This window comes from Hyalangium versicolor (assembly GCF_020103695.1).
Taxonomy (GTDB): domain Bacteria; phylum Myxococcota; class Myxococcia; order Myxococcales; family Myxococcaceae; genus Hyalangium; species Hyalangium versicolor.
In genome coordinates, this window is record NZ_JAHXBF010000031.1 from 57,520 (window position 1) to 115,190 (window position 57,671).

Annotated in this window: 45 protein-coding genes (1 of these 45 running past the window's edge); 22 read left to right on the forward strand and 23 right to left on the reverse strand. The window is 65.9% G+C overall.

Features of this window, described 5'->3' with window-relative positions:
* Positions 1-120: 120 nt before the first annotated feature.
* From KY501_RS43945 to KY501_RS53790, 4 genes are all read left to right on the forward strand, one after another.
* The gene (locus tag KY501_RS43945) at positions 121-807 is read left to right on the forward strand and encodes a hemerythrin domain-containing protein (protein ID WP_224370439.1); all 687 of its coding nucleotides are present in this window, start codon (positions 121-123) and stop codon (positions 805-807) included.
* Between the two features lie 205 nt (positions 808-1,012).
* On the forward strand, positions 1,013-2,287 hold the full coding sequence (locus tag KY501_RS43950; RefSeq protein ID WP_224370441.1) for a tetratricopeptide repeat protein: 1,275 nt from the start codon (positions 1,013-1,015) through the stop codon (positions 2,285-2,287).
* 187 nt (positions 2,288-2,474) lie between these two features.
* Positions 2,475-2,945 (forward strand): hypothetical protein, encoded by a 471-nt coding sequence (locus KY501_RS43955; RefSeq protein ID WP_224370443.1) that lies wholly within the window; start codon positions 2,475-2,477, stop codon positions 2,943-2,945.
* A 64-nt stretch (positions 2,946-3,009) separates the two neighbouring features.
* A complete protein-coding gene (locus KY501_RS53790; protein WP_304608709.1) occupies positions 3,010-4,647 on the forward strand; it encodes a type IV pilus twitching motility protein PilT in 1,638 nt (545 codons plus the stop codon).
* A gap of 42 nt (positions 4,648-4,689) precedes the next feature.
* Here KY501_RS53790 and KY501_RS43965 read toward each other — a convergent pair whose 3' ends face one another.
* From KY501_RS43965 to KY501_RS43975, 3 genes are all read right to left on the reverse strand, one after another.
* Positions 4,690-8,736, reverse strand: coding sequence for a protein kinase domain-containing protein (locus KY501_RS43965; RefSeq protein ID WP_224370445.1), 4,047 nt, complete (start codon positions 8,734-8,736; stop codon positions 4,690-4,692).
* A 93-nt stretch (positions 8,737-8,829) separates the two neighbouring features.
* Positions 8,830-10,389: a Dyp-type peroxidase gene (locus KY501_RS43970; protein ID WP_224370447.1), complete on the reverse strand. Its 1,560-nt coding sequence runs from the start codon at positions 10,387-10,389 to the stop codon at positions 8,830-8,832.
* Positions 10,390-10,423: 34 nt separating this feature from the next.
* Positions 10,424-11,881, reverse strand: coding sequence for a hypothetical protein (locus KY501_RS43975; protein ID WP_224370449.1), 1,458 nt, complete (start codon positions 11,879-11,881; stop codon positions 10,424-10,426).
* A 165-nt stretch (positions 11,882-12,046) separates the two neighbouring features.
* On the opposite strand from KY501_RS43975, the gene KY501_RS43980 reads away from it, so the two are divergent.
* Positions 12,047-14,125, forward strand: a complete 2,079-nt coding sequence (locus KY501_RS43980) for a prolyl oligopeptidase family serine peptidase (protein ID WP_224370450.1) — start codon at positions 12,047-12,049, stop codon at positions 14,123-14,125.
* Between the two features lie 10 nt (positions 14,126-14,135).
* On the opposite strand, the gene KY501_RS43985 is transcribed toward KY501_RS43980, so the two are convergent.
* Positions 14,136-14,723, reverse strand: coding sequence for a head protein (locus tag KY501_RS43985; RefSeq protein ID WP_224370452.1), 588 nt, complete (start codon positions 14,721-14,723; stop codon positions 14,136-14,138).
* A gap of 834 nt (positions 14,724-15,557) precedes the next feature.
* On the opposite strand from KY501_RS43985, the gene KY501_RS54105 reads away from it, so the two are divergent.
* Positions 15,558-17,039 carry an Ig-like domain-containing protein gene (locus KY501_RS54105; protein WP_224370454.1) on the forward strand — a complete coding sequence of 494 codons (1,482 nt, stop codon included), beginning with the start codon at positions 15,558-15,560 and terminating at the stop codon, positions 17,037-17,039.
* Between the two features lie 49 nt (positions 17,040-17,088).
* Here the strand turns inward: KY501_RS54105 and KY501_RS43995 are convergent, their stop codons facing one another.
* Complete coding sequence (locus tag KY501_RS43995) at positions 17,089-20,595, reverse strand: HEAT repeat domain-containing protein (protein ID WP_224370456.1); 3,507 nt, start codon at positions 20,593-20,595, stop codon at positions 17,089-17,091.
* Positions 20,596-20,777: 182 nt separating this feature from the next.
* Positions 20,778-21,248 carry a hypothetical protein gene (locus tag KY501_RS44000; protein WP_224370458.1) on the reverse strand — a complete coding sequence of 157 codons (471 nt, stop codon included), beginning with the start codon at positions 21,246-21,248 and terminating at the stop codon, positions 20,778-20,780.
* A gap of 407 nt (positions 21,249-21,655) precedes the next feature.
* On the opposite strand from KY501_RS44000, the gene KY501_RS44005 reads away from it, so the two are divergent.
* The 5 genes from KY501_RS44005 to KY501_RS54110 all read left to right on the forward strand — a co-directional run bounded on the left by KY501_RS44005 (position 21,656) and on the right by KY501_RS54110 (position 27,908).
* The gene (locus KY501_RS44005; protein ID WP_224370460.1) at positions 21,656-22,792 is read left to right on the forward strand and encodes a serine/threonine-protein kinase; all 1,137 of its coding nucleotides are present in this window, start codon (positions 21,656-21,658) and stop codon (positions 22,790-22,792) included.
* A gap of 11 nt (positions 22,793-22,803) precedes the next feature.
* Positions 22,804-23,175, forward strand: coding sequence for a helix-turn-helix transcriptional regulator (locus KY501_RS44010; RefSeq protein ID WP_224370462.1), 372 nt, complete (start codon positions 22,804-22,806; stop codon positions 23,173-23,175).
* 156 nt (positions 23,176-23,331) lie between these two features.
* The gene (locus tag KY501_RS44015; protein ID WP_224370532.1) at positions 23,332-25,287 is read left to right on the forward strand and encodes a serine/threonine protein kinase; all 1,956 of its coding nucleotides are present in this window, start codon (positions 23,332-23,334) and stop codon (positions 25,285-25,287) included.
* A 39-nt stretch (positions 25,288-25,326) separates the two neighbouring features.
* Complete coding sequence (locus KY501_RS44020; protein ID WP_224370464.1) at positions 25,327-26,244, forward strand: DUF2381 family protein; 918 nt, start codon at positions 25,327-25,329, stop codon at positions 26,242-26,244.
* Positions 26,245-26,429: 185 nt separating this feature from the next.
* The gene (locus KY501_RS54110) at positions 26,430-27,908 is read left to right on the forward strand and encodes an Ig-like domain-containing protein (RefSeq protein WP_224370466.1); all 1,479 of its coding nucleotides are present in this window, start codon (positions 26,430-26,432) and stop codon (positions 27,906-27,908) included.
* A gap of 25 nt (positions 27,909-27,933) precedes the next feature.
* Here KY501_RS54110 and KY501_RS44030 read toward each other — a convergent pair whose 3' ends face one another.
* The 8 genes from KY501_RS44030 to KY501_RS44065 all read right to left on the reverse strand — a co-directional run bounded on the left by KY501_RS44030 (position 27,934) and on the right by KY501_RS44065 (position 37,459).
* Complete coding sequence (locus tag KY501_RS44030; protein WP_224370468.1) at positions 27,934-29,202, reverse strand: 4-aminobutyrate--2-oxoglutarate transaminase; 1,269 nt, start codon at positions 29,200-29,202, stop codon at positions 27,934-27,936.
* Positions 29,203-29,241: 39 nt separating this feature from the next.
* A complete protein-coding gene (locus tag KY501_RS44035; protein ID WP_224370469.1) occupies positions 29,242-30,666 on the reverse strand; it encodes a gamma-aminobutyraldehyde dehydrogenase in 1,425 nt (474 codons plus the stop codon).
* Between the two features lie 51 nt (positions 30,667-30,717).
* Positions 30,718-31,545: an ABC transporter permease gene (locus KY501_RS44040; RefSeq protein WP_224370471.1), complete on the reverse strand. Its 828-nt coding sequence runs from the start codon at positions 31,543-31,545 to the stop codon at positions 30,718-30,720.
* Positions 31,535-32,461, reverse strand: a complete 927-nt coding sequence (locus tag KY501_RS44045; protein WP_224370534.1) for an ABC transporter permease — start codon at positions 32,459-32,461, stop codon at positions 31,535-31,537. The genes KY501_RS44040 and KY501_RS44045 overlap by 11 nt, the downstream gene beginning before the upstream one ends.
* Positions 32,462-32,463: 2 nt before the next feature.
* Positions 32,464-33,489 (reverse strand): ABC transporter ATP-binding protein, encoded by a 1,026-nt coding sequence (locus tag KY501_RS44050; RefSeq protein WP_224370473.1) that lies wholly within the window; start codon positions 33,487-33,489, stop codon positions 32,464-32,466.
* A 5-nt stretch (positions 33,490-33,494) separates the two neighbouring features.
* Positions 33,495-34,643, reverse strand: coding sequence for an ABC transporter substrate-binding protein (locus tag KY501_RS44055; protein ID WP_224370475.1), 1,149 nt, complete (start codon positions 34,641-34,643; stop codon positions 33,495-33,497).
* Between the two features lie 143 nt (positions 34,644-34,786).
* Entirely contained in the window at positions 34,787-36,934 is a 2,148-nt protein-coding gene (locus KY501_RS44060) for a putative metal-binding motif-containing protein (protein ID WP_224370477.1), read from the reverse strand.
* 60 nt (positions 36,935-36,994) lie between these two features.
* Positions 36,995-37,459: a MaoC family dehydratase gene (locus KY501_RS44065; RefSeq protein WP_224370478.1), complete on the reverse strand. Its 465-nt coding sequence runs from the start codon at positions 37,457-37,459 to the stop codon at positions 36,995-36,997.
* A 90-nt stretch (positions 37,460-37,549) separates the two neighbouring features.
* Between KY501_RS44065 and KY501_RS54460 the strand changes: the two genes are divergently transcribed.
* The 3 genes from KY501_RS54460 to KY501_RS44080 all read left to right on the forward strand — a co-directional run bounded on the left by KY501_RS54460 (position 37,550) and on the right by KY501_RS44080 (position 41,591).
* The gene (locus tag KY501_RS54460) at positions 37,550-37,969 is read left to right on the forward strand and encodes a DUF932 domain-containing protein (protein WP_224370481.1); all 420 of its coding nucleotides are present in this window, start codon (positions 37,550-37,552) and stop codon (positions 37,967-37,969) included.
* A 111-nt stretch (positions 37,970-38,080) separates the two neighbouring features.
* Complete coding sequence (locus KY501_RS44075) at positions 38,081-39,064, forward strand: AAA family ATPase (protein WP_224370482.1); 984 nt, start codon at positions 38,081-38,083, stop codon at positions 39,062-39,064.
* 4 nt (positions 39,065-39,068) lie between these two features.
* Entirely contained in the window at positions 39,069-41,591 is a 2,523-nt protein-coding gene (locus KY501_RS44080; RefSeq protein WP_224370484.1) for a S8 family peptidase, read from the forward strand.
* A 172-nt stretch (positions 41,592-41,763) separates the two neighbouring features.
* Here the strand turns inward: KY501_RS44080 and KY501_RS44085 are convergent, their stop codons facing one another.
* On the reverse strand, positions 41,764-42,792 hold the full coding sequence (locus KY501_RS44085) for an AraC family transcriptional regulator (protein WP_224370486.1): 1,029 nt from the start codon (positions 42,790-42,792) through the stop codon (positions 41,764-41,766).
* Positions 42,793-42,899: 107 nt separating this feature from the next.
* Between KY501_RS44085 and KY501_RS44090 the strand changes: the two genes are divergently transcribed.
* A complete protein-coding gene (locus KY501_RS44090; RefSeq protein WP_224370487.1) occupies positions 42,900-43,697 on the forward strand; it encodes a hypothetical protein in 798 nt (265 codons plus the stop codon).
* 6 nt (positions 43,698-43,703) lie between these two features.
* Here KY501_RS44090 and KY501_RS44095 read toward each other — a convergent pair whose 3' ends face one another.
* Both KY501_RS44095 and srmL read right to left on the reverse strand, forming a co-directional pair.
* Positions 43,704-44,357 (reverse strand): tetratricopeptide repeat protein, encoded by a 654-nt coding sequence (locus KY501_RS44095; RefSeq protein ID WP_224370489.1) that lies wholly within the window; start codon positions 44,355-44,357, stop codon positions 43,704-43,706.
* 53 nt (positions 44,358-44,410) lie between these two features.
* Positions 44,411-45,577, reverse strand: a complete 1,167-nt coding sequence (srmL, locus tag KY501_RS44100) for a PheS-related mystery ligase SrmL (protein ID WP_224370491.1) — start codon at positions 45,575-45,577, stop codon at positions 44,411-44,413.
* A gap of 252 nt (positions 45,578-45,829) precedes the next feature.
* On the opposite strand from srmL, the gene KY501_RS44105 reads away from it, so the two are divergent.
* The 3 genes from KY501_RS44105 (at position 45,830) to KY501_RS44115 (ending at position 47,590) form a co-directional block, all read left to right on the forward strand.
* Positions 45,830-46,243: a hypothetical protein gene (locus KY501_RS44105; RefSeq protein ID WP_224370493.1), complete on the forward strand. Its 414-nt coding sequence runs from the start codon at positions 45,830-45,832 to the stop codon at positions 46,241-46,243.
* 92 nt (positions 46,244-46,335) lie between these two features.
* Positions 46,336-47,163 carry a peptidoglycan recognition protein family protein gene (locus KY501_RS44110; protein WP_224370495.1) on the forward strand — a complete coding sequence of 276 codons (828 nt, stop codon included), beginning with the start codon at positions 46,336-46,338 and terminating at the stop codon, positions 47,161-47,163.
* Between the two features lie 16 nt (positions 47,164-47,179).
* Positions 47,180-47,590, forward strand: coding sequence for a hypothetical protein (locus tag KY501_RS44115; RefSeq protein WP_224370498.1), 411 nt, complete (start codon positions 47,180-47,182; stop codon positions 47,588-47,590).
* A gap of 12 nt (positions 47,591-47,602) precedes the next feature.
* On the opposite strand, the gene KY501_RS44120 is transcribed toward KY501_RS44115, so the two are convergent.
* The 4 genes from KY501_RS44120 to KY501_RS44135 all read right to left on the reverse strand — a co-directional run bounded on the left by KY501_RS44120 (position 47,603) and on the right by KY501_RS44135 (position 51,726).
* On the reverse strand, positions 47,603-48,394 hold the full coding sequence (locus KY501_RS44120; RefSeq protein WP_224370500.1) for an SDR family NAD(P)-dependent oxidoreductase: 792 nt from the start codon (positions 48,392-48,394) through the stop codon (positions 47,603-47,605).
* A 192-nt stretch (positions 48,395-48,586) separates the two neighbouring features.
* Entirely contained in the window at positions 48,587-50,074 is a 1,488-nt protein-coding gene (locus KY501_RS44125; protein ID WP_224370502.1) for a phytoene desaturase family protein, read from the reverse strand.
* A gap of 38 nt (positions 50,075-50,112) precedes the next feature.
* Positions 50,113-51,303 carry a metallophosphoesterase gene (locus tag KY501_RS44130; protein WP_224370536.1) on the reverse strand — a complete coding sequence of 397 codons (1,191 nt, stop codon included), beginning with the start codon at positions 51,301-51,303 and terminating at the stop codon, positions 50,113-50,115.
* A gap of 15 nt (positions 51,304-51,318) precedes the next feature.
* The gene (locus tag KY501_RS44135) at positions 51,319-51,726 is read right to left on the reverse strand and encodes a PaaI family thioesterase (RefSeq protein ID WP_224370504.1); all 408 of its coding nucleotides are present in this window, start codon (positions 51,724-51,726) and stop codon (positions 51,319-51,321) included.
* A 143-nt stretch (positions 51,727-51,869) separates the two neighbouring features.
* On the opposite strand from KY501_RS44135, the gene KY501_RS44140 reads away from it, so the two are divergent.
* From KY501_RS44140 to KY501_RS44150, 3 genes are all read left to right on the forward strand, one after another.
* Entirely contained in the window at positions 51,870-53,177 is a 1,308-nt protein-coding gene (locus tag KY501_RS44140; RefSeq protein ID WP_224370506.1) for a hydroxyacid-oxoacid transhydrogenase, read from the forward strand.
* Between the two features lie 17 nt (positions 53,178-53,194).
* On the forward strand, positions 53,195-53,629 hold the full coding sequence (locus tag KY501_RS44145) for an acyl-CoA thioesterase (protein WP_224370508.1): 435 nt from the start codon (positions 53,195-53,197) through the stop codon (positions 53,627-53,629).
* A 66-nt stretch (positions 53,630-53,695) separates the two neighbouring features.
* Complete coding sequence (locus KY501_RS44150) at positions 53,696-54,490, forward strand: SDR family NAD(P)-dependent oxidoreductase (RefSeq protein ID WP_224370510.1); 795 nt, start codon at positions 53,696-53,698, stop codon at positions 54,488-54,490.
* A 10-nt stretch (positions 54,491-54,500) separates the two neighbouring features.
* Here the strand turns inward: KY501_RS44150 and KY501_RS44155 are convergent, their stop codons facing one another.
* Positions 54,501-55,148, reverse strand: a complete 648-nt coding sequence (locus KY501_RS44155) for an FHA domain-containing protein (protein WP_224370512.1) — start codon at positions 55,146-55,148, stop codon at positions 54,501-54,503.
* Positions 55,149-55,360: 212 nt separating this feature from the next.
* Here KY501_RS44155 and KY501_RS44160 point away from each other — a divergent pair, with 212 nt between their 5' ends.
* The gene (locus tag KY501_RS44160) at positions 55,361-56,968 is read left to right on the forward strand and encodes a sigma-54-dependent Fis family transcriptional regulator (RefSeq protein WP_224370514.1); all 1,608 of its coding nucleotides are present in this window, start codon (positions 55,361-55,363) and stop codon (positions 56,966-56,968) included.
* On the opposite strand, the gene KY501_RS44165 is transcribed toward KY501_RS44160, so the two are convergent.
* On the reverse strand, positions 56,934-57,671 hold the 3' portion of the coding sequence (locus KY501_RS44165; RefSeq protein WP_224370516.1) for a TIGR02757 family protein. Its footprint extends 195 nt past the window's final position; the window shows 738 of its 933 coding nt (coding positions 196-933); the start codon falls outside the window, past its right edge; its stop codon occupies positions 56,934-56,936. The two genes, KY501_RS44160 and KY501_RS44165, sit on opposite strands and share 35 nt — an antisense overlap.

The window sequence follows — 57,671 nt, forward strand, 5'->3', positions numbered from 1 at the left end:
AACCTGACGAGGCCCGGACTGCTTGGGGACCGGGCATAAAGTGCGAGCCATCACCACCCTCTCAGACGTGACGGGGCGCGCCGGGCTGGCACCCCCTTAACGCGAGAGGAGAAGCGTTCAATGGATGCCATTGCGCTCTTGAAGGCGGATCACAAGACGGTGGAGAGCCTGTTCCGGAGGTTCGAACAGGCGGGCCAGAACGCGAAGAAGCTCAAGCGCAAGCTGGTGGATCAGATGGTGCGTGAGCTGGCTGTCCATGCGGTCATCGAGGAGGAGATCTTCTACCCCACGGTGCGCGCCCAGGTGGAGAAGCTGAACGACGACGTGCTCGAGGCGCTCGAGGAGCACCACGTGGTGAAGTGGCTGCTGACCGAGCTCGAGAACCTGCCACCGGAGGCCGAGCGCTTCGACGCCAAGGTGAAGGTGCTGATCGAGAACGTGCGCACCCACGTGAAGGAGGAGGAGCAGGAGCTCTTCCCGCAGGTGCGCAGGGCCTTCACCCCGAGCGAGCTGAAGGACATGGCCGCGGCACTGACGCTGGCGAAGAAGGCGGCGCCCACGCGGCCGCACCCGCGCGCTCCGGATACACCTCCGGGCAATATCGTGGCGGGAGCCATGTCCTCGGTGCTGGACATGGGCAAGGACGCGGTCGACGCCGCGCGGCGCAAGGTGCAGGAGCTGACCAGCTCGTCCACGAACAAGCGCCGCCGAGGCAAGCGCTCCGGCCAGGGCAGCAAGCGCGGCCTGCGAGCCCAGGTCAAAGGCGCGGCCCAGAATCTGGGAGTCGAGTCCCCCTACCTGATGTGAGGTGAGCAGCGTTTCCGAGCGGGCTGTGAGCGGCTGACTCACTCACAGCTCGCTGGAATTCATCACCGGGTGTCATCTTTCGTCACAAAGAAGCAATGATGACGAAAGAAAGATTTCACAGTATCCCCTACCCGAGAGGCCACACTGAAGAGTGTCTGGAGACGGCGTGTGGGCCGGCCGCCGTCCCGCCTCCATGGGAGGTCTTGTGGAAGCCAAGCTTCAACCTCGTGCCCAGGCGGGTCTGCTGAGAAGTGCGCTGGCGTTGATCGCGCTCGTAGGCTGTAGCGCCTCCCGCGAGGCCGTGCAGCCCACTCCCACGCTGGCGGAGGCGGCTCCAGCGCCCGCCTGTGCGGATGCCTCGAGTTGCCGCAACAGCTTGCGAAAACTGCGCGAGGTTCCTCTCACCTCCCAGTGCGAGCTACAGGAGCGAGCCACGCTCGCGAAGACAGCCTGTGACCTGGGCGTGGCCGAGGGCTGCACCGTGCTCGGACGCATGGCGCTGGCGGGCCTCGGTGGTCAGAACGTTCCCGAGCCCGGCACCGCGCGCTCCCTGTTCCAGCGAGCCTGTGAGCAGGGAGATGGCGAGGGATGCGCTCGGCATGCACTCTCGACGCTGCTGGGCGACGGCATCCTCCAGGATGTAGCCACCGGCCAGGCCGAACTCCAGGAAGCCTGTGACAAACACCCACGGAGCGCGTGTGGAATCGCGGCACTGGGGCTCGCCGAGAATGCCCACCGGAGCGGAAGCGCCCTGGACGGCGAATGGATCGCGCTGTTCGCGCAGCGAGGCTGCGACGCCGGAGATGGCCTTGCCTGCCAGCTCCTGGGCGATGCGTTCCGCGCGGGAACGGGCGTCTCCCAGGACACCGGCAAGGCGTTCGCGCTCTATGCGCGAGCGTGTGAGGCAGGCAATGGCACGGCGTGCGCGAACCAGGGAATGCTCTCGCTCCAATCCAGCGAGGGCGAGACCGGGAAGGCCCCGGGCGCTGATGCCCTCTTCTCCCGAGGATGTGCCCTCGGCTCATCCGAGGCTTGCCGGCTCCTCGTGCTGGAGAATCAGGAAACGCAGGGCGACGTAAAGGATGCGGCCTCACAGGAGGCCCTGTTCCGTCAGGCCTGTGACCGAGGCGCGGCCATGGGATGCCTCGCGCTCTACGACACGATCAAGCGCAGGCAACCCGATCGTGGAGCCTCTCTCGAAATGCCAGGGCTCTTGAAGCGTGCCTGCCGGTTGGGAGAAGCCCGCGCTTGCGAGTTCCTGGAAGAGGTCTCACGCGTCGCCTGGCGGCAATGCGGCGCAGGGGCCGCGCCGGCCTGCGGAGTGATTGGAGCACTCCTGCTCAGTGCCCCCTCCACCGGGAGTGAAGCCTCGGAGGGCCTCCGGATTCTGGAGCACGCCTGCCAGGATGGGGATGCCACGAGTTGCAGGCTGGCACGCGGCGCACCTCGGCCGAACGCCCTGTCGTGCCGTCCGAACTGAACGGCCATTCATGTCCTGACAGGGTATTCCTGGACCCAGCGTCCCCAAGTCCCCATCTTGCTCCAACCCGGACCCGCTCCCACCGAACATGTAGGTGGAAGCGGGTCCATTCTTTGCGGGGCAGGCCACTGCCGTTAGGATCCGCCCCTCAGGCTGGCGCCACCTGCGTGGCGAGGAGGCATTTCCCGTGGACGAGCTTCGAGTTCCCAAACAACGCGTGCTCACCCAGGTCATCCTCCCGGGGGGAGAGGTGCGAGAGGTGGCCGTCTTCCTCACGACGGGGGTGCCCGAGTACAGTCAGGGCGAGCGGCTCTCGGACCTGCTCAACAGTGAGGTGAAGTTCATTCCAGCCCAGGACGCAGCCACCGGGAAGATCACCTTCCTCAACAGCGTCGCCATCGCGGTGGCGAAGGCGGACATCGAGCACGAGTTCCGCGAGGAGGATCGCCTCACCATCCTCACGGAGCACGAGGTCGAGATCCACCTCGTGGATGGCCAGCGGATGCAAGGCCTCATCGTCTATATGCAGCCCGAGAGTCGCACCCGGCTCAACGATTACCTCAACGACTCACCGCCGTTCATCCGCCTCACTCAAGGCAAGCGCGTCGCGCTCGTCAACAAACGCCACATCGCCTACGTGGAACCGCTCTCACGCTGACATCATGGCCAGGATCGACTACATCATCGAAAAGTTGTTGAAGGATTCAGGTCAGGAAATTCTGATGGAAACCGGTGGCGGATTGAACATCCGCACCGCCTCGGGCCTGCTACCGGTCCTGAAGCAGAACCTCACGACGCAACAGATCATCGCCGCGGTCGGCGAGCTGGTACCTTCGGATCAACGCGCCTCCTTCCCAGCTCAGGGAATGACCATCTTTCCGTATTCCTCACCGGCGGGCGCGGTGCAGGTGAAGTTCGAGTTGGAGCAGGGCCGTGCGCGGGTGTCCATGGTGCCGTTCTCGGCATACGCCATGTACGGCAACGTCGAATTCGCGGATGAGAATCCGGCGCCTGCCGCACCTCCAGTGCCTGTGGCGCCCCCAGCGCCTGCCGCGAAAGCCCCGCCGGTCGTGGCGGCTCCGACGCTCGCTCCAGTGGCTCCCGCGGCGGCGCCCCGCCCCGCTTCAAACGGGCGAACGAGCCAACCCGCGGTCGCGGCGGTCCCCGCGCCCGTCGTGGTCCCCGTGGAGGACAAAGCCTCGCAGAGCCCGGACATCGAAATGCCCCGCGATCGTTCGGGCGATCCCGGGATGCTCTCCCTGCTGGAGACGATGCTGGCCCGCCGGGCCTCGGACCTCCACCTGGCCACGGACACGGTGCCGCACTTCCGCATCGACGGCGACATGGTGCCCATGGCGGAGTACGGCCCGATTCCCGCCGCGCGCCTGAAGGAGATGGTCTTCAGCCTGGCGCCGGACAAGAACCAGATCCAGTGGGAGAAGAAGCACGACACGGACTTCGCCTACGAGACGTCGGCGGCGCGCTTCCGCGTCAACGTCTTCGCGGATCGCAAGGGCATTGGCTCGGTGATGCGGCAGATCCCCAACACCATCCGCACCGCGGAGGAGATGGGGTTGAGCAAGCAGATCCTCGATCTGTGCTTCCTCACCAAGGGATTGGTGCTGGTGACAGGCCCGACGGGCTCGGGCAAGTCCACGACGCTGGCGTCGATGGTCGACTACATCAACCGCAATCGCGAGGACCACATCATCACGATCGAGGATCCCATCGAGTTCGTGCACCCGAACAAGCGCTGCCTGGTGAACCAGCGCGAGATTGGCGTGCACACGGACTCCTTCAAGGACGCGCTTCGAGCGGCGCTGCGAGAGGATCCGGACGTGGTGCTGGTGGGCGAGATGCGAGACCTGGAGACGATCGCCATCGCCATCGAGACGGCGGAGACGGGACACCTGGTGTTCGGCACGCTGCACACGAACACGGCGGCCTCGACGGTGGACCGCATCATCGACCAGTTCCCGCCGGACCGGCAGGAGCAGATCCGCATGATGCTCTCTGAGTCCCTCAAGGGGGTCATCTCGCAGACGCTGTGCAAGAAGATTGGCGGCGGACGCGTGGCGGCGCAGGAGGTGCTGTTGTGCACCAGCTCGGTGTCCAACCTCATCCGCGAGGGAAAGACGTTCCAGATTCCCTCGGTGATGCAGACCTCGCGAGGCGCGGGCATGGTGATGCTCAACGAAGCGCTGCTCGAGTTGGCCAAGAAGAAGCTCGTGACGCCGACCGAGGCCTTCACCAAGTCCGTGGCCCGCAGTGAGATGAAGTCCATGCTGGAGCGCGGGGGCTTCAAGCTCGAGCTGCCCGGAGAAGGAGCACCCGCGGCTCCTGCTCCCGCGCAGAAGTGAGGGAAGCGCCTGGAAACCAGGCGCCTCCCCCTTCCGACCTCGTTACGAAGCGTGGGAGGGCTCCCCCTCCCCTGGAGACCAGAGCCTCAGGCTCTCCTGGGCCTGGCGCTCGTAGGCGAACGTCCCCTGTTCGTGCGCGACGGCAATAGCCTGGAGCAGGCATTCCCGTCCCGCTTGCTCCTGACCAAGCGCGCGGAGCGCCATTCCTCGCACCCGATACAGTTCTGGTGCGTAGGAGATTTCTTCCGTCACCTTCAGCACGTTCAACGCCTCGTCCACCACTGCCAGCGCCTCCTGGGGCTGCCCCAGCTTCAGGTAGATCTCCGCCAGCAAGCCCAGGTTGTAGGTCATGCCGGCCATGATGCCCGAGGCTCGCCAGTGGGCGATGGCCTTCTGCATGCCCTCCAGCCCCAGCTGGGGTTGCCCCAGCTCAGACAAGGCCCAACTTCGGACGATCGTCGCCCAGGTTTGCGCGACGCGGAACCCATACTCGCGGCTGACGGCGATGGCCTTGTCAGCCCACTTGAGGGAGCACGAGACATCCCGTCGGAGCTGACACGCCACGGCCAGGTAGCTCAGCACCGTGGCCAGGGTGTGGGTATGACCGATCCGGGTCGCGAGCTCGAGTGCATCCTGCCCATACTGGACGGCCTGCTCCGTCTCACCGAGCGGTGAGAGGATGATGGAGCCATACGCCAACGCCGCCGCCATCGGCTCGACCCAATACCTCACGGCCATGACCCGGCTCTCCTCGATGCTGAACTTCGCGCAGGTCACCGCGCGCCGGGTGCACTCACGAGCCTCTTGCATCCGTCCCCAGGTGCAGAAGTCCATGGCCATCATCTGGTAGCCCAGAACCCGGAGTTCGCGGCTGTGATGGCGCTGGCCCAGCTCCACCAGACGCTCCGCCAGCTCGTGGGCCAGGGAGACCTCCTTGCGAGCGAAGTAGTAGGCAAAAGCGCCCCAGAACGACAACTCCAGCCGAGGCAGTTCCTCGCCCACTTCCTCGAGCAGCTCCCGAGCTCGCGCGTATGTCTGCTCCACCTCGGGTGTGCGGTAGCCCTGCACCTGCACCAGGGGTGTGCCCAGAGAGATCAGGAGCTGAAGCTCCTCGCCCTTGCGCTTGTCCGCATCGGGCATGAGGCGCAGCAACTTCAAGGCATATGTCAGGTGGCTGATGGCCTCCAGGTTGGCCGAACGCCGGCTGGCGCGGATTCCCGCCTGCGTCCAATAGGGAATGGCCAGTGCGAACTCCCCCGCGTCCGTGTGGTGGTGCGCCAGCAACTCCGGCTTCTGCTCCGCCACTTCCGGAAACGCCTCTTTCAGGACCCGTGCGATCTGATGGTGGTAGCGCCGCCGTGTACTGCGCAGGATGGACTGACAAGCCGCATCCTGGATGAGGGCATGCCGGAACTGGTACCCCGGCTCGGAGTTCTCGTCCTGCCGCTGGAGCAAACCCGCGGAGACCAGCTCGTCCAGATCCCGACTCAGGGCGGCCTCGCTGCGTCGCGTGAGCGCCGACAGCAGCGCATGGGTGAACGTGCGCCCCACCACCGCGCAAAGCTGCGCCAGGCCCTTCTGCCGGAAGGGAAGCATGTCCAACCGCGCGAGCAGCAGCTCGTGCAGCGTCGCTGGGATGGAGGCTGGGAGTTCGCCACTGGCCGGCGCCCGCTCCAGTACCATGCGCGTCATCTCCTCCACGAAGAGCGGAACGCCGTCCGTCTTCGCCACGAGCTGCCGCACCGTCTCCTCCGGAAGCGGCCTGTCCCGGGCGGCCTCGTGGACCAGGGCTGCGGTGCGCTCCGCCGAGAGCCGCTCCAGCGTGAGCCGGTGGCTCCAGGGGAAGCGTGGCCAGTCCGGCTCGAACTCTGGGCGAGCACTGAGCACGAAGAGGATCGGGGCCTGCTCGATGCGCTCCTGTGCGTAGGCGAGCAGCTCCAGTGTGGAAGGGTCCGCCCAATGCAGATCCTCCACCGCGACGAGGACGGGAGACCTCCGTGCCGCTTGCAGCAGCAGGGCCGTCAGCGCCTCGAAGAGCAGCGCCTTCTGCCGCTCCGCCAGGACCTGTTCGACGAACGGGTTCTCGGCCACCGGAAGTGAGAGAAACGCCGAGATCATCTGGACATGGTGCGAAGCCAAACCCATCCCGTCCAACCGTGCCGTCAGCTTGCGCAGGCGGTGCTCCGGAGTGGTCGTCTCGATGACTTCCTCGCGGAAGAGATGCTGCAGCAAGTCGATGAGAGGACTCAAAACGCTCGCGTTGGATTGCTTCCAACACTGGCACCGAAGGTGAAGGCTCGCCTTCGGGTCCGCTCGCAGGTGCAGTTCCTGGAGGAGACGGGACTTGCCGATGCCTGCCTCCCCGCTCAGCAGAACGACGCCGCCGTGCCCCTGGCGTGCCCGTTCCCAGAGTTCCAGGAGCCACCGGAACTCGCGCTCCCTCCCCACCAGCCTCAAGAGACCTCGAACGGCAAGCGACCGCTCGAAGCGCAGCACGCTCTTCCTCTCGAGCCCCAGGCGATAGAACTCCACCGTGGAGGAGCCCGCCACCCCCTCGAAGGTGCGGGGAGCGAGACGCTCGGCATCGAAGACTCCTCGGACCAACGCCCAGCTCGAGCCACTGAGGACAACCGTCCCGGGCTGGGCCTGCCTCGCCAGCCAGGCGGCAATCCTCGGTGCCTCTCCCTGGATGCCAAGCCCATTGCCCTGCAATGTCGCAGCGCGCGGGTCCAGGGCCACCATGTCCGTGTGGACGCCGACCTTCACGGCCAGTTCGACCTGAGACAGGTGGGGCACCCGCTGCCGGATGAGCTCCGGGAGGCCCCGGACGAGTTGAAGCGCGGCATGCCCCGCATGCTCCGAGTCCTCCTCTCGAGCCACGGGATACCCGAAGCACCCTTGCACCTCGTCGCCCATCACCAGGGTGATGAAGCCTCCATGCTGCTGGAGGATCTCCGAGCAGGTCCGCTGGAAGACGGCCTCCAGTTCGCTGAAGTCCTCGGCGTCGAGCCTCCGGGCGACAGGGGTCAGCTCCGCCAACCGGCACGAAACCAACGTGACATGCTGGCGCTGGGGCTCGACAGCCCCCACGGCTCTCGTCCGGAACCCGAGGCGCGCCTTGATCTCGCGCAGGTCCTCGAGGAACTCCACCGCGGAAGGGATGCGGCGGGATGGCTCCTTGGCCAGGGCCGAACTCACGAGCCGCTCCACTGCCTCGGGGATCTCCGGGTGGTGCTGGCGCACGGAGGGCGCCGGCTCCGGAGAGATGACACGTTCCTTCAGCGCGTCCAGGGACTCCCCCGAAAAGGGCAGTTCCCCTGTCAACAGCTCGTACATCATCACGCCGAGTTCCCAGAGGTCCGTGCGCTCGTCCTGTCCCTCGCCGCGCCACTGCTCTGGAGCCATGTACTGCGGGGTCCCCTCCTTGGCCGAGTTCGGCACGGGCGGCCTGCTGGGAGCCACCAGGTGCGCCAGGCCGAAGTCCAGCAGCTTCACCGTCCCTTCGCTCGTGATGAAGACGTTACTGGGCTTGAGGTCCCGGTGGATGATGTGCCGCTGGTGCGCGTGAGCGAGCCCCGCTGCCACGCCCTCGATGATCTCCAACGCGCGCCTCAACCCTGGCTTCTCGCGGTGAAGCAATGCCGCCAGCGACTCTCCCTCCAGGTACTCCATGACCAGGAAGGGCATGTGTGCCTGGCCGTCTCCAGCCTGCCACTCCGCGACGTCGAAGATCCGGATGATGTTGTCATCATTGAGCTGGGCCACGGCCCGAGCCTCTTGCCTGAGCTGCGTGACCATCCATCCCGTAGCCGACTCCGAGCGAGGGAGCAGGAACTTGAGCGCCACCACGCGGTCCAGCTCCTCGTCCCGCGCGCGGTACACCAGGCCCATGCCTCCCTTCCCCAGCTCTTTCAGCAGTTCGAACCGGCGGCCGTCCCTGCCGCCCAGCCGATCCCCAGCGATGGGCCTGCGCTCCGACGGTGCCGCTTGCACGAAGTCCCTGAGCCAGGAGTCCCCGAAGTCCGAGTCGCCCAGGAGGGAGCCATTCCCGGGAGGCGGCTTCTGACCGCCACTGGAATCATCACTCATGCCCCCGCCTCCTCGCTCCCCTTGAAGGCTGCCAGAAAAACAGCCGTCAACGAAAACTAGGCTTCACGGGGGTCCTGGGCAACATGCATGGACTCACGAGTCGCCGTCACTGGCAGGCAAGCGGGACAGGACGCGGAGTGCGTTGATGCCAGGGAGGAAGAAGTAGCCCCCTCCCTCGACATGGACGAAGCGAGGCACACCGGTGATTCTCGTCTGGAGTGGACTGGCGGAGGTGGGAATATTCACCGCGTAATCGTCTGCCTTGCTGTCCTTGACGGCCGGGTCATGGTTGTTGCCAGCGATGGCATCCCGGCTGTCATAGAGTCCATGAAACTTCGGTGAGTTTATCCAGGTTTGTTGGATGAATTCGAACTGGCGCCCGATGTTGGCATTGAGAGCCACGAAAAGGAGCCCCTCCTGAGGATCCTTGGCCCCATGGCTGACGGAATCCCGGTACGGCCGGCCCCGGCGGATGATCTGATGACGGTTCACCGACTCCAGAGCAGCCTTTGGGGGCTGGTCAGGTGACAACGAGTCACGGGGATTGCTCCGGCGGATGTGCGCGCTGAAAGGGCAGCGCAACCCTTGCTCATCTCCCGCATAGGAGAAATCGTTGTTGCAGGAGATATCCCTCCCGAGCCGTGGGTCATCTCTGTCAGGACTGAGGGCCAAGGGTGCGCCACTGCGCCAGCGCCCCATGAGCTTCGCCGCCAGATACTCCTTGGGATCGGCATCCTGGGCCTCGGCGCGCAGATGCTGGCAGTTGTCCTCCAGAAACCTCTCGAAGGCACGCACGTCCTGCCGCAACTTCCGGATGACCATGTACGTACCGTTGCGGCCCCACTCCTTCCAAGAGGGATACCTCTCATTGACCCGCAGGGTGTTGTCCGGGTCCATCGCCGTGGGAACCAGTGGCGGGGCGGCCTGCTGGTTGTAGGCATTCGGGTAGCCAAGAATGAACTCCCCCGGCTCGACCTCTGTGACAGTGGTGCGCCCCCTGCCTTCCTTCTGGGATGGGAAACCTTTGGCCACGACCCGCGAGATCCCGTCCATGAACCCAAAGGGCTCTACGAAGAGGGTCTTCTCGCTGTCCTCCTCCGATGACGGGCTCGCCGCCTCCTGGGAGACCGGCCGCAAGGCCGCATCCTGCTTGAAGACCTCGTGAAGCGCGTCGGTGTATTGCTGCCGGTGCTCCTGGAAGAACGCCTCGAGCTCATCGGGTGTTTGAGCGAAGAGGATGAGGGCGACGTGGATGCGCTTCTCCTTCTGAGGGCCGCCAAAACACCATCTCTTCGGCTCGCTCCCGCCCGTATCGCCGAGCTTCTTCGCACGATTCTCCTCGGCCATCCCCTTCACGAACTCCGGGAGGAAGGTGCCCATGAGCCGCTCGCCCTCTTCGCCCTTTTTGAAGAGACCGAATGCGTCCAGCCCGTCCGCAGTGAAGGCGATCTGCAGCACTCGAGCGGGCCTCTCTCTCCGTGGCGCATCGGCTGCATTGGCGACGCTGCCCACGATCGAGGCCAGCCACTCCTTGGCCCGTATGCGAGCAGCGTCCCCCTTTTTCACCTGGAGGAATAGATAACGCGCGCACGGCAAATACCCATACCCGAAGCGCAGCAACCCCTGGATGTCTTCGTATTGCAGTTCTTCCATGATGGATTTCCTCTCATGCCTGGATGAAGGAGGGTCAGAGCATCCGGAGCACATCCCTCTGCACCGGGCATGTCTCGCAAACCTCGAGCTTCGAGCAGAGCTTGATGTCATCGCGGATGTTGCGGACGCTCTTGTCGGCGTGCGCGCTGTACCAGACCAGCGTGGGGACCTGCTTCTCGCGAACCCATTGCTTGAACCCCTGTTCGTCCTTCGCGCCGCCCCAGAAGAACAGCCGAGTCCTCGGGTAGCCTTCCGTGTGTGTCCAGACAGCATTCAACCAGTGGCTGGAGTTCTCGATGAAATCCCCGAGGTAACGCTCCCAGCTCCCGTCATAGTTGCTGAAGAAGAGCAGCTGGCGCGGCTGGCCAGGCTTGTCGAGGATGAGCCAGCGCGCGAAGTGGATCCCCGTGGTGTCCCCGAGTTTGCCCTCATTGACGGCGCACCTGGCCAGGAAGTGCACCACAGCGAGTGTAGACTTGAGCATCACCAACCGGAGGCGCCCTGGCTTGATATCCACGAGATGGGTGAGCGGAGTCTGGGCCGTACTGCGGCTCTCGATTTCGACCAGGGGCCGAATGGCTGGGGGCTTCTCTTCGGCGCGTCGAGCCTTCTCCCTCTTGCGCTGATCCCATTCCTCATACCCGAGGATGGCGGTGAGCATCACTAATCCTGGGAACAAGAGCCGCCTGCCTCGCAGCAAGAGCAAGAGCAGTCCGCATTTGCCCGGGCGCGAGAACAGGGCCCACTCCCCGAGCCTCGCCCTCGCCGTGCGCGGCTGGAGAACAGGGACTGGCCCCTGTCCGAGCGCTTGCCGGACCAGTTGCCGGCCCTGCGGACTCCCAGCCCAGCCGATGAGGTGCGAACGGCCCTGGCCCTGCAAGAATTCGGCGAGCCGTCGGAGCTTCTTTCTCAAGAGGGCATGGCTCTGGATGCGATGGACCGTCCAGCCCGCGTAGGATTGGAAGAAGGCGGCGTGCGGCTTCCTGTGCTCGAGCAGGTATGCCTGGAAGCCTTCCCTGAAGCGGGTGTTGCATTCGACGTGATTGCAGGTCGGCGGCCATTGCCCACAGGGGGTGCCATTACGAGGGATGCCTTTGGGACGAGGCGGTGGCCATTTCTCACAGTGGCTGTAGATCTTTCGGAGAACCTTGTCTCCCATCCGCAAGAGTTCCTTCAGGTACTCTTCCTCCGAGCCATCGTGGTTGGCCTCGAAGGCCAGCAGCCGTTTGGGAGTCTTTTTCCGTTTGGGAGTCTTTTTCGCGTTCCGAGACGGCTCCAGGATGACCCAGCGTAGGAAGTGCGTGGCCTTGGCTCTCGAAAAATCAATGAAGTCTGTGTTCGGAACATCGTTGCCGATGTTTTTCAGCAGTTCATCCAGATCCCCTTCCTTGGATTTAATAGGTACGATGATGCTCAAGGCGTTGCCGCCCAGGGCATGCTCCTCCGCCGCCGCCTGTGAAGGCTGGCTCCCACTTCCCGAGATTCGACTCATGTCCCACCCCTCGGCACGGATCTGTGCGCGAAAGTCATAGGAGATGGAGAGGCGCGGGGAGCTTTGTGATTCTCCCGTTTCCCACGGATCGACGGGCGCACCAGGGCTCGCTCACTCGCCTCTCGCCTGTTGACCATTTGGCCCACATGAGGTGAGGAGGGGGTCATGTCCCCCCTGCTCACCACCTCGCTGCTCGCCCTGCTGTCGGCCGCCCCCGTCCCTCCGGCTGCGGAGGACCCCTTCCTCTGGCTCGAAGAGGTCCAGGGACAGCGTGCCCTCGAGTGGGTCCAACGACAGAACGCTCGGACCCTGGCCGTTCTGGAGAAGGACCCGCGCTTCGAGTCCTTCCACGCCCAGGCGCTCGAACTCCTCACCGCCACCGACCGCATCCCGGAGCCCCACTTCCGCGCGGGAGGCGTGGACAACTTCTGGCAGGACCGCGCCAACCCCCGTGGCCTGTGGCGCCACACCTCGCTCGAGAGCTACCTGAGCCCGAGCCCGGAGTGGCAGACGGTGCTCGACGTCGACGCGCTGGCCAAGGTCGAGAACTCCCACTGGATCTTCAAGGGAGAGCTCTGCCTGCCTCCCGAGGACCGGCTGTGCCTCGTGTCCCTCTCCAACGGAGGCAAGGATGCCACCGAGGTCCGGGAGTTCGACGCCGCCTCGAAGTCCTTCGTGCAGGGGGGCTTCCGGCTCCCCGAGGGCAAGCAGTCCGCCGTGTGGATCGACTCGGACACCCTGCTCGTCGGGCAGGACTGGGGCGGCGGCACCCTCACCGCCTCCGGCTACCCCTACGTGCTCAAGCGCTGGAAGCGGGGCCAGCCGCTCGAGCAGGCGACCGAGGTGTTCCGCGGCCAGGAAACCGATGTGAGGGCAAGCCCCATCGAGCTGCGAGATTCCGAAGGCCAGCTCCGGGCCATGCTCATCAACCGCGTGGTGACGTTCTTCGAGTCCGAGTTCTATTTGCTCACCGACGCGAAACCGCTCCTCCTCCCACTGCCGAAGAAAGCCTCCTTCCAGGCCTTCGTCTCAGGGCAGCTCCTCTTCACCCTCCAGGAGGACTGGGGCCGCTTCAAGCAGGGAGCGTTGCTCTCCTTCCAGCTCACCGAGCTTCAGGCAGACCCCACGAAGGCCCAGCCAGCACTGGTGCTCCAGCCCGGGCCCCGCCAGGCTATCGAGGACGTAGCGGCCACGCGCGGCAAGCTCATCGTCAACATGTATGAGGACGTGAAGGGTGCACTCGACGTGTACACGTGGGCCGCGGGGAGCTGGAACCGCAAGCGCCTCGCCCTGCCGAAGAACGCCTCGATCGGCATCGTCGCCACCTCTCCGGCCCATGAGCAGGTGTTCGTGGAGTCCCAGGGGTTCCTCGATCCGACGAGGCTGTGGCTCGCGGATGTGGCCACTGCCACCGTGAAGGGAGCGAAGGCATTGCCAGCTCGCTTCAAGGCCTCCACCCACAAGGTGGAGCAGTTCTGGGCGAAGTCCAAGGATGGAACGCAGATCCCCTACTTCGTCGTCCAGCCCAAGGCGCTAAAGCTGACGGGAGAGGCTCCGACCATCGTCTATGGCTATGGCGGCTTCCAGGTGGCCAAGCCCCCTGCCTACCTGCCCGAGGTGGGCAAGCTGTGGTTGGAGCGTGGCGGTGTCTACGTCATCGCCAACATCCGCGGAGGCGGCGAGTTCGGGCCCCGGTGGCACCAAGCGGTGCTGCGCGAGAACCGGCAGAAGGCCTTCGATGACTTCACCTCCGTGCTCCAGGATCTCATCCGGCGGAAGATCAGCTCACCGCGCCACATGGGCATCTATGGGCGCTCAAATGGCGGAGTCCTCACCAGCGTGGAGATGACCCAGCACCCCGATCTCTTCAACGCGGTGGTCATCGAGAGCCCGCTCATCGATATGCTGCGCTACCACAAGCTCCCCGCGGGGGCCTCGTGGATCGGCGAGTATGGAGACCCCGAGGTGCCCGAGGATGCCGCGTTCATCGCGAAGTACTCCGCATACCAGAACCTCCAGCCGGGCGTCCGGTACCCCAAGCCATACATCACGACCAACACGATGGACGATCGCGTTCACCCTGGCCATGCGCGGAAGTTCGCGGCGCGGCTTGAGGCCATGGGGCTCCCGTTCCTGTATTACGAAAACACCGACGGCGGTCACAGCAACGACGCCGACCCGACGATGAACGCCCGGCGGTGGGCACTGCACTACGTCTACCTGACCCAGCAGCTCATGGACTGACTATTCAGAATCAACCTTTTCCGTCGTGTTCCAGCTGCGACTTCGCGGCCCTTGAAATCGGATAGAGGGCCCGAAGGCGGACCCTGTAGTGATACACGGCGAGATAGTACTCACCAGCAATGGTGATGAAAACTTGCCGTGGCGGCTCGGCTTGGCTGCTGAGCCATGAGTCTGCTTCCTCACGCGTGTTGAACGTGGAATCAGGGGCAGGGAGCCCATCTTGAATCATCTCTTCGAGATAGTACTCCAGCGTACTGTGACTGGGGATGAGCTTGCGCAAGCCAGTCTCGCGAGAATACATGACACGGCAATACTCATTCCCTACCAACACACAGCCACTGGCAGGCGGCTCGGGCTGCTCCTTCAACCAGGATTCCGCCGCCTCCAGAGTATTGAATGCGGCGATCACGAGCGGAGGAGCATTGGCATCAAGACTCTTTCGGTAGTCCTCAAAGTCGTAAGACTGGCCGCTAGCTGATAGGAATCGGATCGCATCAATCGCAATCAGAAGCTTCTCCTGTTCTTCCTGGGGCGAAGCCTCTTCGCGGAGCCGCCCAAGAAGCCCCTCTACCTCAAGACAAAGCTCGACCATGCTCATGGCGACACCCAAGCGGTGGAAGACTCGACCGTGGTCGCAGACGAGGCCAGGATCACTACTGGCACTAGAACCAAGATCCCGGCGCCCGCCGAAACCACAGCGAAAGCAACACCCGCAATGACAATCACGCTCCCCACCAGAATTGATTTGTGGTTGCGCTTCAACCAGTCCATCGCGCTGTCCAGCGCCGTGAACCTTCACCGGGACTCTCTGCGTAGTGCGTGGTACTACAAGAAACGAGTAGAATGCCAAGGAATACAGCGGAGATCCTTTTCGAAATCGTACTGGTTCTCATTCGTATATCCGCGTGTTTGTCGCACGGCCCTCATTACACACCGCCATCACCAATCATCTGCCCGTAGACGGTGGCGACTGCGGCAATGCCCGACTGAAAAACTGACGCCAGAAGGAGAAGCTTTCTCCGGAAGAGGAGGCATGAAGGTCTCACCAGGAACATACTATTGGATGTTGACGGGCATACTCCGCTTTGGCCTGCGCGAGGATCCCCTCATGGCGCGGCGAGTGCTGCGAGCCGGCCATCCTGCGAGTGGCATCTCAACCGCAGCGAGATCAAACGCCCTTTCGCCCTCGTGTGGTCGGCAACGATGGACGGACCGTTCGGGTAAGCAAGGCCGCATTCAAGCAGTAGCGGGTTGAACTTCTGCACCAACCCATCCTCGATGGATTGCCCCTGGCATGGGGGAAACCCAAGGATCGGCAGCTTGGGGTTTGCCTCAGGCTACAAAACTCTGTCTCCCCTGTACTGTGTCTTGGGTCATCCCGGGACACGCTGCGGCGCGGCATCGGGGGGTTTCTCATTCATAGGAGACAGACGTGAATCGCTTTGGTCCGATGGGCAGGCTCAGCACGCTGATCAGCCTCATGCTCGCAGGCTGTGGAATGAGTCCCGAGGAGACCCTCCTCCCAGGCTCCAGCGAAGCCGCTCCCGCTCTGGAGCAAAGCCGTGCGCCACTCACCGGTGACAACGTGGCTGCCTATGACGCGCATTTCAAGACTCCCGCCTGTCTCTCCACGGGCAAGTCTTGCGACACTGGGACGCTGGTAAATGGCCGAGGCACTCGAGGGCCCGAGTTGAACGCGCCCAACACCCTCTTCTCCTCGTGCGCGGATAGCAACGCAGGCACCTATCACTATGATGAGTCCTTGGATCGGGTGCGTATCTACACCGAGGACGGCAGCGGCTTTGCTCCAGGCAAGACAGTCGTCGTCGAGGCCACCGTCTGGGCCTACTACTACGAGGTAGACACGATCCATATCTTCTACGCCACCGATGCCGAGGCTCCGGTGTGGAAGAAGGTCGGCTCGGTTCTTCCCTCCCAGCCAGGCGCGCAAGTCCACACAAGGACCTTCAAGCTTTCCGCTGGCGCGAACCTGCAGGCCATTCGAGTCGCGATGGAAGCCTACGAATACCAGGACAATCCCTGCTCCCCCACCAGCAGCTACGACGACCGGGATGATCTCGTGTTCCGCATGGGAGACCTGCCACCCCAGGTCACCCTGAACCCGCCTGAGCCTCTGGTCAGCGGCACCGTGACGCTCTCGGCCAACGCGTCCGATGACATCCTGCTCTCCCAGGTCCTCTTCCGCGCCAGCGGCGTCGACCTGGGTGCCGCTCTGGCTCCCCCCTACGAGCTCTTCTGGGACACCACACACTCCCCGGACGGTACCTACTCTCTCACCGCTGTGGCCATCGACCATAAGGGTCAGCAGACGGTGTCCACTCCCTTCTCTGTCATCGTCGACAATAACGCTCCCTCGGTGGCTTTCACCGCTCCTGTCACTGGAACCGTTCTGACAGGAAACGCCACCCTCCAGGCCTCCGCTGAGGATATTGGGGGCGTCGAGCGCGTGGAGTTCTACAGCGACTCCACCTTGCTGGGCAGCGTCGCCCAGCCGCCCTACCAGCTCTCCTGGGACACCACCAGCACCGCCAACGGCTCCTACTCCCTCCAGGCCAGGGCCTACGACAAGCTGGGCCATGTCAGCACTTCGAGCGTGACTGTCACCGTCCAGAATATCGCGTTGCCGACGAGCACCATCACCTCTCCCGCACCGAATGCGGTGCTCAGCGGCACGGCAAACTTCTCGGTCGACGCTCAGGCCTCCCTCGGCGTCGCTCGGGTCACCTTCTATGTCGGCTCGACTTACGTCATCTACGACAACAAGGCCCCCTACAGCATCAACTTCAACACCCTCAACTTCGCCAACGGCGATTACGTGCTCACCGCTCGCGTCATCGACACCGCTGGCAACGTCACCGTCACCGAGGGGGTGCCCGTCCGCATCCAGAACTGACGGCCCCCATGCTCCAAAACATTCCTACGAGGTGAGCACCGACCTGGCATCAGGGGTGTCCACCCAATCGGGGCAGGCGCACCGAGGCCTGGGCCTGCTCCGCCTCGTGCCTCTCCTTGAAGAGGAGCACGAAGCGATCGCTCAGGGTGTGGTCCTGGGTCGTGGCGGCGTGCTCCACCAACAGATCTCGCAACTGCCGCGCCTTCTGTGGCTCCAGCAACAACGCCAGCAGGGAGTACACGCCGTGGAAGCGAGGGTCTCCCACGTGCTGGGTGAGGCGCGAATCCGGAGTCTCCAGCAGCGCCTGGGCGATGAAGAATTCGTGGAACTTGTCGTGCCGGAAGCGCCACTCCCGGTGACCCTCCCCGTCTGGGCTCTGCCACTGCCGCCGCAGCACGATCTTGAACGCCTCCAGTCCCGGCAGCTCACGGCTGAAGGGCTCCTCCGGAATCACCGGAGCGTCCTTCAGCCGCATCTGGTAGGCCGCCTCGGAGAATGGCCCCAGCGGAAACGGAGCCAGGTACTTGCGGCGGTAGTCCTCCGCCATCAGCGCGTATTGCTGTTGGCGCAGGTGGAACAGATCCGGCACGTGCCCCGCGGCCAGCATCTGCGCCACCACCGTGAGATCCAGCGGGTTGGCCAGCACCTCGCGCATTGCCCGGAGCAGTTCTTCCGGCTGCGCGGGAGCCAGCGCCTGGTGCACGAAGTCCTCACAGACCGATTGGTAACTCGGGCCTCGCAGCTTCGCTCCCGGCTCCAGCAGCGGCTCGCGACTGACGAGGAACTCCACCACCTCCGCGTCCGAGAGCGGCTGCAGCACATAGCGGCGCGCCGTCGCGGGCAGCGCCCATTCGATCCGCTGCGTGGCCAGCAGGATGTTGGCGTGGACGTTGCGCTCGGTGAACTGGGAGATCTTCTCCCGGGTGGCGGCCGTCACCTCGTTGAGCCCGTCGATGTAGATGTCGAGCGCACCGCTGTAGATGATGCTGCGCAGGAAGGTGGTGTCCTGGGCCTGCCCCTCCAGCCGAGCCTGGATGGCCTCGAGCACGCCGCCCCGGCAGCGCTCGGCGGGAAGGAACACCGCCAGCCGCTTCGAGCCGCACAGCAGGTACTTGAGGAACATCGACTTCCCCAGCCCTGAGTCGCCCTCCAGGATGATCTGTCCACCCAGCCGGGGAAGCGCGGCGAGCAGCGGCCTGCGCTGTCCGAAAGGATCGCTCACCTCGGAGCGGGGAAAATAGGAGTCAGGGGAGAAACGCTCCAGGTCCGCGTCCGCCAGCAACAGGGGGGCAAAGGGAGCGAGCAGGCGGCGCCGCAGCCACGGCACCCACGTCAGCAACAGGCTGACGTACCCCAGGCCGGCGATCTTCCGCACCCAGGGATTCCAGAAGAACAGCGCCTGCACGCGCGGCGAACGGGGATAGAAGACCAGCAGCAGGAGCCAGAAGCCGGCGTGCGCCACCCACCCCCAGCCCAGGTGCGAGAACACGTCCCGCTGCTGCACCGAGCGGATGACGGCCTCCACGGAGGCTGTCTCCGTCTGCGAGGCGCTCCACTCGCGCAGGTTCTTCTCCTGGAGCCGGAGCAGCCCGAGATCGCCGCGCTTCCACTGGCCCTTTTCCAGGAGCACCACCCGCCCTATCTGGCTCGCCAGTTCGTGCCGGAGTTCTGGGTAGCTCTCGGTCATGGGCCAGAACTCGGCGAAGAGCTTCAATGTCTCCCTGCCCACATCGAGCGGCAGCTCCTGGATGGGTGCCTCGTTCGAGGGCCGCCCCAGCCACCGCAGGAGGCGTTCCACGCGGGCCTCTCCTCCGCCCGCGATATGGGCGCTCACCAGCCAATGGGAGCGGTAGGCCGGACTCGTGGTGGTCTGGGCGATCAGCGGAGCGATGGAGGCCAACTCCAGGGGAGCCATGTTCCCCAGCGCGGTGGCCGCGGCCATGGCCTCCTCTTGCTCACTCCCCAGCAATGAATTCTTGGCTCGCTCCTGCGCATCCACCAGGAGATGGATCAGCAGGGGGACCTGCTCCTTCGCCGCGGGGCCGATGTTCCCGAGCGCTTCGGCGGCCGTCTTCCGGACCTGCATGTCGGAATCTCGCAAGAGCCGCCCCAGGAGCGGTGCCTGCTCCTTCGCGGCCTCTCCCATGCTGCCCAGCACACGGGCCGCGAGCGCCCGGATCTTCGCGTCCGGATCGCTCAGGAGGGCGGCAACGAGGCGTGAGATCTCCCCATGGGCTTGCTGGCCCAACCTCCCTACCGCCGCTTCCGCACTGCCGCGGATCCCCCAGTCCGGGTCCTTCAGGAATCCGACGAGGCGAGGAGCGTAGGTGCTGGCAGGCTCCCCCATATTTCCCAGCGCCCATACCGCCCAGCTCCGAACATTCCTTTCCGGATCCTCCAGAAGCTCGACGAGCAAGGGCAGCTGTGCATTCGCCCCCTCCCCCATGCGGCCCAGTGCCGCCGCTGCCGCCGCACGGACGCCCGGATCGGGATCCTTCAAGGCATCGCCCAGGAGGAGTGCCTGCTCTTTCGCCGCACGCCCCAGGGTCCACAGCACTCCCGCCGCCGCCTTGCGGACCTCCACGTTGGGATCCTTCAAGAGCTTGCCGGCGAGCGGGGCTTGAGCCGCCGATGCCTTCCCCCGCCAGTCCAACCCACCCAGCGCGGCCTGACGGATGCTCGGATCCGGATCCTTCAGGAACCTGTCCAGGAGCGGAGCCGGCCCTTTCATGGCTTGCCCCATGCTCACCAGCGCCGCCACGGCCAGCGTGCGGGTCTTCCCGCCGGGCTGCTCCACGAGTTTGAGCAAGGCGGGAACCTGGGGTTGGGCCGCCTCCCCGATCCCCCCCAACGCCCTGGCCGCCTCCTGACGCACGTTGGAGTCCGGGTCCTTCAGGAGGAGGACAAGCACGGGGGCCTGTTCCCGGGCCGCCGCTCCCATCCCTTCCAACGCCTGGATCGCCGCCAACCGGATCTGGGCATCCGAGTCCCCAAGCAGGCCAGCGAGCATCGGGGCCTGATCCCTGGCCGCCTCCCCAAGACGATTGAGGGCCCGGGCCGCCCAGGGACGGACCTGCTCGTCCGACTTCAGCAAGCCCACAAGGAGCGGGGCTTGCGCTCTGGCCGCCTCTCCCATACTCCCCAGCGCACCGGCGGCTGCAATCCGGACCGTCTTGTCCGAGTCCTTCAAGAGTTCGGCCAGGAGGGATGGGTACCGCTCATCCGCCTTTCCGGCCTCCTGCAGTCCATTGGCGGCAGCGATACGGGCGGCCGGGTCCGGATCTCGCAGCATGGCTTCGAGGCGAGGCCCTCGCCAGAAGGCTCGCAGCCGCGCAAGGGACTGCTCATCGAGTTCCACCCCTGGAGGCAGCTTCAGTTCGAGGAGGAACTGGAACGCCTTCGCCGCGACAGCATTGTTCGGGTCCTCCAACGCCGCGATCGCTCCGTGGACAGTCGTGGGCAGGCGGGAAGGCTCGTCCGCTCGGGCCACCCGGCCCACCCAGCAGAGCGCTAGGAGGACTCCCAGCACCGCATGGAACCAACCCCCGTTGAGCATGGCCCGCTCCTCCCGGTCGCCTCTCCTGGGAACATGGTGCGTCCGGAGAAGGACCATGGGACACACTGGGCCGTCAGTGCTCCTGCCGTGCGTTGCTTCCGCCCCCCTTGCCCTCCAGGAGGATGGTCAGCCCCTCGTTGAACACTGGCTCGGGGATGTCCATTTTCAGGAACGACACACATTCAAAGCGTGCCGGCGTCCTTCGACGACACCGGTTCGCTCGGCAAACCACCACCCGAAATCGAAGAAGGCTCCCGTGTCGCAGTTGCCTGAACGGTGGCGACACACTCGCCATCAAATGAACGCAGCGAGAATTCAGCGATGACGCACTCGGGGCCTGCCCCAGTGAAAGGCTCGCTGAACACTGGAAACCCCACGTTCCTTCCGAACCAGAAGCCACGCGCGAGGATCAGAAGATCCTCTTCGCGAGCGCCTGGCGGAAACGTATCTCCCCTCACGAACGCAACCGGTTGGCCCCCGCTGCACTCGCGGACAGCGTCCAGGTTCACGCCGAGATTGGGGAGAAATCGCCTATCCAACCGGACTTTGTCTGCCAGGGCACCGACCAGAAAGCGCCCTGAAAGGGCCTTCCCGTCGTAATGGATGTCCTGCAGTTCCAGCGTGGCGCGCGGGTCACATCGAGCACCACCCACGCCCGCCTTCCCGGAAGCGGGAGATGGCTCCGACGCTCGGAAGAACGGGAGCCCCGCACAAGCCACCATCACCATGAGAGGCAAGGGAGCGAGTTTGAACCTGTTCATTCTCATGAGATCGAATCCCTTCTCCCGCGGCTCGCTTGCAGTCGGGTATGGACACCTCGGGATCATGCCCAGGGACGTTGCACCCGTCCTTGTGGTCCCAACCACACGAGTGGGCCAATAGCAGCTTCAGGGCCAGCCCGACACTCAGCACGCAGAGACGATGCGCCCCTCCGCAGCGCCACTCCCGGGTCCAGCGAGCAGCAGACGCCTTTGGCATGAGACCTGGTTCGTCTCATGGCCTTCCCATCGTGATAGGTCCTATGCTACCCATGGGGTCCTATCTCACCAAAGGTACGCGCATGATCCGCGTCTTCGAGTCGTGTGGCTTCGAGTACATGGTGCTACGACCCATCAAGTATGGCCGTGATGGAGATCCCGTCCTTCTCGCGGCGCGCAAGGAGTATCTCGGGACGGCCACCACGACCGTCGAGCTGAGACCGCTCTTCGCGACTCAGAAAAAGCCCGCCCCGGAAGTGAAAGCCCGGCTTTCGGAGGAGTTGCAGCTCAGCAAGCATCTGCAACACCCCAACATCGGCCAGGTGCTCGGATACGCGATCGATGGGGCGCAGTCCTTCCTCGTTCTGGAGCACGAGCCCGGATGCTCCTTGGAGACGATCCTCGATGCCGCTGCCCTTGTGAAACGCAAGGTGTCCGCCGGTTTCGCTGTCACCGTTGCCATGGCCATCGCCGATGCGCTGGACCATGCCCATCGCTGCGCCGACGAAGAGGGGCGGCCCCTCCATGTCGTTCACCGGGCCGTATCCCCTACGAACATCCAGATCAGCCAACGAGGCCAGGTCAAGCTCGTGAACTTCGGGTCCGCCTACTCCGAATTGATGGGACGCTATCAGACGCCCACCGGCCTGCTCAGGGGGGATGCCGCATACATTGCGCCTGAAGTCCTGCGCGAGTTCCAGACGCCGAGGAAGCGACGCCGTGCCGCTGCAAGGAGTCCACCCGATAGCAGAGCCGACATCTTCTCGCTGGGCCTGGTTCTCCTGGGGGAGCTCACCGGCTGGCATCCTCTCGACCCTCCGGATTCTCTGGAGGATGCGGTTTCGACCTTCGTGCTCCCAGGGACTCGCGTCGAGACTGAACCGATCATCCCCCTTGAGGTTCTGGCACCCCGCCTCGTGAACTTCGGCTCAAAGGACGTAGACCGAGCCACGAAGAGGCTCGCCGTACGGTTGCGTCGGATCATTGCGAAAGCGCTCCAGGTTGATCCGTCGAAGCGGTACCCGAGTGCCCTCGCAATGGCAGACGATCTCCGCGGATACATGCACGACTCCTGGCCCCAGTATCACGAGGGGGAACTGGCGGCGGAGACGGCAGCGCTCATCCGTGCGGCGAGGAAACTCGACGAGCATGTCGCGTACGGAGTGACTGAGCCCGGCATCCTCCCAACTCCCGTGGATGTGCCTGGGAACATCCCATGAGGCGCTTCCAGATGAGGCAGAGATTCGCCAACGAACTGGGCGCAGCCTCACGCGAGGCACGACTCCAGAGGGGCCTCACCCAAGCTGAGGTGGCGGAGCGGATTGGGATCGCGATGGAGGTGTACGGACGAATTGAGCGTGGAGTGCTGCTTCCGAGCCTCCCGACGTTCTTGGGCATGTGCCATGTCCTCGAGGCGGATCCTCGCGTACTCCTCGGATTCATGAGCCCCGGTAGCTCGCCAGGGCCGCAGCAGACGCACGAGGATCCACCTCATGTCCGGCGGCTTACGCGCCTGGCACGTGAGCTCGACGAAGACGAAGTCAACGCCCTCCAAGGAGTCGCCAAGGTCATGCTGGCGGGCCGTAAACGCCCCACGTCATAGAGAACGAGGGCGGGCTTCACCTGGGAGGTGTGTTGCGCCGGCATCTTCGGGGGCACAGGATGCGGTAGGTTGGATGCGTCTCACGCCATCCGGTGAGTCGGGAGGTAGAGTGAACCCATGGATCACCCGTCATTTCGACTCCCCTCCGTAGGGACCATGGTCGGTGACTACCGCATCGATGGGTTGCTCGGAGAGGGCGGGCACGGCCATGTCTACCGCGCCGAGGCGTCCGGACGAGCCTACGCAGTGAAGTTCCTGGACCCGGGACTCGATCGGTTTGGCGCGCGTGAGGTGCAGGTTCTCGTGACGCTCGCGCAGCTTCGGCTCCCAGGCGTGGTGCGCTTCATCGCGTGCGGCAGGTGGCCAGACCGGGAGCGCGGACTCTTCTACGTCGTCATGGAGTACGTGGAGGGGCTGACGCTCTACGACTACGTGATGCTCCACAACCCCTCCGCACGCAAGGTCGGCGAACTGGTGCTCTCCCTCGGGCGCACGCTGATTGCGGTGCAGGAGGCCGGCGTGCTCCACCGGGATCTGAAGCGGGAGAACATCATGGTCCGGCTCCCCAGCGAGGAACCGGTGGTGCTGGACTTCGGACTGGCGGCGATGACAGGGGCGAGGTCGAGCGAGGGGTTCGGACCGATCACCGGCACGCTGGAGTACGTCAGCCCAGAAGCCTGGAAGCATGCCAGGGATGAAGATAAGCGCTACAGGCCCACGGCCAAGGACGAGCAGTGGGCCTTGGGGGTGACGTTCTATTGGATGTTGACGGACCTGCTCCCCTTTGGCCTGCGCGAGGATCCCTTCATGACGCGGCGGGTGCTGCGGGAGGTCCCCAAGATGCCCCACGTGATCAACCCCCGTGTCCCGCCTGAGCTCGGGGCTATCTGCATGCGGCTGCTGGAGAAGAGCCCAGAGAACCGCTATCCGGACCTGCGAGTGATGTGCGGGGAGTTACGCCGAGTGATGGAGGCGTCCGCAGGGGCGGAGAACTGGGAGGTGCTCCTGGGTGACCCCCATGCGCCCGAGTGCCGGACGACCGAGATCGATGCGACGCGGCTCGCTCAGGACGGGATCGAGCTGGTCTTCTCGAAGATCAAGGTCCCCCGGAGAGGGCGAGTCATCAAGCTGCCCGAGTACATGGCGCCAGCGCCGCCCCCCGTGCCTCCACCGGAGCCCCAGCCACTTTCGAGGGCCGAGGACGCGGCACCGGCCCCAGAAGCCGCTGCGGTGGTCGTGGCTGTTCCAGTTCCGGTGCCAGTGGTTCCAGACGGGCCGAATGAATGGAGGCAGAGGGCTCCGACGGCCGGTCAGATGCCCGCACGTCGGGCTGGCTCCTGGGCGATGATGCTGGCGCTGGGGCTCGTCATGGTGCCCCTCCCGGTGGATGGCCCGTCGCACCCCAAGGTGTTGGCCTCCAACCACGCCGGCACGCCGGCACTTGGGCCCAACGGGTTCCAACCCAATGAGGAAGTCGTCCCCTTCGGGGCCTGGCAGGTAGGCACACCCATCCAAAAACTGGAGATTCCGTTGCAACCGCCTGAATCTGACGCCGACGCGATCTCGACCCGCGCGTCCGTCGTTGAGGCGACGCTTCCCAAGGACGAGCCAGACGTGAAGAACGCGCTGAAGAAGGTTAGGAAGTGTGTCGGGGTGTGCTGCATCGCGGGTGCCGCCGGGTGTGTGAGCAACACGACGGTCGTTCGTTCGGAGCCTCCCCCGCCTGAGCCATGCCCCGCCAGGACGATCGAGCAGATGGAAAAGATGGGCATCAGGCCTCGAGCCTATTTCCATACCAAATGGCCCGGATCTGGATGGGAAGCTGGAACGACAGTCACCGTCCGAGAGGGAGCGGTCAAGCTCAAAGGTGACAGAGAAGGTGTCAGTTACCAGTGGGCAGATGGGTTCGAATTCGAGTTTGAAGGCAGGATCTTCCTCGGCTCGGACAGGGTCTACGGCGTTTTTACAAAGGGCACGACGCCTGAAGGCAAGGAATTCCCCGTCTGCGCGGAGCTGGTTACCAACGGCGAACGCGGCCTACCCTGGGAGGCCCGTACTGCGGACGCTGCCGTGATACTCAGCTTTTTCACCATCCGTGCCAACGACTTCTAACTCCGTCTGGAGGCAGCCACGAAGCTTTGAGGCTACTCAATGTCCCTCCTTTCTTCAGCCAGGCTTATTCTCGCTCTTCATGCAAGCCCAGCTCAAGCAGACACGCCGAGCTATGTTGAATGCGAATCAGCTTCATCCAGGATTGACCTTCTGCCCAAGGCAACCGCGGCGCCCCCGAAGGCATGCATCAGTGCAGATATTGCGACGGCCTTCACCTTCAACGCGGATGTGAATCGCGGCTTGGTAGCGATCCAGGGGCGTGAACGGTTCGAAAGCTTCGTGGTTGCGGACCGCATGATTGTTCTCAGGCCCAAGAGTGACCTCACGCCAGGAGAACGGTTTCTGTTATCGGTTCCGTTCCTCGACGGCGCAGCCCCGGGGAGTGCGACATTTCTTCTGATCGCTCACCCGGCTCTGGCAACACGCCAAATCGACGTCTTTCGTCACGCGCGTACAGTGAAGGCATACCAGCAGGAGGTTCAGGAGGTCCGGGCGGAAAACGCACAGCTACGAAACCGTGTTGAGCAACTCGAAAGCCAAGTGCTCACGAGAGGCGGACTGGCTGATCTCCTCGCCAACAACTTCATTGACCCCGAGGGTCTCAAGACAGCACTCCTGAACAATCTGACAGGCATACGCGGTGACGCACTTTATGTCAGGAACTGTCTGAGCCTTTACGCTATTGCTGGTGCTCGAGCGGCGCTTAAACTCACCGTCGCGCAGTCGGGAGCCCAGGAGTGGAGCATCAAGGAAATCTTCCTGGCCGATGAGCACGGTGGCGTGTTCAAACCAATCACCTGGCTTGGGACGGGTCCGATTCCTCCAGGCAATGCCCCCTATCCGGTCATCCTGGAGTGGCAGCTCGACCGCAGCGAGATCAAACGCCCTTTCGCTCTCATCGTGGTCGGCAACGATGGACGGACCGTTCGGGTGAGCAAGGTCCTATTTCCACAGTAGCTGATGGGCCTTCTGTACCACCCCCTCCTCAATGGCTTGTCGCCAGCCTGGGGGAAACCCAAGGATCGCCAGCCTGGGGTTTGCCTCAGGCTACAAAACTCTGCCTCCCTTGTACTGTGTATGGACTCATCCCGGCACGCGCCGCAGCGCGGCATCGGGTGATTTCTCATTCATAGGAGACAGATGTGAATCGCTTCGGTCCGATGGGCAGGCTCAGCACGCTGATCAGCCTCATGCTCGCAGGCTGTGGAATGAGTCCCGAGCAGGCCCTCCCCCAAGACTCCGACGAAGCCTCTCCCGCTCTGGAGCAGAGCCATGCGTCACTCACCGGTGACAACATGGCTGCCTATGACGCGCATTTCAAGGCTCCCGCCTGTCTCTCCACAGGCAAGTCTTGCGACACGGGAACGCTGGTGAATGGCCGAGGCACTCGCGGGCCCGAGACGAACGCGCCCAACACCCTCTTCTCCTCCTGCCCCGACGGCAACTTGGGCACCTATCACTATGACGAGTCATTGGATCGGGTGCGAATCTACACTGAAGACGGGAGCGGCTTCGCTCCTGGCAAGACGGTCGTCGTCGAAGCCACCGTCTGGGCCTACCTCTCGGTAGACATGATCCATATCTTCTACGCCACCGATGCCGAGGCTCCGGTGTGGAACTGGGTCGGCTGGGTTCCTCTCCGCGAGCCGGGCGCGCAAGTCCAAAAGAGGACCTTCACGCTCTCCCCAGGCGCAAACCTGCAAGCCATCCGAGTCACGACGGAACCCTATAACTACGACTACCTGCCCTGCGCCTCCAACAACAGCTACAACGACCGGGATGATCTCGTGTTCCGCGTGGGAGACATGCCGCCCCAGGTCACCCTGAACCCGCCTGAACCGATGCTCAGCGGCACCGTGACTCTCTCGGCCAACGCGTCCGATGACATCCTGCTCTCCCAGGTCTTCTTCCGCTCCAACGGCGTCGACCTGGGTGCCGCTCTGGCTCCCCCCTACCAGCTCTTCTGGGACACCACACACTCCCCGGACGGCACCTACACTCTTACCGCCGTAGCCATTGACCACAAGGGCCAGCAGACGGTGTCCACTCCCTTCCCGGTCATCGTCGACAACACCGCTCCCTCGGTGGCTTTCACCGCGCCCGTCACGGGAGCCGTCCTGGCAGGCAATGCCACCCTCCTGGCCTCCGCTGAGGATATCGGGGGCGTCGAGCGCGTGGAGTTCTACAGCGACTCCACCCTGCTGGGCAGCGTGACCCAGCCGCCCTACCAACTCTCCTGGGACACCTCCACCACGGCCAACGGCTCCTACTCCCTCCAGGCCAAGGCCTACGACAAGCTGGGCCATGCCAGCACTTCGAGCGTGACTGTCACCATCCTGAATATCGCACTGCCGACGAGCACCATCACTTCCCCCGCACCGAATGCAGTGCTCAGTGGCACGGCAAACTTCTCGGTCGATGCTCAGGCCTCGCTCGGCGTTGCTCGGGTCACCTTCTATGTCGGCTCGACTTACGTCATCTACGACAACAAGGCCCCCTACAGCATCAACTTCAACACCCTCAACTTCGCCAACGGCGATTACGTGCTCACCGCTCGCGTCATCGACACCGCTGGCAACGTCACCATTACCAACGGGGTGCCCGTCCGCATCCAGAACTGACGGGCACCCATGCTTCAAACCGTTCCTACGCGGTGAGCGCCGACTCGAGGATGGTCAGCCCCTCGTTGAACACAGGCTCGGGGATGGTGAGCGGGAAGAGGAAGCGGATCACGTTGGCGTAGACTCCGCACGTCAACAGCACCAGCCCCTTCTCCAGCGCCCGAGCCTGCACCTGCCGGGTGAAGTCCGCATCCGGCGTGTGGCCTCCAGGCTGGCAGAACTCCACTGCCAGCATCGCTCCCAGGCCTCGCACCTCCGCCATCCGCGGAACCCGAGCCCGCAGTGCCTCCAGGCGGCCGCGCATCACCTCTCCGAGCTGGTTGGCCTTCCGCACCAACCCCTCCTCCTCAATCACGTCGAGCACCGCATGGGCCGCCGCGATGGCCATGGGGTTGCCCGCGTAGGTGCCTCCGAGCCCTCCTGGCGCCGGCGCGTCCATCACCTCCGCTCGGCCTGTCACCGCTGACAGCGGAAAGCCGCCCGCCAGGGACTTCGCTGTCGTCATCAGATCCGGCACCACGTCGTAATGCTCCATCGCGAACCACTTCCCCGTCCGCGCGAAGCCTGTCTGGATCTCGTCGGCGATCAGCAGAATGCCGTGCTCGTCACACAGCCGCCGTAGCGCCCGCATCAGCTCGGGAGGAGCCACGTAGAAGCCCCCCTCCCCCTGCACCGGCTCGAGGAGGATGGCGGCCACCCGCTTTGGATCGACATCCGCCTTGAAGAGCAGCTCCAGCGCCCGGAGCGAGTCGTCCACGCTCACCCCATGCAGCGCCGACGGGAAGGGCACGTGGTACACCTCGGGCGGGAAGGGCCCGAAGCCCGTCTTGTACGGCACCACCTTTCCCGTGAGCGCCATGCCCATCATCGTCCGCCCGTGAAAGGCGCCGCTGAAGGCGATGAGGCCGCTCCGGCCCGTGGCCACTCGCGCGATCTTCACCGCGTTCTCGATCGCCTCGGCCCCCGTGGAGAAGAACGTCGTCTTCTTTGGGAACGCTCCCGGCGTGAGCTTGTTGAGCCGCTCGGCCAGCGTCACGTAGGCCTCATAGGGCACCACCTGGTAGGCGCTGTGCGTGAAGGCATCCAACTGCGCCTTCACCGCCGCGATCACCTTCGGGTGCCGGTGCCCCGTGTTGAGCACCGCGATGCCTCCCGCGAAGTCGATGTAGCGGCGGCCCTCCACATCCCATAGCTCGCTGTTCTCCGCTCTCGACACGAAGAAAGGTGCCATCACCCCCACTCCGCGGGGGGTCGCGGCCTCTCGGCGACGCTTCAGGCTGGCGTTGTCCGTCATCTCTTGCTCCTTCGCAGGGGCCCAGGCCGGGCTTGATCGCTAGTACCTCACCATCACGTGGCGCACCGCCGTGTAGTCCTCGAGCGCGTACATGGACAGGTCCTTGCCGTAGCCCGAGCGCTTCACACCTCCGTGCGGCATCTCGCTCACCAGCATGAAGTGCGAGTTGATCCATGTGCACCCGTACTGGAGCTCGGCCGCGACCTTCATCGCCTTGCCGATGTCCTTCGTCCACACCGAGCTCGCCAGGCCGTAGTCCGAGTCATTCGCCCACGCGATCGCCAGCTCCGGATCCTCGAAGCGCGTCACCGACACCACAGGACCGAACACCTCGCGCCGGACGATCTCATCGTCCTGCTTCGCACCCGCCACCACCGTGGGCGTGAAGAAGAAGCCCTTGCCGCTCCCCTTCTTGCCACCCGCGGTGATCTCGATGTGCTTCTGTTGCGAAGCCCGCTCGACGAAGCCCGCAACCCGCTGGAGCTGCCTGTCCGAGATGAGCGGCCCCATCTCCACGCCCTCCTCCTGTTGCGTGCCCACCTTGATGGAGGACACCGCGCTGCTCAGGTCCGCCACCAACCGGTCGTACACCTTCGCGCCCGCGTAGATGCGACACGCCGCCGTGCAGTCCTGCCCCGCGTTGTAGAAGCCAAAGGTCCGGATGCCCGCCACCACGCTCTGGAGATCCGCGTCGTCAAAGACAATCACAGGCGCCTTGCCGCCCAACTCCAGGTGCGTCCGCTTCACGGTCTGCGCCGCCGTCTGGAGCACCTTCGAGCCCGTGCCCACATCTCCCGTGAGCGAGATCATCCGAACCTGCGGCTGGCTGATGAGCGGCGCGCCCACCGTCTCGCCCCGGCCCGTGACGATGTTGATGACACCCGCCGGGAAGATACCGGCGATGAGCTCGGCCAGCTTCAGCGTGGTGAGCGGCGTCTGCTCGGAAGGCTTGAGCACCACCGTGTTCCCCGCGGCCACTGCCGGGCCCAGCTTCCACGCCGCCATCATCAGCGGGTAGTTCCACGGCGCGATCGACGCCACGACGCCGAGCGGATCCCGGCGGATCATGCTCGTGTAGCCCGCGGCGTACTCGCCCGTGGCCATCCCCGTCATGCATCGCGCCGCGCCCGCGAAGAAGCGGAACACGTCCGCGATGGCGGGGATCTCATCCGCGAGTGCCAGCGCGTACGGTTTGCCCGTGTTGCGAGACTCCAGCCGGGCCAGTTCCGTGCCCTTGGCCTCGATGGCATCCGCCAGCTTGAGCAGCGCCGTGGCCCGGTCCTTCGGCGGCGTACGAGACCAGCCCGGGAACGCCTTCTCCGCCGCCTTCACCGCCGCCTGGATCTGCGCGGGCGAAGCCTCGGGAACCTTGGCCAGGACTTCGCCGGTGGCCGGATCGAGGACGTCCTCCACCGCGCCCTCGCCTGCCACGAACTGCCCGTCGATGAATTGCTTGCCATCCATGGGGGTCGTCTCCTTGTCCTGTGGAGGGGCCAGGCGGCCACCTCGGTTGCGTCACTTGCTACTGCCGGCCACCTGCTCGGTGCCTCGGGTGAGGCGCCAGGCCAGCAAGAGAGGAATTGCGGTGATGACCATCACCACCAATGCCACCACGTTCGTCACCGGCACGTCTCGCGGGCGCCCGAGCTGGTTCAGCATCCAGATGGGCAGCGTCCGCTCATGGCCCGCCGTGAAGGTCGTCACGATGATTTCATCGAAGCTCAATGCGAAGGCGAGGATGCCCCCCGCCAGCAGCGCCGTGGCCATCTGCGGCAACAGCACGTAGCGGAACGTCTGGAGCCCATCCGCTCCCAGGTCCATGGACGCCTCCACCAGCGAGTACGGCATGCGGCGCAGGCGGGCCACCACGTTGTTGTAGACGACGACCAGGCAGAACGTCCCGTGCCCGGCGGCGATAGTCCAGAAGCTCAGGGGAATATTGGCCAGCTTGAACGCGGACAGCAGCGAGATGCCGGTGATGATGCCCGGCAGCGCGATGGGCAGCGCGAACATCAGCGTCAGCGCTTCACGCCCCAGGAATTGACGCCGTGCGAGCACCAACGCCGCCAGCGTGCCCAGCACCAGCGCCAGCGCCGTGGCCGTCACCGCCACCTTCAGCGACAGGCCGATGGCCTCCAGCACATCCTCGCGCCCAGCCGCCACCTGGAACCAGCGCAGGGTGAAGCCCTTGAGCGGAAAGCTGAACGCGCTCTCCTCGGTGTTGAAGGCGTAGAGGCACACCACCACGATGGGGAAGTGCAGGAACACCAGCCCGCCCCACGCCAGCAGCCTCAGCAACAGGGGCGCGCGCGGCCCACTGGCTGTCGTCGACTCAGAGCGCATCGAAGGCCCCCAGTCTCCGGGAGATGGACAGGTACACGCCGACGATCACGATGGGCACCACCGTGAAGGCCGCTGCCATGGGCAGATTCCCGATGGAGCCCTGCTGCGTGTACACCATCGTCCCGATGAACAAGCCCGGCGGCCCCACCAACTGCGGGATGATGTAGTCGCCCAGCGTGAGCGAGAACGTGAAGATGGAGCCCGCCACCACGCCCGGGAACGACAGCGGGAGGATGACCGTGCGGAACGTCTGCGCCGGCCTCGCGCCCAGATCCGCCGAGGCCTGGATGAGCTGCGGTGGCACCCGCTCGATCGAGGCCTGGATGGGCAGGATCATGAACGGCAGCCACACGTAGGTGAACACCAGGAAGCGGCCCAGGTTCGACGTGGACAGCGAGGTACCTCCCACGTACGGCAGCTCCAGCATCCACTCCAGCGCGCCCGTCAGCCCCAACTTGCCGATCAGCCAGTAGACGATGCCGCCCTTGGTGAGGATCACCGTCCACGCGTACGCCTTGACGATGTAGCTGGCCCACATGGGCAGCATGATGGCGACGTAGAACAAGCCCTTGCGCAGCCCCTCCGTGTAGCGCGCCACGTAATAGGCAATGGGGAACGCCACCACCGCCGAGGCCACCGTCACCGAGGCCGACATCCCCACCGTGCGCAGGACGATGTCCGCGTTGGCATCCTCCAGGAGCGCCTTGTAGTTCGCCCAGGTGAAGTCCCGGGTGACCTCCATGGTGAAGTCATCGAACGTGTAGAAGCTCTGCGCCAGCAGCGCCAGCAGCGAGCCCAGGTACACCACGCCGAACCACAGCAGCGGCGGCGTGAACAGCAGCAACACCCGCAGCGTGCTCCGGCGATAGAGCAGATTGGAGATCGCTCGCCCGACTCCCACGCTCGCGGCCGCCATGCTCACGCCCCCGGCTCCAGTTCGACCATCGCCTGACGCGACCACGCCAGCCGCACTGCCTCGCCGGGCGCGGGCCGTACCACCTCGTCCTCACCATTGGGCAGGCTCACGCTCAGCAGCGGACCGCCGGGCACCTCCACCGCGTAGCGGCTCGTGGCCCCGTGGTACTGCACGTCCACCAGCCGCCCCTCCACGCCCAGGCGCTCGGCCTCCGGGGCACTCGACGCAGCGATGAAGCGGATGTGCTCCGGCCGCACGGAGAACGGGCGTTCCGAGCCGGTGAGCCGTCGCGCCAATTCGCCCTCCACCACGTTCGAGGTGCCCACGAACCGGGCGACGAACACCGTGCGAGGCCGCGTGTACAGCCCCTTCGGCGTGTCCACCTGCTCGATCTTCCCCTGGCTGAAGACGGCCACCCGGTCCGACATGGAGAGCGCCTCTCCCTGATCGTGGGTGACGTAGATGAAGGTGATGCCCAGCCGGCGCTGGAGGGACTTCAGCTCCGTCTGCATCTGCTCGCGAAGCCGCAGATCCAGCGCGCCCAGCGGTTCGTCCAGCAACAGCACCCGAGGCTTGTTGATGATCGCCCGAGCCAGGGCCACGCGCTGGCGCTGGCCTCCGGACAGCTCGCCGGGGCGGCGATGCCCGAAGCCCTTGAGCGCCACCATGTCCAGCGCGGCCTCGGCCTCCTCATGGCGCTTCTTCTTGTCCACCCCCTTCACCATCAGCCCATAGGCCACGTTGTCCCGCACGCTCATGTGCGGGAACAGCGCGTAGTCCTGGAACACGGTGTTCACGTCCCGCTCGTAGGGCGGGACACCCGCGGCCTCCTTGCCATGAAGCAGGAGGCTGCCGGAGGTGGGCTGCTCGAAGCCGGCGATGAGGCGCAGGCACGTCGTCTTGCCCGAGCCCGAAGGGCCCAGCAGCGAGAAGAACTCCCCGTCCTGGATGGACAGGGAGACCTCCGCCACGGCTCGGACGGTGCCGTAGTGCCGGCTGATCTGCTTGAGTTCGACGGCGGTCGTCACGTCGCTCAGCGCCCGCCCATGATGGCGATGTAGTCCTGCGTCCATTTGCTGTAAGGCACGCATGTCCCCTGGCTAGCGCATTTGGCGATCGGCGTCTTCCAGAAGCGGACCTGCTCGAAGCGGTCGAAGCCGTTTGTCTTGCACACGTCGGTTCCCCCCGGGGCCGGAGTCTTACAGGCGTCAGGCACCACGGGGTTGGAGCCAAACCACTCGGCCAGCGCCGACTGGAGATTCTTGTTCAGCGACCACTCGATCCACTTGTACGCGCACACCGGGTTCTGCGCCTCCGTGTGCAGCATCGTGGTGTCCGCCCACCCCGTGGAGCCCTCCGAGGGGATCGTCGAGGCGATGGGCTGCTTCTCGCCCTTCAGCGCGTTCACCTGATAGGGCCAGGCGCTGGACACGGCGATGCCCTCGTTCTTGAAGTCGTTCATCTGCACGGTGACGTCGTGCCAGTAGCGGTGGGTGAGCGGCTTCTGCTGACGCAGCAGCTTGAGCGCCTCCGCGTACTGCTTCTCGTTGAGCTCGTACGGATCCTTGATGCCCAGGTCCGGCTGCTTCTTCATCAGGTAGAGCGCCGCGTCGGCGATGTAGATGGGGCCGTCATAGGCCTGCACGCGGCCCTTGTTGGGCTTGCCATCCGGCAGGTTCTGCGGCTCGAAGACGACGGACCACGAGGTGGGCGGCGTCTTGAAGATGTTGGTGTTGTACATGAGCACGTTGGGGCCCCACTGGTAGGGCACGCCGTAGTGCTTGCCCTCCACGGTGTGCCAGGGCGCGTTCTTCAGGCGATCGTCCACCGTCTTCCACGAGGGGATGAGCTCCAGGTTCAGCTCCTGCACCTTCTTGCCGTACACCAGGCGCAGGCTGGCGTCGCCAGAGGCGGTGACGAGATCGTACCCGCCCTGGTTCATCAGGCTCACCATCTCGTCCGAGGTGGCGGCCGTCTTCACGTTGACCTTGCAGCCGGAGTCCTTCTCGAACTGGGAGACCCAGTCGTACTTCTTGTCCGTCTCGCCGCGCTCGACGTAGCCCGGCCAGGCGATGATGTTGAGCTTGCCCTCGGGCTTGCCGAGCTGCTTGGGAGGGGCGGCCAGGGCATGGCCCGCAGCAGCAATCACCACACCTACGGCCAACGGCTTGAGGTTCCGCATCCGCGTCGCTCCTTGGTTGAAGGCGAGTCCACGCGGGTAGGACGAACCTGGAGCGGGCCGCTCCCCCGTGGAGCCCGGAGCGACTCTAGAGGAAGGGCGCCGCCCGGCTCAACGGAATGCGCGGCGTGGGGGGATTTCCCCTGTCACTCCGCGAAGTGCAGCACAATGGAGTTGCCCACGGCCCAGATGTTCTGGCGTGAACTGGCCGCGATGTCCCGGAGGGCAGTGCCTCCCGAGTAGTAGTGCTCCACCCAACCCGTCGGCGTCGGCCGGCGGATCCTGCCGTCCTGGCTGGCGATGTACGCCGAGGACCGGTCGAGCGCGGACACGGCGTTGAGATCCACCTGCATGGCGGGGTCGGGGCTCAGGAACTTCCAGGCGGTGGCCCCATTCCACCAGACGATGTTCCCCTTCCTCCCTACTGCGACGGCGTGAGTGCTGTCCCAGGCCCAGATGCCATGCAGCCCGTACTTGTTTGCGGCGGGAACGTCATCCATCGCGTGGACAGTCCGCGCGCTCTCGACCAAATCGAAGCTGTCGACCTGAGGGGTGTCGGCCAAGGCCTCCGCCGCGATCAAGAGCGTGGAGGGATTCGCCGTGTGGATGTCCCAGTAGGGCAGAGGCACGGAGCGATAGCTCCTGAAGACCGGCAAGTTGCCGGGTGTCCAGGAGTAGAGAGACCCCTGGCCATTCACGGCATAGACGGTGGTCCCAGTACCGGACTCGATGCCCACGATTCCCCGGAGGGGGCTGCTCGACGGCCCACCCATCGCGCTCCCGGTGTTCGTCGTGGCGCAGTCGGCTGCGTTCGCGGTGTACGTGGCCATGTAGCCTCCGTCTCCCGCCAGGAACACGGCCCCGTCGCTCGGCCGCACCCAGGCGGCGAACCACGTGATGTTGCCGCACTTCTGATGGAACTCCGTGAAGCTCCCTGTCGCGGAATTGGCTCGCCAGGCAAGCGCCCCAGATGCACCCGCAACCCACACGGGCGAGCCTCCCGTCCCCAACGCCACGGTGTACCAGTCCCGGCCGTTTGGCATGGTGACCGCCTTCCAGCCCTTGCCGTTGCAGACAGCCGCCTCGTCCGTCTTCCCGTTGACGCAGTTGTTGTCCCGGTCATCGCAGATCTCCTGCGCGCCTACCTGGGTGAGGGGATCCGTGTCATCACAATCCGTGTTGTTGGTGACCTTGCCGGACGGCACCGTCGGAGGACAGGCGTTCTCCACGGGACTCAGGCTGGTGCCCTGTCCATCCCCGTCGGAATCCACATAGTAGGAGACAGGCTGCGGCGCGTTGCACACGACAGGCTTCTTGGGGTCGGTATCGCAGATGTATGTGCCCGAGCAACCGCTGTTGGTGCAGGCCTGCCCCTTCTGGGTGAAGGTCTCGTCGGCCCCTCCTGCACAGTTCTCGTCCTCGCCGTTGCACAGCTCGGTAGCTCCGGGGTGCACGTCGGCGTTGCCGTCATTGCAGTCGAAGGAGGTGTTCGACACGTACCCCGTGGGCTTGTTGCAGCTCTCCCTCTTGTCCGCCTCCACGCCGTAACCGTCTCCATCCGCGTCCCGGTAGTAGGAAACCGTCGACAGTCCGTCATCGACCTTGTCGTTACAATCGTTGTCCACGTCGTCGCAGGACTCCGTCTTTCCAGGAGCCCGCGAGGCGTTGTGATCATCGCAGTCCCCGGAGAGTGCGACATGGTGGAGAGGAGCCATGCACGCCTTCACCGCCGGCCCAGCCCCCACGCCGTCGTCATCCTCGTCCAGGAAAAAGTCCACCACGGGGTGCCCATCGTCCACGCCGTTGCGGCAGTCGTTGTCGTGGCCGTCGCACTCGTCCGTCGTGAATCCAGGGTTGGAGTTCGCGTCCTGGTCGTCGCAGTCCGTGCCGCCATGCGAGGTCGACACGTAGGTGTCACCGTCCTCGTCCGGAGCGGACAGCAGGAGCGAGACCTCCTCGATTCCAGCCTTCTTCAGGGAGGACTCACGAGTCTCCCGGGCCACCTCGGCCCCATCGCACGTGCGCTCATGCGCGGTGACGGTGATGGCGACCGTGCTCCCCCAGTCCGCGGCTCGGAACACGGCGACGTCGACCTTCGCGGGAGGACTCCGGTCGAGCACCGGGATCTGCTTCGTCTGCGACTTCTCCGGCGCATCCTTGTCGTGCGCTTCCACGACGATGCAGCCCGCCTTGAAGTCGTAGGAGGCCACGACGTGGATGGCGGCCTCATCAGGCCCCACGCTCTTGCAGCCGACAAACCCCAGCACCAGGAAGGAAAGGAAGATGCCTCGCATATGCGCGCGGCAGTCTACCTTCCCTTCAGCCGCTGCGTGAGGAACGGATGCCCCACCCCCCTACCCCTTGGGAGGACTGTCTCCTGCTGGGCGTCGCGCGAACAAGGCTGTGGCCAGCTCGGTCATGACGACCTCGTCCTTCTGGTTGCGGACCTCGAACCGGAACTTGATCGCCCCTCGATCCGGCTTGCTGCGCGAGGGCGTGGTGGAGAGCACCTCGACCCGAACCGTGAGCGAATCCCCGGGCCGGACCGGCAGCAGCCAGCGCAGCTCGTCCAACCCCGGTGAGCCCATGCTGGAGGAGGTCCTCAGCAGCCCCTCCACGAAGAGCCGGTGCGAGATGGAGGCGGTGTGCCAGCCGCTCGCGATGATCCCTCCGAAGATGGAGCGGCGGGCGGCCTCCTCATCGATGTGGAAGGGCTGGGGATCGAACTGCTGGGCGAAGGCGATGATCTCCTCGCCAGGCACCGTGTACGTGCCGGTCTGGATGATCTCGCCCGGTTGGAAGTCGTCGAAGTAGCGCATGCGGCGCGCAGTATGCCCCAAGCCATCGGAAGAAAGTTCGTGCAGGGGATATACCCCTAACGCCGAAGTGGCGTTGGAAGAGAACGATCTGTGGAGGCAGAAACGCGTCGCATCCAGTTGACGCCCCACCAGCGACACGCGCTGCAACGAGCGGCGAAACGTGCTGCTGCCTCCACAGGACGACTGGAGCACCCGCGGCTGCTCGAGCCGCCCAGCAACGTGATCGACCTGTTCCACGCTGACACCGGCATCGAAGGCCTCATCCGCGGGACTGTGTGGGGAGCACTCCAGGTGTTCAGCGAGTTCGCCGATCACCACTGGAGCACCCGCGCCACCAAGGGCAAGAGCGCTGAGTCGGCTAGACTGGAGTCGATTTGGAGGGGCTTGCACGCGAGCATGCATCCGGCCGTGCAACTGAACACCCGGGTAGACAGGAGCTTGTCCCCACGAGCAAGCTTGTCTAAGCTTCGTCAGTGGACGCAACCGAGAGCGGCGACGACGAGGTCCTGACCTTCAAGGCGGCCGCCGAGGTTCTCCGCCGATGAACGCCTACCGGCTGTACCCCCGCCGCCAAGCTGTGGAACTACGGAGGCAGATCCTCTCGGGATCCGAATCAGCGCCATGAAGGCCGACATCCTCAAGCTGCTGCTGCAGTCTCATGCCGAGGGCGACGAGTCGGCGTTCCGCAAGGCGGCACTGCAGCTTGCGGCGGCCGAGAGCAGCGCAGGCCACGTGCGCGTCGCCGAGGAGATCCGGTCAATCATCGCGAAGATGCCGGCGACGAGCATTCGCAAGCAGGGGCCCGTCGTCGACATCGCTACGCCACGAGGCGAACTCGCGGACATGCTCGAGGGTGGTCACCGCGACGAGCGCCTCCGCGACATCGTCTTGCGCCCCGAGTCTCACGAGACGCTCCTGAGGGTGATCTCCGAGAACCGGTCGCGTGCTCGACTTGAGCGGTTCGGGGTTTCGCCGCGCCGGCGCTTGCTCTTCCACGGGCCGCCAGGGTGCGGAAAAACCCTCGCTGCTGCTGTGCTCGCGGGTGAGATGGGGCTTCCGCTGATGACTGTGCGCTTCGACGCGCTCTTCTCGCGATTCCTTGGCGCGACGGCAGTGCAACTCCGAGCGATCTTCTCGGAGATGCCTCGCCGGCCGGGCGTGTACTTGTTCGACGAGTTCGACTCGGTGGCGAAGGCGCGTGGCGACTCGCAGGACGTTGGCGAGATGAACCGTGTCGTCACTGCGTTCCTTCAGCTCGTCGACGCCGACATGAGCGGCAGCATCCTCGTCGCCGCGACGAACCACGTCGAGCTCCTGGACCGCGCCGTGTTCCGGCGCTTCGACGTGATCGTGCCGTTCGACAAACCCTCGCGTGAGCAGATCTCCGACCTGCTGAAGCTCCGGCTCTCGACCCTGGGGCTCAGCGCGGAGGCTGCCGAGCGGCTCGCCGGGAATGCCGAGGGCTGGAGCTTTGCGGACGTGGCTCGCGCTTGTGATGATGCGGTGCGTACGATGGCGCTCGATGATCGCGAAGAGATCTCCGAGCGTGATGTCGTCCTGGCGCTGGAGGAGTTGAAGCGACGCAACGTACCGGTCAGGAGCTGATCAAATGGCCGACAAGCGGCTCCCCCTCCTCCGAGGACGAATCACCTCGGTGGACACCTACGAAGCGCCACAGGGCGGCGGCGGCACGCCGCCCAAGATGCCGTCGCTCAATCCGAAGGCGCACCGAACGGCCCTCCTCCAGCAGCTCGATACCATCACGCAGCAGGTGAAGGCTCGAGCCGAGACTGCGCGTGACGAGTTGGCGAAGCGCGAGATCGTCGCCGTGCGACCTGCCGCCAATGCACAGCTTGCCTCAGACCAGCTCGACGACACCCGTAGTGATGCGCGGCTTGTCGGCGTCATGCCAGAGGGCACTGTGGTTCTTGACGTCGCCAACGCGGACCTTGAGTACCTGCGGAAGAAGCTCGACGCGTTCGCCGACGACGCGAAGGTGGAGACGAAGACCGCAAAGGATGGGACGGTCACGACCCACCGGGACAAGGAGCGAGCGATCGCACCGGTGGGGAGCATTGGCCTCGCGGAACTCGAGGACCTCGGCGGTGCGCAGCTTCGTGCTGATGCGCTACCCGACGATCGCCCGTTCTGGTTCGAGATCGGCTGCCGTGGCGGCTACCGCAACCCCGTCGACGACACGAATGGGAGTCGGGCGCAGATTGCTCGGCAACTCTACCGCCTCGGCGTGAACCAGAAGCTCGACGAGTTCCTCGGCCCCGAGCAAGTCTACTTCTTTGTGCGCGTGACCCGTGCCCAGCTCGATGCGCTTCGTGCCGCGACCGACTGCATCTATGAGGTCGAGCTGGCACCGCAGCCGCTGCGCGATCTCAAGCTGCTCGACGACATGTCGACGAAGGACCTCGCCAAATTTGCACTCGCCCAGCCACACGAAGATGCGCCATCGGTCGTGGTGCTGGACACGGGCATCGCCACCGGGCACCCGCTCCTCAAGCCGGCGATCCTTACCGCGACAACAGCCGGTCCTGAAATCCCGTCGCCTGAGGACACCCACGGCCACGGCACGAAGATGGCGGGCTTGGCTCTGTACCGCGATGTGGGCGCAGTCATCGAGCGAGGAAGCGCCGAGGCACCGCACTGGCTGCAGAGCAGCCGCCTCCTCATCGCGCCGGGCTACGGCACCGCTGCCGATGAGAATTACGAGAAGTGGCCAGTGCTCACAGAGCGCGCTGTTCGCTCCGCAGAAGAGGCCGACGCTCGGGCACGAAACCGCGCTTTCGTGCTCGCGATCACACGGACGATGCAGGATCCACCGCTCGAAGGCCTCGCACCGACGCTTTGGAGTCAGGCGGTTGACCAGCTCTCGTTCCGCGACGGGAACGGGCGGCTGATGATCGTTTCGGCGGGCAACGCGCGCGATAACCAGTGGCTCAAGCTTGCGGAGCTACACCCACAGCTACAGCTCTCGGAGAAGATTCACCAGCCTGCCCAGGCCTCGAATGCGCTCACCGTCGGTGCGTTCACCGCGCGCGTCGAGTTGCCGAACGACAAGGACTACGCCGAGGCCCGTGTTGTTGCGACGAAGCCGGGCGGAATCTCGCCGTACACCAGCACCGGCCTCGTCGGGAACGAGTGGCCCGTCAAGCCCGACGTGGTGCTCGAGGGGGGCAACCTGGCGATCTCCGGCACGCTCACCGACGCGACCGTGCCCACGTTGTCGGCGCTCACGACGAGCCATCGTCACACGCATGGGAACTCGGTGGGGCTGATGTCGATGACCAGCGAGGCCAGCGCGCGCGCTGCGCATCTCGCCGCTCGCATTTGGACGCTCGAGCCGAAGCTTCAGCCCGAGACCGTGCGCGGATTGATCGTCCACTCCGCGAGCTGGTCGAAGGCAATGCTCGAGGACTTTCCCGGCCTGAGCGACCGGCTCCAAGCCTGTGGCTACGGCGTACCAAACGAGCGGCTCGCCTCGGAATGCGCGCAAGGTGTCGCGACGATCATCGTCGAGGACACGATGCCGAACGCGGTCATTGAGGAGGAGCCGAAGAAGACGCCGCCCAAGAAGGCCACGACGAAGGCGACGGAACCGAAGGTTCGCCGCAAGATAAAGCTTTACCGACTTCCGCTGCCTGAGAGGCTACTGACCGACTCCGACCCGGACGTCGAGCTGCGTGTGACTCTCTCGTACTTTGCCGAGCCCAACAAGTTCGGCCGTCGCACGTACCACGGGCTTGATCTGAAGTGGGACATGCAGGGCCCGCAGGAGTCAGACGACGCCTTCCTTCAGCGAATCAACGTGCAGAAGCGCACGCTAGGCGCCGACGGCAAGCGCGTGAAGCCCACGAAGACCAGGTCGTTCGACTGGGACGTCGGCATCCAGACTCGAAGCCGAGGCACTGTCCAGAGCGACCGCTGGCGCGGGAAGATGTCCGAGCTGGTCAACGACAAGCTCATCTCGATCGCCCCGGTACTCGGCTGGTGGGATCAGCGCAAGCCGCTGCGGACGCAGGAAATGAAATTCTCGCTCGTCGTCTCCGTGTTTGGGCCGGGTGTCTACGCAGCCATCAAGCCGCAGGTCGAGGCCGAGGCGGCGATCACTATCGACATGTAAGCGTCCCCCATGCTGTCCGCTGCTCGGCCCGCGCAGCAGCGCGCTCCACCTCTCGGCGGGTCCGCTCGGCAAGGGGGACTGCTCCGCCGACGGCCTCGATTTCAAGCACCCGCGCCTGCAAGTCGGGGGCGAGCAGAAGCGACCGTCCCAGCTCGTGATTTCAATGAAGTTGCTAATAGCCGCCATGGCGCTGGCGGAAGGACTCGGGGCTCATGCCCCACCAGCGCTTGAAGGCGCGATGGAAGACGCTCGGATCGCTGTAGCCCAGCAGGAAGGAGACCTCGGCGATCGACACCCGGCGCTGTAGGAAGTCCGCCGCGCGCTGCCGACGCAATTCCTCGAGGATGCGGGCGTAGCTCTGCCCCTCTGCCGCCAGACGCCGCTGGAGCGTCCGCGCTGGCATGTGCAGCGCTCGGGCCACCGCCGCGAAGGAGCAGTCCCCTCCCGCCAGCGAGCGCTGCAGCCAGGCCTGGACCCGCACCGAGACACCAGGCTCCTCCGGTAGGGTGCTCAAGAGCTTCTGGATCTGGCGCTCGAAGATGGAGTGGACGAGCGCATCCGCGTGAACGAACGGCCGGGCGGCATCCTCCCGGGAGAACTCGATGTCGTTGGCGGGAGCGTTGAAGAGGATCGGGCAGCCGTAGCGCTCCCGGTGCTCTCGTGTGTCCGCGGGCTCGGGGTGGACGAAGCGCACGCACAACGGGGTGATGTCGTGCTCCGTCAGCAGCCGAGCCCCCTGGACGAACTGCGCCATGGCCATCTCCGCCAGGTGGCGGTGCGCCGGCCGCCAGGCTCCCACGGGCGTGAACCGCATCCTCACTCCGCGCGGGGTCTCCTCGTAGCGCAGGCGCTCTCCATCCCCCCAGACGCGCTGGTAGCGCGCGCCTCGCTCCAGGGACTCGGCCAGGTTGGCGCTGGTGGCGATCACCGCCGAGCCCACGTCATCCGGATCCACCACGGGCAGACTGGCCATGTGCAGGCCCAGGTTGTCATCGCCACTGAGCTCGACGGCTCGCTCCAACAGCGCGTCCAGCGTGGCGTAGGGAATGCGGACCTCGGGGTCCTCCAGCTCGGCGCGGGACACGCCAAACTCCCGGCACAGCCGCTCCGAGTCCACCGTGGGCAGGCTCAGTCCATTCAGGGCCTGGAGGGCATGGCGGACCTGCCGGGTAGAGAGCGAGGCGACAGCCGGGGAGGACATGGCCCGCAGGTCTACCGGGTCCCTGGCGCGCACGGCAATCCGTTCTGGCGTCCGGAGTCAGTGCGGAACATCCCCTCTGCGGGCACCTTGAAGCCATGGACACCACCATGACGCAACCCCGAACCCCGTGGCCCCGGCTGCACCTCTTCGAACTGCTCGGCCAGGACTGGTACCCCACGGCCCTGCGCGACCATTCCACGAACTATCTGGCCACCATCAGCCAGCGGATGGGCCTCTTCGACGCGGTGGCTCCCCTGCTCCTGCGAGGCCTGGAGGCAGGGAACACCAACGAAGTGCTCGATCTGGGCTCTGGAGGCGGAGGGCCGCTGCCGCGGCTGAGGGAGCTGCTGGCGCGCAAGCAGGGGCGGCAGGTTCGCCTGGTGCAGAGCGATCTGTTTCCGAACGCTCAGGCCCGCGCTCGCGCTCGCGCCGCCGGAGCGGAGTACCTGGAGCAGCCGGTGGACGCTCTACAAGTGCCCGCCGGGCTGCGCGGCATGAGGACCCTGTTCAATGCTCTTCACGAGTTCCGGCCGGACGCGGCGCGCGCGCTGCTGGCGGATGCCCAGGCGCAAGGCGTACCCATCGGGGTGTTCGAGGTGGTCGAGCGCTCTCCTCGAGGGGTGTTGAGCGCGCTGTTCATCCCGCTGCTCGTGCTGCTCTTCACCCCGCTCATCCGCCCGCTCACACTGCCAAGGCTGCTCCTGACGTATGTCGTGCCGGTGTTCCCGCTAACCATCTTCTGGGATGGGCTCGTCTCCACGCTGCGCGCTCATCGGATCGAGGAGCTGCGCCACATGACACAGTCCCTGGCTCGCGAGGGCTACACCTGGGAGGTCGGCGAAGCGCGCATGCCCGGCAAGCCGCCCGTGACGTACGTCCTGGGCCTGCCCGTCACTGCCGCGTGAGCGCCGTCAGCGCCCGAGCGCCACGGCTCTCACCCACCGTCCCCAGGCCCCCGCGCTGGGAGCCACGCGCACCAGCGCCCAGCGCAGCCTCCGAAGCTGACGGCGATCCCGCGCCTCCCGCTCCAGCGGGTTGAGCAGGGCCATCGCCTCGGCCTGGTGCCGCTCGCCCGCCAGTTGCACCGCCAGATCCAGCTTCACCTCGAACATCGTGGGATCCAGCGCCAGCACGTCCTGCAGCAGGGTGATGGCGCCTCGGCGCTCGTCTTTGCGGCGGAAGTGGAGCCGGCCTCGCAGCAGCGTCTTCAACGCGTCCACGCGGTGCCCCTTCGAGAGGTTCAGCTGCGACAACTGCTGCCACAGCTTCACGTTGTGCGGGAACGTGTCCGCCGCCTGCGCGTACACGGCCAGCGCCTTGTCCGCGAAGCCCTTGTCCAGGTGCCCCTGCGCCGCGGCCTGGAAGCTCTGGAGCGCCGCCTCGGCCTGCTTCGCTCGTGCCAGCAACGGCGCAAGCTTCCCGTGCACGACGGGATCCTTCGGCTCCAGCTCCAGGGCCTTCCGGTACCCCGCGATGGCCTTGTTCAACCGGCCCTTGGAGCGCGCCTGATCGGCTGCTGCGATGATCTCCGAACGCGACTGGGGCGCTTTGCTTCCGAAGAGCATGGCCCGCATCGTACCCCGCCCGTGCCGACGGGGTACGAGTTGCCACGCGGGCGTTATTTTTCAATACGCCCCTGAGCGCTCACCGGGCGCTCACCGGCTGCTCGCGCCGCCCACTCCCACGCCGAGCCCCGATGCAGCGCGGCGTAGATGTCGTCTCGCAGCGTGTTGCACTCCTCGTGCGTGAGCGTGCGTTCCAGCGAGCGCAGCACCACGCGCAGCAGCACGTTCTTCTGCCCAGGGGAAACGCCCATCCTCGCCACGGCCGATGCGGGAAGCGCTCGGTACGGTGTCTCGGAGAGCACCTCCACGCTCTCCACCAATTCCGCCCGATCGCCCAGCGCGGCACGGACCGCGTCGCCCAGTTCCTCGGGCGTGTCGTCCTCTTGCAGCACCAGGGACACGTCCCTGCGCACCGCCGGCATGGACGACACCGGGCGGTATGGCTCCAGGTCGAGCAGCTGCGAGGCGATGCGCGGATCCGCCGAGCGCAGCAACCGGATGTCGTCCACCCCCTTGCGCAACATCAGGATGCGGTCGAGCCCCAGGCCCATGGCCAGCCCCGTGGTGCTCCCCTGCTCCAGGCCGCACTCCACCAGCAGCGCCGGCAGGGCCAGTCCGCACTCGCCGATCTCCACCCACTGCGAGCCCTCGCGGACGTCGATCTGCAGGCCATCCGTCGTGTACGGGTGCCTCGCCGGCTCCACACGCAATTCCCGTCCCGGGAGTACGGCACGGACGACTGTCTCGATCATCTCTTGCAAGTCCGCCACGCCCAGAGGTTCGCCTCGCCGCACGCGCCAGAGATCCATCTGGTGAGGCTCGCCGGTGTGGAGCCGGTCGATGCAGTCGCGCCGATAGACGAGCCCGGGACACGCCAGAAGCACATCCTCAGGTGAGGCTTCGCGTAGCTGGCGCAGCCGGCCCGGGATCATCGCCGAGGTCTGCGTTCGCAGCAGCGCGGTGTCACAGACGTAGCGCGTGTAGCGAGCGTCTCGCGCGGCGCCCTCGGGTGGGTAGTGGAGATGATCGTAGTTGTCGGCGACGGAGACGATGGGACTCTGCCGGTGGACCTGGACTTCGCAGCCCCACGCTCGGCGCAGGGCCTCCAGCGCAGCGTCGATGAGCTGCTGCATCGCGTGGGGGCCAGCGGACGGGTCGGTGAGATCGCGAACGGACAGCGCGCGCCGCACGTCGGCGGCGCTCAGAATGGAGATAGACATGGGAAAACCTCTCGGCTCGGAAGGGAACGGAACGGTCACAGCCTCGAATGCCCCCCCGGCGAGTCCGGGCGAGCATCACGCCGAGGTGGCGATCCGCTACCGAGAGGAGTGCGCGCTACGGCAGCACGGCCTCCCGACACCCGAACGGGGCCGGGGGGCTGCTAAATCGACGAGCACACACCCAATGACGCATACCTGATGTGTAACCGCGTCCCTTGCTCCTGGCAAGAGGCCCCCCTGGAGGACACCCGCATGAGCTCGCTCCACTCCTTCTCCATCCACCGCGTGGCACTGGCCGTCGTCGCGAGCCTGGCGCTGGCGCTGCCCACCCACGCCGAGGCTCCCGCCCCCAAGCCCGCTGCGGGTGACGGCGCCATCCTGCTCACCATCTTCCTGCGCCACGACCAGACCAAGACGCTGGACGAGATCAACGCGCAGCTCGATCGCACCGGCTTCCGGAAGAACTTCCCGCCCGAGGGCGTGGAGGTGGTCTCCTGGTACGTGATGATGGGAATCGGACAGGTCGTCACCCTGCGCGTGCCCCCGGAGAAGCTGCGCACGGTCAACCTCGCCATCGAGAAGGGCGCGTGGGGTGCGTTCCGCACCGAGTTCTACGCCACCTACGACTACCGCCCCGTCTGGGAGGAGCAGCGCAAGGCCCGCTGATCCAAAATTCCGGAAGCCCCGTTTACCTCGTGCCGTATTTCTGGAACAATCCACGGGAGCGGTAAGAAACGTCCCTCCCTCCCGAGAGTTCCATGACGACGACGACCCGTACCTCCGCCGCGGCTCCGCGCACTGCGGCTGCCGCCACCCAGCCCACCGTGACCGCGCCGGCCGCGGGCCTGAAGGAGGGAGACAAGGGTCCCAAGGTCAAGCAGCTCCAAGATGCGCTCGTGAAGCTGAAGTACCTGACGGCGGCTCAGGTGGCCTCGGGGCCCGGCATCTTCGGCAAGCAGACCGAGGCGGCGGTGAAGAAGTTCCAGACGGACCAGAAGCTGCCCACCACTGGCTACTACGGCGAGCAGACGCAGGCGGCACTGAAGAAGGAGCTGGCCAAGACGGGAGGGACGACCCAGACGCCCTCCACGCCGGGCGTCTTCAAGAAGCCGCCGGTCGTCAGCGCGCCCTCGCCCAACTTCGATGATCGCAAGGGGATGGACATCGACACCATCGTCATCCACCACACCGCGTCCAACAACGGCGCGGCGGACCTGGCGCACATGAAGGATCCGAAGGCCGAGGTGTCCGCGCACTACATGGTGGACCGCGATGGGAAGATCTACCAGCTCGTCAATGACACCAAGCGCGCCTGGCACGCCGGCAAGGGCGAGCTGCACGGCGAGCCCACGGACGTGAACGGCCGCTCCATCGGCATCGAGATCGTCAATGACGGCAGCGGCAAGACGGCCTTCACCGAGGCGCAGTACAAGTCGCTGACGCAGCTCGTGGGCTTCCTGAAGCAGGAATACAAGGTCCCCATGGACAACATCGTCGGCCACAAGGACGTGGCCGTGCCCAAGGGCCGCAAGAGCGACCCGGCGGCCAACTTCGACTGGACCCGGCTGCGCAAGGGCATCTCCTGAGCGTGCGGGGAGCCCCTTGACCGTCCTGCGACACGCCTTCGCGCTGTATGCCGTCCGCGAGCTGAGCCGCTTCACCTCGGCCTTCGCTCGCGAGCGGGAGGGTTCTTCCCTGGACGCGGGCCTGCGGAGCATCCGCGAGGCGTGCCTGGCCACCCTCGGCATGGAGTTCGACACGCTCACGCGCTTCGACGCGAAGTCGGTCGTCGGCCTGTTCGCCGCCCCGGAGCAGGCGCGCGTGCTCGCCCGGCTGGTGGATGAACGGGCGAGGCTCATGGTGCAGCACGGCCAGCTCGCCGCGGGACTGGATGACAGCGTCTACGCGGGACAACTCCTGGCCTGTTCGCGCCAGCGCTTCGGCGTACCGCGAGACACCCGGGCCGCCGAGCTCATGCAGCGCGAGGTGGGCGAGCCCTCCGTGCTCGTGTGACCCGCGCCGCCGCTACCAGGCGATCGGCTTGCGATCCTGGAAGAACCCACCCGAGGGGCCATCCGGAGGCAGCATCGCCGCCCAGGCGATGGTGTCGGCACCCGCCTCCACGCTGAGCGGAGCGCTGGGACCGCCCATGCGCGTGCGCACCCAACCCGGACACACAGCGTTCACCAGCAACTGCCGCTCCTTGAACTCCTCCGCCAGCCGCCGCGTCAGCGCGTTGAGCGCCGCCTTCGAGACCCGGTACGCCGAGCGCGGCCAGCCCTTGCGCGCAAACTGCCCGCTGCGCACGTCCTCGATGAACTCTCGCACCAGCGCGGCCAGCGTCTCCTTCGAAGGCGGCGGATCGAACCGGCGGCGGATCTCCGGACACAGCCTCCCCAGCTCGCCCCCATCGCTCGACACCATGACGAGCCGCCCGTGCTTCTCCAGCAAGAGCCCCAGCCGCTCCGCCACGAGCCAGGCCCCGAAGAAGTTCACCACCGTCGTCTGCTCGGCCACGCGCGCGTCGAAGCCATCCATGGTGATGGCGGCGTTGTTCACCAGCGCCGACAGCCGCTGTCCCTGACGCTCCAGCTTCGTGGCCAGCGTGAGGATGCTCTCCTGCGAGGCCACATCCAGCGGCTCGAAGACGACGTCCAGGCTCTCGGTGCGCAGCGTGCGGGCCGCCTGCTCGCCGCCAGCGGTGTCCCTGGCCGTCAGCAGCACCCGCATCCCCGCGCGGGCCAGTTGCCGGCATACCTCGAACCCGATCCCTCGGTTGCCTCCCGTAACAAGGACCGTTCCCTTCGCCTGTGGCATGTGTCTCCTCCCCCAACGGAGCGCTCCTCCTTCTTAGAAGGTCATGAGCTCCGATGCAGGGACATCGCAAACGCCGCTTCTGTTGCGGCGGCCTTAAACAGCAGCGCTCCGCTTTTTACGCCGTGAATAAATTTTGAGGCTCTCACAAGCTTTACTTGTTTTACAGGCCTTACAGGAAGGCCTGTGTGGGCCTCAGCGGCGAGCGGCGATGCGGGCGGCGGTGCGAATGCCTCCGAGCGCGGTGGCGAGGGTGCTCTGCCCCGGGAAGACAGAGTCCCCCACGAGCCAGAGCCCTTCGGCCACCGGCCGTGGGCTCAGCTCTCGGTACTGGTGCAGGCCGGCGCGGCGCGGAACGCCTCCCACCGCTCCTGCGTCGCGCCGGGTGAAGCGCTCGAAGGTCCGAGGCGAGGCCGTCAGCTCGTGGAGCACGTGGGCCTCCCACTCGGGTGCCAGCCGTGCCAGGCCTTCGCGCATCCGGGACTGGATGCCGGCGATGTAGCGGCCCTGGGCCTCGGGGGACTGCTCGGCCATGCGGCGCAGAGGCACATGGGTGGAGAGGGTGAGCGTGCGGTAGCCCGGAGGCGCGCGGCCGGTGTCCGCCTCTCCGCTGATGGAGACGAAGAGGTGATTGCCCTCCACGAGCGGGGCGGATTCGTCCTGGACCAGCTCCAGATGGCAGGCCTTGGCCGGAGCGCCCTCGGGAGCCCGCGCCACGCGGTACAGCATGGCCGCGCCCCACCCCTCCTCCACGCGCCCGGCCAGTTCCACGAGTCGAGGCAGCCGCTCCGGAGGCAGGCCCAGCAGGCGCAGCAGCCCCCGAGGCAGCACGTTGGCGGCCACCTGCCGGGCATGCAGTTCGCCCCGGCGTGTCTCCACCCGCCAGCCGCCGGGCTCGGGGGCCAGGGACTTCACCCGGTTGGCGAGCAGCACCTGACCGCCGCTGCGCTGGATGGCCTCCACGAGCGCCGATGCGAGCCGGCCAATGCCGCCCCGTACATGGCCCGTTCCCCGCCAGTAGTAGTCCATGGCGGCCAGGGCGATGGGAGCCTCGGCCTCGGCGGCGCTGCACTGGACGGTGATCTGGCAGAGCGCGTCCAGGAACGTGCGCAGCGGGGTGAAGCGCAGGAGCCCGAAGTGCTCGAGCACGGCTCCCAGGGGACGGCCCAGCCAGCGCAACAGGGGCACGTACCGGGGCACGCGGGCGGCGTGGCGCAGCAGGGCCCGGACATCCAGCGGAGGCAACAGCGCGGGCTCATCGAAGAGCGCCCAGAGGGCATCGGCCACCTGGCGCTGGAGGGCAAAGAAGTCCCGCAGCCCACCCACGGGAGCATCCGGTAGGAGGAAGAGCTGCTCCAGAAAGCGCTGGCGATCCCGATGGACGCTCAGCTTCAGCGAAGGCGTGCGCAGCTCCACGAGCGGATCGATCCAGTCCACCTCCACGTCGAGCCCATACCGCCGCACCCACTGGCCGAAGAGCTGCTCCTCGGCGAGGCCAGAGAACAAGGTCGCGCCGGACTCGAACGCGTAGCCATCGCGGTGGAATGTGCTGGCACAGCCGCCGGGATAGTTGAGCGCCTCGCACAGGGCAACGCGGGCGCCGCGCTGTGCCAACTCGAGCGCCGTGGCGAGCCCGCCGAAGCCCGCGCCCACCACCACCGCGTCATAAGAGGACTCCGGCATGCCCCCCATGGAGTGCCCACGCTGCTCCGGACGTGCCGCTACGCCTGACGGAGCGTGAGGATCGTCACCTCGGCGGGGATGCCGATCCGGAACGGGAGCCAGTGCCCCGTGCCACCCGAGACATAGAGGTGGCTGTCCTTCTGCTGGTAGCGGCCCAGCATGAATTCGAAGACGAAGCCGAACAGGGGGATGCCCAACAGGGCCACCTGCCCTCCATGCGTGTGGCCCGAGAGCGTGAGGTGCGCACCACTCTCAGCGGCATACGGGAAGAAGGACGGGTGGTGGGACAGGCACAGCACCACCTCGTCGGGAGAGGCCCCCTGGAAGGCCACTTCGGCCGAGCGGCGCATGCGCTGCGCCTTCACGAACGGATTGCGCGTGCCCATCGGGTAGTCGACACCGACGACGCGCAGGCGCTCGCCGCCGTGCTCGATGACGTGCGACTCGTCCACGAGCAGGCGTACGGGAGCCTCCCGCTTCTTGAGGGATTCATAGCCATCGAGGATGGGCTCCAGGCCCCGCCAGTGCTCGTGGTTGCCCAGGATGGCCACCATGCCATGAGGCGCCTTGCACGCCGCGAGCGCCGCCATCGTCTCGTCGAGCTGCTCCAGATCATCGATGAGGTCGCCCGTCATCACCTGCAGGTGCACGCCGGCCTCGTTCATCGCCTCCACGGCCGCCCGGAGATAGGTGGGGCTGATGAAGGGGCCCACGTGGATGTCGGTGATCTGACCGATGCGGAAGCCCTCGAGCGCCGCGGGCAGGTGACGCAGCCGCACCTCCATTTCGCGCACCACGAAGCGAGAGATACCACTCACCACACCCGCGGAGGCCGTTCCCACGGCCACGAGCGGTACCGCGCGCCCCACGTTCACGAGCAGACTCCGCCGCTCCAGGTCCACCACGCCCGGAGTTCCCCCCGAAGTCGAGGCAGCGGCGCGACGGCTCTTCCACCATCGATGGATCGCGAAGGGCGAACCGAACACCACGCTGATCAGCGCCGTGACGATCCACAGCACGGAGAAGATCTTCAGAGGGAGGCCGATGACGGGGATATCGGACCGGAGTCCGAAGCCGAGCGCGACTGGCAGCGCCCACGCCAGGAGCGACAGTGCCACCAGCCCTACGAAGGTCCACCGGCGCCAGCCGCTTGCAATCGCGGGCCACAGCCTTCGGAGGGTGACGTAGGCCAGCAGGTTCAGCAGGAGGACGACGATGAGTCTGCCGATCAGCATGGCGCGCGCTCAGAGAAACTTGGTCATCCGGCCCTGGGCGACCAGGACGCCATCGTTCTCGCGGCGGAGGTCCACCTGGACGAAGGCCAGGGTGCGCCCGGACTTGAGCACGGTGGCCTCGACGATGACGGTCGAGCCGCCGGGGGCCGGCGAGAACCAGGACACATTGAGGTCCGTGGAGACGCCGGGCCGGTAGTCCCGATCCGCGCTCATGATGGCCAGCGTGCCCACCACGTCCACGAGCGTGGCCACGGCGCCACCGTGCAGGGCGCCGCCGATGTTCTGCACCGCCTCTCCCACAGGCAGGCGGACACGCGCCTTTCCGCCCTCTACCTGCAGAACCTCCATGCCGACCAGCGAGCGGTCATAGCCTTTGCTCCCGAACCAGCTCAGCCGTTCCTTCAGCTTGTCATCCATGCGCCCCCACCATAACCGGCCTCAGGACGGGATGCTCTCCCACCTGTCCTCTGCCTGATGAAGGCCGGTTGGATGCACGGCAAGACGTGGCGCGGCCCCCCTGCTCCGGTACAGTGCCTGACAGACTGCTCCAGAGGGAAACGATGCGCTGCTGCCACTACGACCACGTGGGAGAAGGCTGCGACAGTGCGTTCACGGTGGACACCTCGCGGATCACCTTCGGCCGAGGGTGTCTGGCGGAGGTAGGAGACCGGGCCCGGGCTCTGGGAATGAAGCGCGTGGCCCTGTTCTCCGACGAGCGGCTGGCGCGCCTGCCGTACTTCGAGAAGGTGCGCCAGTCCCTGAGCGCGGCGGGGTTGGACGTGGTCGTCTATACGGACGTGCACGTCGAGCCCACGGACCAGTCCTTCCTGGACGCCGCGCGGTTCGCCTCGGAGGCCCGGCCGGACGGCTATGTGTCCCTGGGAGGCGGCTCGGTGATCGACACCTGCAAGGGCGCCAACCTCTACGCCACGTACCCGGCGGACTTCCTGACGTATGTGAATGCTCCGGTGGGCGCGGGGCGCCCGGTGCCTGGACCGCTCAAGCCTCACATCGCCTGCCCCACCACCTCGGGGACAGGGAGCGAAGTCACGGGCATCACCATCTTCGATCTGCTCTCGATCCAGGCGAAGACAGGCATTGCCTCGCTCGCGCTGAGGCCCACCGAGGCGCTCATCGATCCCGACTGCACCGAGAGCCTGCCGAGCGAGGTGGTAGCCGCCAGCGGGTTGGACGTGCTCTCCCACGCGCTGGAGTCCTATACCGCGCGGCCCTACGTGCGCCGCCCTGCCCCGGCCCGGCCGAGCCTGCGCCCCATGAGCCAGGGAGCCAACCCCTGGAGCGATCTCGGCTGCCGTGAAGCGCTGCGCCTGATGGGCGAGTACCTGGTGCGCGGAGTGACGGATGCGCAGGACCACGAGGCGCGCGAGCAACTGATGTGGGCCGCCACGCTGGCGGGCATCGCGTTCGGCAACGCCGGCGTGCACGCGCCCCACGGCATGGCCTACGCAGTGGCCGGGCTGGTGCGGGACTTCCGACCCTCGGGCTACCCTCAACACGAGCCGCTGGTGCCCCACGGAATGGCGGTGATCCTGAACGCTCCGGCGGTGTTCCGTTACACGGCGGAGTCGAGCCCCGATCGCCACCTGGAGGCCGCGGAGTGGCTGGGCGCGGACGTGCGAGGAGCCACCCCGGGCGACGCGGGCGAGGTGCTCGCGGGGAAGCTGATCCACCTCATGCGCGCGGTGAGCATCCCCAACGGGCTGACGGGCGTGGGCTACTCCGAGAGCGATCTGGCTCCCCTGACGGAGGGCGCCTTCCCGCAGCAGCGCTTGCTGCAGAACGCTCCCCGGGAGATGACACGGCCCGTGCTCACGCAACTGTTCCGCCAGGCCCTGAGCTACTGGTAACCCCCGCCGAGGCAACCATGGTGACCGACGCCGAGCCCGCAGATCGCTACCGCTACTTCCTGCCCATCACCACCCGGTGGATGGACAACGATGTCTACGGCCACATCAACAACGTCACCTACTACAGCTACTTCGACACGGTCGCGAACCACTACCTCATCCAGGAGGGAGGCTTGAACATCCACTCCAGCCCCGTCATCGCGCTGGTCGTGGAGTCGCGCTGCTCCTACCGCGTCCCGCTCTCGTACCCGGACCGGCTCCGGGCAGGGCTGCGGGTGAACAAGCTGGGGAACCGCTCGGTGACGTACGGCATCGGCATCTTCAAGGAGGGCGAGAGTCAGAGCTCGGCCCACGGGTATTTCGTGCACGTCTTCGTGGACCGCCAGACACGCAAGGCCGTGTCGATGCCCGAGCGCCTGCGCGCGGCCCTCGAGCGCCTCGTGGTGACTTGAGCGCGAAGTCTTGAAACGCATCAAGGGCTGGAGCATCTCTCCGCCCGTCTACGGAGGAGTCACGACATGGATCTGGGTCTTGAGGGAAAGACGGCATTGGTGACGGGCTCGACGGCGGGTATCGGTCTGTCCGCGGCGATAGGACTGGCGCGCGAGGGAGCACATGTCATCCTGAACGGGCGCCAGGAGCAGCGCATCGAGCGCGCGAAGCAGGAGCTCCTCAAGGCGGTGCCCGGAGCGAAGGTGTCCGGCGTGGCCGCGGACTTCTCGAGCGCCAAGGGAGCCGAGGCGGTCACGAAGGCCTTCCCGGACGTGGATGTGCTGGTGAACAACGTGGGCATCTTCGAGCCCAAGGCGTTCGAGCAGATCCCCGATGAGGACTGGCAGCGCTTCTTCGAGATCAACGTGATGAGCGGGGTGCGGCTGAGCCGCTTCTACTTCCCGAAGATGCGCGCGAAGGGCTGGGGACGCATCATCTTCGTGTCGAGCGAGTCCGCGGTGCAGATCCCCTCGGAGATGATCCACTACGGCATGACGAAGACGGCCCAGGTGTCGATCGCGCGCGGGATCGCGGAGCTGACCACGGGGACCGGGGTGACGGTGAACACGGTGCTGCCGGGTCCGACGTTCTCCGAGGGCGTGGGGCAGTTCGTCTCGGATCTGGCGAAGACGCAGGGCATCGACACGAAGACGGCCGAGCGTGACTTCTTCATCAACGCCCGGCCCACCTCGATCATGAAGCGCTTCGCCTCCACCGAGGAGATCGCGAACCTGATCGTCTACGTGGCCAGCACGAAGTCCTCGGCCACCAACGGCGCGTCCCTGCGCGTGGATGGCGGCGTGGTGCGCGCCATCCTCTGAGTAGCGCGGCTCAGGCGGCGTCTCGGGACTTCCGGAGTAGCCGCTGGATGTACTCCCAGGCGAACGTCACCTCCCGGAGCCGCTGCTCGGCCTGGGAGCGCAGCTCGGTGCCGAGGCGCGCCAGCTTGTCCGGCTGGCACTCCTCGGTCCGGGCCTGATACGCGGCTCGGGCCTGCTCCAGGGTGCCGGGCTGCTCGAAGCCGAGCAGCGTCCAGAACAACTGCGCCTGGGAGAACCGCATGTCCGTGGGCTGCTCCTCCACGACGGGGCGCTCCGTGAGCGGAGACGCCTCGGAGGCAGGCGGAGGAGTCACACGCTGAGGGCGCTCGCCATGCACTCGTGGAGTGGCCGCGCTCACCCCTCCGCTCAAGGACCGGACCATCAAGAGGTATGGACCGACGCGCAACTCGTCATCCGCCGTCATCACCGTGGGCTGGACCACGAGCTCCCCGTTGAGCCAGGTGCCATTGGTCGACCCCTCGTCCAGGACGATGACGCCCCCCTCGATGGCCACCAGCCGACAGTGGATGCCCGACACCGTGTCGTCCTTGAGGACGAGGTGACACTTCTTCGACCGGCCTACGAAGATCTCTCGGCTGGACAAGGTCCCCTTCGTCGGAACCCGGGTCCCACCCAACACCACTGCAATGCTGAACACGTTTGCTCCAGGCTCTCCCGCGTGGGGGCACCAGCGGGATTCTTCCCCCTTCGCCTGCCAAGGCACCGAGCGTGCCAACCTGCCAGGCAGGGGCAAACGTCAATTAATTCAACCTCTTGGGTATTCTCCTTCACTCCTGACGGGCGGCAGCCACGCCAACCTGTCAGAACTGCTATCAGTACTGACAGGCAGCCGATGCCTCTTGGGGCCCCATGACGAGCAGCGATGAGCCGAAGGCAGGGCGGGAGGCCGAAGCGCCCGAGTTGGACGATGAGGCGGTGTCAGGCCCCTCCCTGAGCCGGACGAGCTTCATTCCCCTGCCCCCGTCGATCCAGGACACACCCGCGATCCCGGCGGTGACGAGGCGGGACCGGCTGCGCAGCGTGCCCACCCCTCCCCCGCCCGAGCCGCCACGGCCCTACCCCGAGCCCAAGGCGCTGCGAGTCCAACGCGAGGGCGTGCCGGATCTGATCGTCCCGCTGTATCCGGATCGCTCCTACGTGTTTGGACGGGCACCGGAGTCGACAGTGGTATTCCCTCACGACGCCGTGTCCCGCCAGCATGGACGGCTGTCATTCCGCGAGGACCACCGGTGGGTGTACCGGGATCTGAACTCGCGCAACCACAGCTTCCTGGGCGAGGTGGAGTACCCGTTCCAGGGGGATGAGCGGGAGTACTTCCAGGTGATGAGTGCGTTACAGGACTGGGTCGTGGAGCCGGGCAACGTGATTTTGCTGGGCAACGGGCGGAGCCGCATCACGCTGCTGGCCGAGGTGCCTGACGGGTTGGTGGCGGGGCCGCGGCCTCGGCAACAGGGCTCGGCGGCGGCGATGCAGCTCGAGCGATCGATCAACATCTGCGCCCGGCACCAATTGCCGGTGTTCATCCTGGGCAAGTCGGGGACGGGCAAGACGTTCATCGCCCGGGAGATCCACAGCCGGAGCCGGGCGGACGGGAACTTCGTCATCCTCAACTGTGGTCGGCTGCCGCAGGACCCGAGCATGCTGCACAGCGAGTTGCTGGGGCACGTGAAGGGAGCCTTCACGGGGGCGGCCTTCGCGCGGGTGGGCAAGTTCTACGTGGCCAACGGGGGCACGCTCTTCCTGGACGAGGTGGAGTTCCTTCCGCCGGCGGCGCAGGACTTCCTGGTGGATATTTTGGAGGGCACGGGCAGCCTGGCGCCGCTGGGAGCGGCACCGGACTTGAGAGAGCCTCCGCCGCGCTTCCGGCTGATCTCGGCCTCGAAGACGCCGCTGCAGCAGACGGGGCTGCGGCCGGACCTGGCGCAGCGGCTGGCCACGGGAGACGTGATCGTTCTGCCGACGCTGGAGGAGCGGCGCGAGGACATTCCGAACCTGGTGGAGGACTTCCTGCACCGGTTGAAGACGGAGCAGCAGTACGACGCGGCGTTCACCAGCGACGCGATCGCCTACCTGCAGCAGGTGGACTGGCCGGGGCAGATTCGAGAGCTGGAGACCACGGTGAAGGCGGTGGTGGCGCGCGAGGTGGCCGCGAGCGCCATCGATGGGGTGGGCTCGTTGAGGATGGTGATCAGCGTGGAGGCGGTGAAGGCGTACCTGTCCCAGCGGCAGCTGGGGTTTGGCACGGCGGTCGCGGAGCCTGCGGCCAGTACGCGGGCTTCGAATGTGACGACCTCCATGCCCGTCCCCGCGGGGCTCAAGCGCCCCAGCGCCCTGACGGAGGCGGAACTCCGGGCGGCGTTGGAGAAGCACCAGGGGAACAAGACGCGAGCCGCACAGGAGCTGGGGATCGCGCTCAACACTCTCAAGGACCGGATGAAGAAGCTCGGGATCTCGTGAGGCGCGGCCCGACGGAGCAGGCGGACAGCAACTGGCACTTCGCGCAGTTGTCCGCCACGGGTTTCGCGGGACAGACACCGCTCATGCCGTAGTGGCAGAGCGCGAAGTCGTAGCGCACGGGATCCGCCGCATCCAGGCGCCGCAGCGAGGTGGTCACATCCTCGGCCGTGCGCCAGCTCAAGTCATTGCGCTGAGTCAATCCCAGGTGCTTCGCAATGCGCCCGATGTGCGTGTCCAACGGGATGACCAACGCCGAGGCGGGCACGCGCTTCCAGATGCCGAAGTCCACCGCATCCGGTCCGCGCACCATCCAGCGCAGGTACAGGTTGAGCCGCTTCGCCGCTCCCGGACCCAGCGGTGACGGTAGCAGGTGGTGCAGCCCTCGCTCCTTGCCGAGCACCCGCCGCAGTTCGCCCATCGGCACATCCCGCAGTGCCGCCGTGAAGTCGCTCAGGGCGCCATGCATCGAGCCATGCGCCTCCCAGACGCGAACGAAGAGCGCCTCCAGGCTCCCCTGCTCACGCAGCGCCTTCCCCATGCCCAGCAGCAACACCGCCACGTCCGTGCCGACGTTGAACCGGTACACGAACCCGTGCAGCAGCTCGCGCGCTCCGGGCACGTCCAGTTGCCGCACGAAAGCGGCCGGAGAGGCCCCCATATGCCGCAACAACCCGTCCACCTTGGGCCGGAACAGGTCCGCCCG

Coding starts and splice junctions, on each gene's coding strand:
- KY501_RS44045 (WP_224370534.1), bottom strand. CDS start 32,461: ATGGCGGCCGCGAGCGTGGGAGTCGGGCGAGCGATCTCCAATCTGCTC.
- KY501_RS43980 (WP_224370450.1), top strand. CDS start 12,047: ATGTCCCCCCTGCTCACCACCTCGCTGCTCGCCCTGCTGTCGGCCGCC.
- srmL (WP_224370491.1), bottom strand. CDS start 45,577: ATGTCTATCTCCATTCTGAGCGCCGCCGACGTGCGGCGCGCGCTGTCC.
- KY501_RS44140 (WP_224370506.1), top strand. CDS start 51,870: ATGCGCTGCTGCCACTACGACCACGTGGGAGAAGGCTGCGACAGTGCG.
- KY501_RS44090 (WP_224370487.1), top strand. CDS start 42,900: ATGACGCAACCCCGAACCCCGTGGCCCCGGCTGCACCTCTTCGAACTG.
- KY501_RS44020 (WP_224370464.1), top strand. CDS start 25,327: ATGTCCCTCCTTTCTTCAGCCAGGCTTATTCTCGCTCTTCATGCAAGC.
- KY501_RS43945 (WP_224370439.1), top strand. CDS start 121: ATGGATGCCATTGCGCTCTTGAAGGCGGATCACAAGACGGTGGAGAGC.
- KY501_RS44095 (WP_224370489.1), bottom strand. CDS start 44,357: ATGCTCTTCGGAAGCAAAGCGCCCCAGTCGCGTTCGGAGATCATCGCA.
- KY501_RS44105 (WP_224370493.1), top strand. CDS start 45,830: ATGAGCTCGCTCCACTCCTTCTCCATCCACCGCGTGGCACTGGCCGTC.
- KY501_RS44085 (WP_224370486.1), bottom strand. CDS start 42,792: ATGTCCTCCCCGGCTGTCGCCTCGCTCTCTACCCGGCAGGTCCGCCAT.
- KY501_RS43985 (WP_224370452.1), bottom strand. CDS start 14,723: ATGAGCATGGTCGAGCTTTGTCTTGAGGTAGAGGGGCTTCTTGGGCGG.
- KY501_RS44120 (WP_224370500.1), bottom strand. CDS start 48,394: ATGCCACAGGCGAAGGGAACGGTCCTTGTTACGGGAGGCAACCGAGGG.
- KY501_RS53790 (WP_304608709.1), top strand. CDS start 3,010: ATGGAAACCGGTGGCGGATTGAACATCCGCACCGCCTCGGGCCTGCTA.
- KY501_RS43975 (WP_224370449.1), bottom strand. CDS start 11,881: ATGAGTCGAATCTCGGGAAGTGGGAGCCAGCCTTCACAGGCGGCGGCG.
- KY501_RS44040 (WP_224370471.1), bottom strand. CDS start 31,545: ATGCGCTCTGAGTCGACGACAGCCAGTGGGCCGCGCGCGCCCCTGTTG.
- KY501_RS44110 (WP_224370495.1), top strand. CDS start 46,336: ATGACGACGACGACCCGTACCTCCGCCGCGGCTCCGCGCACTGCGGCT.
- KY501_RS44150 (WP_224370510.1), top strand. CDS start 53,696: ATGGATCTGGGTCTTGAGGGAAAGACGGCATTGGTGACGGGCTCGACG.
- KY501_RS44055 (WP_224370475.1), bottom strand. CDS start 34,643: ATGCGGAACCTCAAGCCGTTGGCCGTAGGTGTGGTGATTGCTGCTGCG.
- KY501_RS43965 (WP_224370445.1), bottom strand. CDS start 8,736: ATGAGTGATGATTCCAGTGGCGGTCAGAAGCCGCCTCCCGGGAATGGC.
- KY501_RS44035 (WP_224370469.1), bottom strand. CDS start 30,666: ATGGATGGCAAGCAATTCATCGACGGGCAGTTCGTGGCAGGCGAGGGC.
- KY501_RS44065 (WP_224370478.1), bottom strand. CDS start 37,459: ATGCGCTACTTCGACGACTTCCAACCGGGCGAGATCATCCAGACCGGC.
- KY501_RS43970 (WP_224370447.1), bottom strand. CDS start 10,389: ATGGAAGAACTGCAATACGAAGACATCCAGGGGTTGCTGCGCTTCGGG.
- KY501_RS44060 (WP_224370477.1), bottom strand. CDS start 36,934: ATGCGAGGCATCTTCCTTTCCTTCCTGGTGCTGGGGTTTGTCGGCTGC.
- KY501_RS44075 (WP_224370482.1), top strand. CDS start 38,081: ATGAAGGCCGACATCCTCAAGCTGCTGCTGCAGTCTCATGCCGAGGGC.
- KY501_RS44005 (WP_224370460.1), top strand. CDS start 21,656: ATGATCCGCGTCTTCGAGTCGTGTGGCTTCGAGTACATGGTGCTACGA.
- KY501_RS44125 (WP_224370502.1), bottom strand. CDS start 50,074: ATGCCGGAGTCCTCTTATGACGCGGTGGTGGTGGGCGCGGGCTTCGGC.
- KY501_RS44015 (WP_224370532.1), top strand. CDS start 23,332: ATGGTCGGTGACTACCGCATCGATGGGTTGCTCGGAGAGGGCGGGCAC.
- KY501_RS43995 (WP_224370456.1), bottom strand. CDS start 20,595: ATGCTCAACGGGGGTTGGTTCCATGCGGTGCTGGGAGTCCTCCTAGCG.
- KY501_RS44080 (WP_224370484.1), top strand. CDS start 39,069: ATGGCCGACAAGCGGCTCCCCCTCCTCCGAGGACGAATCACCTCGGTG.
- KY501_RS44030 (WP_224370468.1), bottom strand. CDS start 29,202: ATGACGGACAACGCCAGCCTGAAGCGTCGCCGAGAGGCCGCGACCCCC.
- KY501_RS44010 (WP_224370462.1), top strand. CDS start 22,804: ATGAGGCAGAGATTCGCCAACGAACTGGGCGCAGCCTCACGCGAGGCA.
- KY501_RS44145 (WP_224370508.1), top strand. CDS start 53,195: ATGGTGACCGACGCCGAGCCCGCAGATCGCTACCGCTACTTCCTGCCC.
- KY501_RS44160 (WP_224370514.1), top strand. CDS start 55,361: ATGACGAGCAGCGATGAGCCGAAGGCAGGGCGGGAGGCCGAAGCGCCC.
- KY501_RS44135 (WP_224370504.1), bottom strand. CDS start 51,726: ATGGATGACAAGCTGAAGGAACGGCTGAGCTGGTTCGGGAGCAAAGGC.